The following is a 57,552-nucleotide window of genomic DNA, read 5'->3' as shown; positions in this document are numbered from 1 at the left end:
AAGGGTCTCTCGTAAGAAGCCCACCCCGCCAGCGCGTAGTACTTGGCGTAACCGTTAAGGCCAGCCCATTCGATGAACTCATAGCGCGCCGGCCCTGGCTGGCGGGGCCGGGTCGCGTTGACGCAACGTGGCGCATCGTCCGGCAGCCACACCTGCCCTCGCGCCCAGGGGCGCTGTGCCGACAGCAACGGTGAGCGGCCACGCGGCGTGCCGGAGTGAAGACCAAAGTAATGATTGGCACCGCCCCAGTCGTTATAAGCGGCCCACGTCGATGTGGCCGCGACGAGTACCAAGGCATCAGCCCGCTTGCGCAGCGCCTTGACGATAAACAGATGATGCCCGAGGACGCTGCCAGCGCCGTCCCGTACTTCCACTAAATAGCCACCCTGCTCGGCATCAGCCGGGATTGGCCATTGCATGAAGACTGGCCATTGGCAGCCATGCTCATAGGCACGCTCAGGTATGGGGTGGAATCGAGCATCAAGGCTGTCGGTGGTATGCACCGTGCGGGCAATGGCTCCATCGCGATAGATCCTGAGCCTCACTTGCGGGCAGTTCGACGACAGATAAAGGCAAACCGAATCACCCGGGCTATAGGCGCGGCGATCCGAATAGCACCAGGCTGCCGCCGGGCCTGATTCTGAAGGGACTTCAACCCAGGTCTCGCGTGCGGCCTGACGTGGCCCTGAAGTCTGGCTGACGGTCACGCTGGCGCCGGGTCGTTCACCTCGTGCAGCAGGGTTTTTGAGGTCTGTGGAATTCATTGATTCGTACTCCTTTATTCGGCTGATTCGGCGGATCGACCAGCCAAGGTATTTACGCTGGCTCGAGCGCTAGGCGCCTCGATGTGCGCAAGGTCGATGCCCGCCGTTTCGTCGATCAGAAACCCTGCCAGGACGGTGACTACGCCCAACCCGATGACATAGCTGACGTACAGATAGCCAAGGTCGGCGCCGCCAAGGTAGTTGTGTAGATAAGGGGCGGTGCCACCAAAGATCGCCACTGAAACCGACGAGACCAAGCCTACGCCCTGGGCCCGTGCCTGGGTGGGTACCTGCTCGGACAGCACGGCAGGAAAAATCGCCGCGATCAACGACCAGGCGCCGAGTCCCAGCACCTGGGCGAGGAACAGCGTGTAGGGCTCGGTGGTCACCATTATCGAAATGGGATAGGTCAGCAGAATCACACCCAGGCCCCAGGCGATGACCATGGGCCGGCGCCCTACCCGATCGGACAACATCCCGCAGACCGGTAACCAGCACACACAGAGGATCTGCGCGAGAAGACTGGCCACATAGGCCCCCGTGGCGTCCATGCCCTGGGCAATCGCCGTCGAAGCGCCGAACGTGACCCACGCGTAGTAAGTGACATTGGCAGCCGCTGCAAGCATGACGATGTTACGCGCCACGCGTAGCATCTCCCCCGTGGACAGCTTGCGCGGCGGCCGAGCTTGCCCCTGCTGTTCTACGAACACATGAGACTCCTGCGCACCGCGGCGCAAGAACAAAGCATAAATGCCGAGTACTCCACCGATGGCAAAACCGATCCTCCAGCCGTAGTCACCCATGGCCTGCGCGCCCAGCAGCCAGGTCAGCGCTGCCGCCACGGCCGTCGCCGCCATCACCCCTAACGTCACCCCCACATAAACGGAACTTGACCATAAACCACGGTGCTTGCTTGGGGCGATCTCGGCGACATAGGTGTAGGAAACCCCTGTCTCGCCACCATGGGCGAGCCCCTGCATAAGCCGGAAAAACAGCAGCGCGCCCGAGGCGTACAGGCCGATGCTTTGATAGTCAGGGATAAGCGCGATGCCGAGGCTGCTGATCGCAAGCAGCAGCATGGTGAGCACCATGATGGTCCGGCGCCCCAGTCGGTCGCTCAGGCGGCCAAACAACCATCCGCCCACAGGGCGTGCGACAAAGCCAACCGCAAACACCGCAAGAGTCGCGAGCATCGCCGAGCGCGCATCGGTCTTGTCGAACAGGTTGCTTGCCAGGTACACCGAAAAGGTTGCGTACAGGGTCCAGTCAAACCATTCGAGCGCATTGCCGATACCTGCCGCACGCAACGATTTTAGGCGTCCTTGGTGAGACGTCGTATTGTTCATGGGTTAACTCCTGATTACGGATGGGATCGAGGCGATTTGGCAAACCGGATCAAAGGTGCAACGCGGGCTTGGGCTGGCGAACGCCATGGGCAGAAGGGACGCGGACCCGCATTGCAATCAGCAACGCGGCCAGCAGCATCAGCACGGCCGCCGCTACGAATACGCCTGCGCTGCCACCGAGGCTGAACACTGCACCGCCAGCGGCGGCGCCCGTAGCAATGGCTGACTGCACAGAGGCCACTACCATGCCTCCGGCGCTTTCCGCCTGGTCAGGTACCGCGCTGGCGACCCAGTTCGACCACGCCACCGGCACACCACCAAAGGCCAAGCCCCAGATCGCCAGCAGTACAGCCTGCCCCGGCAACGAGGCCGGCAACAGCACCAACGCCAGTGCTGCAACGCCGACCAGCGCAGGCATCAACACGAGAGTGGCCAGCGGGTGGCGCTCCAGCAGCCTGCCGGCCAACAGCGTGCCGACGAAGTTCGCCACACCGAACCCCAGCAACATCAGTGACAGCCCTTGCGGGCCGATGCCGGTAGTACTTTCAAGGAATGGCCGAACATAGGTGAACATCGCAAAGTGGCCGCTGTGCACCAGCACACAACCGAACATCCCCATGGCGATGCCTGGGCGCTGCAACACCTCGAGCACGGTACGCAGGCGTGCCGGCCGGCGCGGCGCAAGGCGCGGCAGAGTGAACGACTGGAACGCCAAGGTCACCATACCAACCGCCGCCGCTGCAAAGAACGCGCTGCGCCAGCCATACAACCCGCCCAGATAGCTGCCCAGCGGCACGGCAACGACCGTCCCGATGGCAATGCCGCTGAAAATGATCGAAAGCGCCCTGGGCAACAAAGCGCTCGGCACCAAGCGCATCGCTACCGCCGCCGCCATGCTCCAGAACCCGCCAAGGGCAATACCCAGCAAGATGCGCATCAACAACAGCACCGCGAAGCTGGAGGAAACGGCGACCAACAGATTGGAGGCGACCATCAACGTGGAAAAACCCAGCAACACCCAACGTCGGTCGATGCCGCGGGTCAGGCCTGGCACCAACAAGCCAGCGAACAGCGCCACCACGGCTGTCACCGTTACCGCCTGGCCAGCCAACGCTTCGGACACCCCCAGGTCGGTAGCCATCAGCGTCAACAAACTGGCCGGAAGGTACTCAGCGGTCAGTAATCCGAACACACCCATTGCCAATGAAAATACTGCCATCCATGCGGGGGCTCCAGGCTCCAGGTCCGAGCCGACGCCGCAATGGCAGTCGGAAACGGCATTACACACACAGTCAGTCATTGCACAGATCTCCCAATCTTCATTCGAGCCGAAGTCTAGGCGCGGGAAGCTGGATGATCTATGATCGAAAATCTCTACTTTTTGACTAAAACACCTGAACTATGCCTGCAGATCAGTTTGCTCTCTCCTCGGATCTCATCAACGAGCTGTTGCGTGGCATGCGTCTGCGTGGCGTCGAATACCGGCGTATCCAAGCGGGTCCATCCTTCGGCTTGGGCTTCGCTGAAAAACCTGGTCATGCCTGGTTCCACTTCATGGCCGTCGGCAATGCAGTGCTGCGGATGGAGGACGGGGCCACGTACGCACTGTCTGCCGGCAACGCCGTGTTCATATCCCATGGCGCGGCCCATCAACTGGTTTCCCACACGGACATGCCGGTTCTGGACATCGAACGCCTGGACGGCGCGCCCCTCGGTGACACCGTCAGCGCGGTGGATACCGGAACCGATGCCAGCCCCACGCCGAGCACAATTTTGTTCAGTGGTTGTATGGAGTTTGAACTGGGCAGTATCCATGGTCTTGGCAGGCTGATGCCGGGCCTCATGCTGATTGATGCCGGCGGCCAGCGTTACCCCGGATTGGTGCCGATCCTGACCACCATGGAACGCGAGGTCAGCGCCGCCCGTATCGGCTTCGCCGGTATCCTCGCGCGTTTGGCTGACGTGGTGGCCGCCATGGTCGTTCGCGGCTGGGTTGAGTGCGCCTGCGGGAATGCTTCTGGCCTGGTCGCCGCCTTGCGCGATCCACGCTTGGCCAGTGCACTGCTGGCGCTCCATCAACAACCGGGCCGCGACTGGACCGTTGCGCAGTTGGCAGAGCAATGCAATACCTCGCGCTCGGTCTTCGCGGACCGTTTTCAAGTGACGATTGGCATGACCCCGCTGCGCTATGTCACCGAACTGCGAATGCGGCTTGCAAGCCAGTGGCTGACGCTCGAAAGGCTGCCGATTGAAGAGGTGGCGCAGCGCTTGGGCTATACCTCCCAGGCCGCTTTTAGTCGCGCATTCAAGCGCATTACGGGCAAGACACCGGGTTTGAGTCGCAAGGTGAGGCAGCACGCTGTTACTTGAAGCCGAGCGCAGGTAGCCGATGATCCGCGCCTTTGACTCATTTACCGCCCGTTACGTCGAGGAATGTACCGGTAACGAATGATGCCTCCGCGCTCGCCAGCCATAGAATCGCGCGCGCCACTTCCTCCGGCTGACCGCCCCGCCCCATGGGGATCGAGTCCTTGACACGATCTACCCGCCCCGGCTCACCGCCGCTGGCATGCATTTCGGTATAGATATGTCCGGGGCGAATACAGTTAACGCGTATTCCTTCCCGGGCCACCTCCTTTGCAAACCCAATGGTGAACGTCTCCAGCGCGCCCTTTGACGCGGCATAGTCGAGGTACTCATTGGGGCTGCCGAGACGCGCCGATGCCGAAGAGACATTGATCACCACCCCGCCCGGGCCGTTGTAGCGATAAGACATGCGCTTCACTGCCTGCTGGGCACAGAGTATTGGCCCAATGGCATTGACCGCAAAGATGCGCTGCATCCGCTCGAAGCCGAGGGCCTCCAGGTGTGACTGAGGCGCCAGCATACCGGCGTTATTGACCAGTACGTCGATGCGTCCGAACGAGCGGTCGATGGCCGCGAACAAATCGGCCACCTGTTGGGGGTCCGAACTGTCGGCTCGCATAGCCAACGCCCGGCGCCCCAATGCTTCCACATCCGCAACCACGGCCAGCGCTGCGGACTCGTTGGCAACGTAGCTGATAGCGACGTCATAACCTCTTTCGGCGGCCAGCCGGGCGGTTGCCGCCCCCACCCCACGACTTCCACCCGTGATTAGAATCAGCGGTGCCTGCGAGACGTTGACCATTAAACATTGCTCCTGAGCCGTTGGCTGTATCAGCCGATGATGAGGGTACCGCTGGCGATCACTACGCACGCCAGTATCCGGCGCGGGGTGAGCGTCTCGCCGAGAAACACATAGCCGATCAACGCCGCAAACAGCACGCTGGTTTCACGCAATGCGGATACCGCGCCCAGTGGCGCTTCGTTCATGGCGTAAATGACCATTCCATAGGCGAGCAAAGAGACCAGTCCGCCAACCAACGCGGTCACTGCTCCGGGCCGGACTGAGAATAAGCTGCGGGTATCACGTAGGCCGATGTAGACCACAGGCATCAGCACGCCCCACAGGGCGCACATCCACACTGTGTAGGCAAACGGCGCACCAGAGAGCCTGGCGCCGATGCCGTCGACCACGCTGTAGGCCGTGATAAAGCCGCCCGTCCCCAGCGCATAGGGCAGGCTGGGAACCGACAGACTGCGCCCTCTGAAGGCCAGCGAAATAATCCCGCCTGACACCAGCGCAATACCGAGTAACTCGCCAGGCGTGATGCTTTCTCCGGCAAAAACGGCTGCACCTAAGGTGATCAGCACCGGCGACGATCCACGTGAAATCGGATAGATCTGTCCCAGGTCGCCGACTCGGTAACTGCGCACCAGAAACAAGTTGTAGCCTACATGCAGCAACCCCGAAAACACCGCGTAACCCCAGCTTTCAGTCGCGGGTGGCACCATGAACGCTGCGGCAACGACACTGGTGATGGCGATGGCAATGCACATCACCGTCATGGACCACAGCCGGTCGGCGCCGCTACGCAGCAGCGCATTCCAGCTGGCATGCAGCAGCGCGGCGAAAAGCACGAGGAAGATCAGATGAATAGGCATGCGCCACTTTAGGCAATCCGGCGCCGGGGCTAAAGCGAAGTCTCCTCATCGCAGCATGAACGGATGCTCATGGTTTACTGTTCTACGCGTTGTACTTTCAGCGCTTCACTGACTAACCATTGGCGAAAGCTGGCGATGTGCGGCTGCGATTCGATGCCCTTGGGGCAGACGAAGTAGTAAGCAAGCAGTGATGGGAGCGGCACATCGAACAGCCGCACCAAACGGCCATCGCTGATTTCGTTCTCGACATGCCCGCTGCGCACCAATGCAACGCCTTGGCCTAGTAAGGCCGCCTCGACCGTCATGTTGGTATCGCCAAATCTGACGCTTTCCTTGAGCGGCAAATAGGCCAGCCCAACGGCCTGAAACCACACTTCCCACTTTGGCACCATTTCGGCACCATCCCGAGTCAACAGCGGGAAATGCAACAATTCTGCGGGGCTCTCCGGCGTCCCAACGCGCCGCAGCAGTTCGGGGCTGCCCACAGGAAATACCTGCTCCCCAAACAAGAACTCCGAATGCAGACCTGGGTAATTGCCCTTTCCGAGCCTGATCGCAACATCAGCCTGGCCTTGAGAGAAGTGGATGATTTTATCCGTAGTGTCCAGCGAGACCAGCAGCTCGGGGTGCTGGCGAGAAAGACGCGGCAAGCGTGGCAGCAGCCATTTGAGAGCAAAGGAATAGGTGGTGCTGACGCTGAGTCGAACCCTGCCCTTTTGCTCGCGCAGGTCACCTAAAGTCGCCTCCAGGCTGATGAAAAACTCCCGCACGATGGGCGCCAGCGTTGCCCCCGCTGCCGTGAGGCGTAACGCCTTACCACGTTCAAACAACTGCAGCCCCCAGAGCGCCTCAAGATGCTTGAGTTGGTGACTGACCGCGCTCTGGGTAATATGTAGCTCCTGCGCGGCGGCAGTGAACGTCGGGTGGCGAGTGGCGACTTCAAAAGCACGCAATGTCGCGGTGGGCGGCAAGTTTCTCATAGGTGCAGTATCCAGCGAGTTGTCAGAAAAACGCTGGCATGAACGTTAGCTCATGCGAAAGCTAAATTCACTGTAAACGTCACCTCCCTTCCGGGACAGTCGCTCAAAGGAACTGAATGCTCAACGATTCGGAGGCTTCTCGGTATGCTGGATAGGCGAAACACTGCGCTTGGAAGGGGGAATCTGTTTCTGTCTGTGCTGCTCATTATTGCCTGACTCATGCCAACGCCTTAGCGCTTCAGAACCGTCGGAAGCAAAGACGGATAGTGGCGCGCAGACTATCCATGCGGTTGCCAGGACAAGTGTCATTTTTTTCATTGCCTATCACCTTGGTTAGTTGAAATCCAAATAGTTGGCATGAAGAAGCCTATGGCTCCCCTTTACCGTGCCATGCGGTTATGACTGGGTTTGTGACTCATCAAGGGAAACGCGCGATGTTCGCGTATTGCTCCAGCAACCAAGCCAAGTCTTGGTAACACATCGCTAACTGATGCGCTCCGAGCCTTCTCATCGACCTTGATGTTCGGCGTGCTTGCGCGGCGCTGATCGCCGGATCATAAGCAGAACGAGCAATCCGCCGCGCGCCGCTTTGCGCGCAATAGGCGACGGGCGACCCAGGTTCGATTCGGCGCGCTTTACGCTGTAACCGGCTCAATTGCTTACTCAGTTGCAGCGACAAGTAGCCCGCCTGGTAATCGTGTTGGTTATCAGCGCCAAGCAAATTCATCAACGCGACTATTCGAGACTGTTGTCTTGCTTGCCATTTAGAGTGATCGATCGTGCCCCCAACCCGAAGTAGGTGGCGGGTGTTTTTATGGAGTGCGCGTTTCAATGCCTCAACATGTTTGGCAGGATCTTTCGGCAAGATCTGGAATGCCAATAGGCAGATAAGCATTGCAACAATCCAGGCCAGCGCCTGGTTCGCAAAGTCGACGAAATCATAGGAGGCGATATCGCCGGTGCTCACTAAAGTGTTGAAACCGATCAGGTAGGCAATGCCTTGCAAGGCGTAGCGAGCTTGGCTCGTCGCATGGATCCCGAACGACCAGAACGCAGCCATTAGCAGAAATAACAGAGGGAAACCGTTGATCTGTGGCATCAGCAGGAACTTACACAGCGCTGCTGCCAAAATGGCGTAGAGCGTGCCGCGTATAAAGCTGGCAATGCCCTGCGCGGGCGCAGAAGCCGTCGCCAGCAGTGTGCAGCATGGGCCCAAGACTGCCAGCAGCGTGGGCCCTTGATTCCATCCGCTGAGGTACCAGACCGCACCCGTGGCCAGCGTGGCGAGCATTGCCCGGATGCCATTGCGCACCGCATCAGCGTAATGGCGATGGTACCCCACGGCACGGACCCGCTCCGGGCGAGGATGATCGAGACTGGAGAAGTTCAGCAAGGCCTCACTCAGATCCGTCAGTTGCTCGTCCAATCGTTCGCTGCGCAACCGCGAGCCTTGATTTAAATCAGCATGATCATCCGCCAAGCGACGCAGTTGCCCCACCGTATCGGCAGCAGCAAGAAAGTCGCAGCGGGTGTCGATCATGCGTTCACTGAGTTGTCGTAACGCACTGCCTGTTTCAGCAAGCGACAGGCGATCGACTCCGGCGGCGTTGTCGTCCAGGTGCACGTCCAGCACAGCGGATTGCAAATGCGCCAGACCTGCTTGAATCGCCAATTGCCGGGAGCGAATCAGCGACGACTCCCCCCGGGCGAGGCCCAGCTGATCGTCCACCTTGCCGATGTCCATAGCGAGCTGGTGACGTTGCGTCGTCAGTTGCGCAGGCGGCTCGCCCGAGAGTCTGGCTGCGAGCAGTCGGGCACTGCAGGCACAGACGCTGACGAGCGAACTTCGTACTTTATTCTCCATCGTCTTGGAACTGAACAGCGTCACCACCAGACTCAAGCTCAGCACACCAAACGCGACCGCCGTACCACGGGTGATGATGTGGTCAAACCCCAGTTGAGGCGCAACGATGGCCGGGCCCAGCGCCAGGCAGACCGTATAGCCCGCCACCACCGCCGCCGTGGCAAGATAATGGCGCAAAACGGTCATTGCGCCGACACACAAGCCCAGCCACAGACCGATACCGAGTATGAACAACAGCATCTGTTGAGCGAATAACCCTGTCAGCACCACAGCCGCGACCAGGCCTATCAGGGTACCCAGCATCCGGTAGACGCCCTTGCCAAGAACCGCCCCTTGGATTGGCTGCAGCAGCAACAACACGGTGGATGCGCCGGCGAATGGGTAATCCAGATGCAGTTGAAAGCCAAGCCATAGCGCCAGGCCCGCGGCCAGGATGCTGCGCAATACGTAGAAGAAGGTGACGGACGTCCAGGGCCGGGGGAGCGTCGCGAAGAGGCGTGTCGCCAGGCTCGTCATCACATGAACGCCTGCAGCCATTGGGTGAGCCGCCAGTGCGGCGCAACGTTCGACCCTTCAACTTCGACACTGGCGGTCATGCCCGCCACCAATTCCACCCCGTCAGGTACCTGGTCCAACTCGATGCGCACGGGTACACGCTGCGCTAATCGAATCCAGCTGAAGGTCGGGGTCACCTGAGGCAAACCGTTGTCATTACGCAATTCATTAACGTCGGCGATCCCCCTGCCCACGCTTGCCACATGCCCTTCCAGTAGCGGGGAAAATCCCATCAGCTTGATTGATACCGGAGCGCCGATACGCACTGCCGGCAGCTTGGTCTCCTCAAAATAGCCCGTGATCCAGAAGCTATGGCCGTCGACGACGAATAGGTTCGTATTGCCTGCCTGTGCGTAGTCGCCCGGCTGCAGTCGCAGCTGAGTGACATAGCCGTCTACCGGCGAACGAATGGTCGTGCGGTCCAAGTCGAGCTGCGCTTGGGCGACCTGGTTTGCGGCCGCGTCCAGACGCGCTCGGGCCACAGCCAGGTCGCGCGCTGCGTTGTCAATCTCTTCCTGGGCGATGGCCCCGGCCAACTGGGCTCGCCGCTTGAGTTGTGCACGGCGTTGCTCGAACACACTGCGTGCCTCTGCGAACTGCGCCGTGCGCTGCTGCAGGGCCAATCGATACGCACGGGGATCGATGCAATAGAGTAAATCGCCCTTTGTCACCCATTGATTATCCCTGGCCAGCAACTGATCTATCTGGCCGGAAACCTCGGGAGCGATGCGGATAACCTGCGCACTCACTCGCCCGTCACGTGTCCAGGGCGCCAGGACATACGCCCGCCAAAGTTGCAGGCAGAACGCCACGGCCAGCAAACCAAGTAATAGGGTGATGGAAGGTTTGAGGATTTTGACGATAGACATGGCCTTCCCCGCTCAACAATTGACGACCATCGTCGACACGACGATGAGCGAGACAAAAAAACGCGCCAGCGCGGGGTGCCAGGTCCAGTCCAGCCAGCGGCGCGTCAGGCGCTCAATGAGTTTGTAGGCCAGGACCGATACGCCCAGGTAAACCAACAAGGGGGGGAGATAGAGGTTGGCGATGGAGAATTCGCTAAGCATGGCAAACACCGGATTCGGAGGGTTCTGGCAATCCCCCATCCTGCTGGGGGCTTGTTGATGATGCTAAGCAATTACCACCGACGCCGATATTGAGTAGACTGCCAGAATATAATCAAATCCAGACAAACCCACGATTCCATGCCATGGCCGAAATCCACCGCTTACCCGTCGATCAGTTTGAGTACGACAATCTTTCGCAACCTGCCGTAGCACTGACACTGGAAACCCAACGTAACGACAGTGAGTCCGCCGTACACAAGCATCGTAAGGGGCAATTGGTAGTGGCTTATTGCGGTGGCATTGTCTGTACGGGAGAAGACGGCGTGTGGATGGTCCCGTCAGGGTTCGGCGTCTGGATACCGGGTGGCGTTGCTCATAGCAACCGTGTGACGGCCAACGGGCAAGTCTGTTTTTTGTTTGTAGAACCCGGCGTCGCGTCACTGCCAGACCGCTGCTGTACGCTGGCTCTATCGCCACTGATCCTGGAACTCATTCTCCACCTCAGTGACCAGGCACAGGATTACACCCCACACTCACGCACTGCACGGTTGGCCAACGTGTTGCTAGAAGAGCTTGAACTGGCCCCCACGGAACAGCTTTACCTGCCTTTGCCTGCATCAGCAGCGCTGCACACAATCGCCCGGGCGCTAGCGCAAGCCCCGGCCAACCGCGCCACCATGGCGAGTTGGGCGCGCCATGTGGCCATGAGTGAACGCTCGCTGTCCCGTCTGGTAAAAGGTGAAACCGGCCTTACCTTCGGTCAATGGCGCAAGCAATGGCAGATCATTGTCGCGCTGCAAAGCTTAGCCGAGGGGTTGTCAGTACAGCGAACCGCAGAAGCGCTCGGCTATGAGTCAGTCAGCTCGTTTATCACCATGTTTCGTAAAACGCTCGGCACCTCACCGGCACGCTACCTGCGCAATACCACTCTTCCCGCTAAGAATTCTCATTCTCGCTCACCGAGAAGCGACTTTGTCTCCTAAGAGAAACTTTTTCCTGACGGTCTCTGATTCGCCTGCTCCTTCCGATCTTCAACCGCGACCGCTGCCCGCGTGACTTTGGTGTAACCGAGCTACGTTCTGATCCATGTGGCCTTGGATCGTGCGCAAGGTGTCTCGGGTAATAACCTGTGGGTAGAGGTTCTCGGCGTTGCTTGCAACCTTTCGCCCGAACCCATTGAGTGCTGGGGGCAAAAATGGGGGCATATCAAGATTTTTCATGCTGAAAATGCCGTACTAGAGCCCAGTCAAAATGTTCTTCGGACATCATGAATCCTCCCGCCCCCATCAGCTTAATGAATCCCTAAAATGAAAAGAAATATCACAGGATGGGTGCCCTAAGCGGCATGTGAAAGGGCGAAAAGCAGCGTGAACCCACCGCTATCGAGATCCAAAATATCTGTGGGAGTAAATGTGGGAGTGATTTTCCAAGCATTAAAAAGCCCAACCTTTTCGGATTGGGCTAAGTCATTTAAAAATATGGTCGGGACGGAGTGATTCGAACACTCGACCCCTAGCACCCCATACATAGGGTCGCTTTAAACTCCAAACTCGTCCATGGGCCGTGCCTGCCGACCCCATAAAAAACTCGGCACGAAGGCCGGGTTACCCCGAGCTATCCAAGACTCAGCCCCCAAATGATAGGGACGGTGAGCTGACAAGAGCGCGCGGGAGCGAGATATTGCCAATATAGCGCTCTACTGCGCAATAAAAAATCCGACTGAATGGCAGCGTATCGCAATCATCACCCCCTAGAAATCAGATGCTAACCATCATTTTGCAAGTGTCTCCCAGTACTTTAGGCGGCACCTGAACTTCAGATATCCAGCGGCTTATCGCAGAAAAATTAACGCTCATTAGAACCACTCAATCATCGTGGTAACATCCGTAGTCACTGCTCGAAGTTAACATCTCAGTGATGAGCCCCGGAGCACGGCACACGAGGGAGCAGCAAACTTTCCGGACTGAGGGCGAACAGCCTTTAATCCCCCTACGAAGCATTCGCCGCACGCCTACTTCATCGCACCACGTTTGAGTTTAATCGTGTGGCATTCTCGCCGGTCAGATTAGCAAACTCATGAGGCGTGACATGCTCCTGAAGATTCGACGTAAGGTACCGGCTCCACCAATTCATGATCAACCGACGCTCTTCAATAAACTCTGCCTTGTGAATGTAGGCGGCTCTAACGCTGTTGCGCTCTCTATGACTCATTTGCCTTTCGATGGCCGTCTCAGACCACAGGCCTGACTCGATCAGTGCGCTACAGGCCATTGAGCGGAATCCGTGACCACAAATCTCTGTCTTCGTGTCGTACCCCATGGTGCGCAACGCTTTGTTCACGGTGTTTTCTGACATCGGCTTCCAGGCCCTAGCATCACCGGCAAACACCAGGTCGAATGTACCAGTGAGGGTGTGGATTTGTTCAAGCACGGCCACAACTTGCGGCGATAGAGGCACAAGATGAACATCGCCCGCCATTTTCGTCCCCCGCGTTGAATGGCGTACGTCCTCCAGCTCCGGCCGAGTATCCGGGATCTCCCATACGCCACGCTTGAGGTCGAACTCACACCAGCGAGCGAAACGTAACTCACTCGAGCGAACAAACACGTGCAGCGAGAGCATGAGCGTTAGCCGGGTCAGCTCTCTGCCCTTGTAGGCATAGATTCGTGCCAGCAATTCAGGCAGGCGTGACAGGGGCAATGCAGGCCGATGGGAGACTCGCGGCGCTTTGATCAAGCCCTGAAGATCGTACGCAGGGTTTATCGGAATAAGACGAAGGCGTTTTACCTCACGCATAATACTTTGCAGGTATCTTTGTACCCTTAAGGCGACGTCAATCGTTCCACGTTTTCTGATCGCCTCCAAAGGTTGCATCAGATCATAAGTATCGAGATCAGCAATCGCGCGAGCACCGATAAACGGGAACACATAGTTATTCAGACGGTTGAATACATTCTTGGAATGGTCGGGTGTCCATCTGGCCGACATGTTCTTGTGCCAGTCCAACGCAACGCTTTCAAAAGTACGGCCGTTGACAGCATCTTCCTTTTTGGCTTTACGCTTGTTCTCAACGGGATCAATGCCGTCTACGAGCATCCGCTTCGCATCTAAACGCTTCTGGCGCGCATCGGCGAGGCCAATCACAGGATAGCTGCCGAGGGAGGTCAGCCCCTCCCGGCCGTCAGGCTTTACATACCTGAGACGCCAGCCTTTACGGCCATTGGGTTGGATTAGGAGATAGAGACCGTCGCCGTCGAAAAGCTTGTAGGGACGGTCTGTTGGCTTGGCTAAACGGCAAGCAGCGTCGGTAAGCGGAGCAGTTGTGCGCGACATAAGGGTACTATCCTTAATCGAACCAAAGACTACCCCTCCCTTTACCCTCTAAATGACTGGATTCCAGAAGAATGGGCAAGATTCCGACGGAATGCTAAAACGAAAAAACCCGCCAGAAGGCAGGTTTTTCAAGGCTTCCAAAGAACTCAAAAGCGCTCTGTGGAATGCAAGATGGTGCCCGAAGCCGGAATCGAACCGGCACGCCCTTACGAGCGGGGGATTTTAAGTCCCATGCGTCTACCAGTTTCGCCATTCGGGCGGTAGCGCGGTAAAGCTGTCTGGCTTGTGCAACAGAGGACGAAATATATACATCCCGCCCCGGTGAAGCAAGTTCGCAGATACCCTTTTCAAGACAAAATCTTGCAAGGCTGCGCAAATAAAAAAGCTCCGTAAATCATAGATCTACGGAGCTTGTTTATAGTGGAGGCCGAGGTCGGAATCGAACCGGCGTAGGTGGATTTGCAATCCACTGCATAACCATTTTGCTACTCGGCCTCAAACATTTGCTGTCATGTAGCGCAACATCAAATGTGTACAAACTTGGAGCGGGAAACGAGACTCGAACTCGCGACCCCGACCTTGGCAAGGTCGTGCTCTACCAACTGAGCTATTCCCGCGTCTTGGTGTGGCGCATTCTATAGAATCCAGAAGCCCCGTCAACCCTTTGATTCAAAAAAGTTTTATTTCTTTTCCACGTCGGTCTTCAGATGCGGCCAGGCAGCCCGCAGGTATTGGACCATCGACCACAATGTCAGGCCGGCAGACACCAGCAACAAGGCGTAACCGATCAAGACCCAGAAGGTGAAGTCCGATGGATTGGCCAGCAGGATCACCAGCGCCAGCATTTGCGCGGCGGTTTTCCATTTGCCCAGGTTCGACACCGCGACGTGAGCACGGGCGCCGAGTTCGGCCATCCATTCGCGCAGTGCCGAAACGACAATCTCGCGACCGATGATGACGGCGGCAGGCAGTGTGAGCCACAGATTACCGTGTTCTTGCACCAGCAATACCAGCGCAACGGCAACCATCAGCTTGTCAGCCACGGGATCGAGGAAAGCCCCGAACGGTGTGCTTTGTTCCAGACGACGGGCCAGATAGCCGTCCAGCCAATCTGTAGCGGCGGCAAATGCGAAGACCGAGGCGGAGGCCAGGTAGCTCCATTGGTAAGGCAGGTAGAACAGTAAAATGAAGATCGGGATGAGCAGGACGCGTAGAACGGTAATCAGATTAGGGATATTCATCGGCACAACTGGCTACGAGGTGAGGTGGCATTCTACTCGCTGTGCAGATTTGCATAAATCAACTCTGCGAGCTTTTTACTGATCCCGGGTGCTTTGGCGATCTCCTCGATGCTGGCACGAGACAGCTCCTGCAATCCACCAAAATGTTTTAACAAATCACGCCGACGTGTCGGTCCGACGCCTGCAACGCCCTCAAGCGTCGATGTGCGCCGGGTTTTGCCACGGCGCGCGCGGTGCCCGGTAATCGCGAAACGGTGGGCTTCATCGCGTATCTGTTGAATCAAATGCAGCGCGGGGGAATCGCCGCGCAGCGTAAATTCGTGGGCTGCGTCGTTGAGGTACAGGGTTTCAAAACCGGCCTTGCGCGTCGCGCCCTTGGCCACGCCCAGTAGAATCAGGTCAGGTACCGACAATTCATTGAGCACGTCGCGGGCCATCGACAGCTGCCCCTTGCCGCCGTCCACCAGCAGAATGTCCGGCAGCTTTCCCTCCCCGTCTTTAAGCTTGCTGAAGCGTCGGGTCAGGGCCTGGTGCATGGCCGCATAGTCGTCGCCCGGAGTCACGCCTTCGATGTTGTACCGACGATAGTCGGACTTGATCGGGCCTTCCGGACCGAACACCACGCAAGAGGCAACGGTGGCTTCACCGCTGGAGTGGCTGATGTCATAGCACTCAAGACGCTGCGGCGGCTCCTCCAGATTCAACACTTCTGCCAGGGCATCGAAACGCGCGGCGACGTGTTGACGGTTGGCCAGCCTCGCGCTCAACGCTTGCTCGGCATTGGTGACCGCCAGTTGTTGCCAGCGCGCTCGCGTACCGCGCACTCGATGACTGATAGTCAACTCGCGACCGCGAAGCTCGTCGATGGCGGTAATCAGGGTCGGAAAGTCCTCGTGAACCACGTTGACGATCAGTTCGCTCGGCAAGTCGCGCTCGGGACTGGTAATGAAATACTGACCGAGAAATGCAGCCATGACCTCGGAAACGTCTTCGTCGATTCCGACCTGAGGGAAGAAGTTCTTGCTGCCCAGCACCCGCCCACCGCGCACGCTGATCAAGTGAACACAGGCGCCGCCCGGATTGACGAACGCGGCGATCACGTCGATATCGCCCGTACCGCCTTCCATGCTTTGCTGGTCCTGTACCCGGCGCAGCAACGATATCTGGTCACGCAACTCGGCGGCGCGCTCGAACTCGAGGTTGATCGCCGCCTCTTCCATGCCGGCGGACAACTCGTCCGTCAGCGCATTGCTGCGGCCTTCAAGGAACATGACCGAGTGGCGAACGTCCTCGGCATATACCTCGGGCTCCACCAGCCCGACGCACGGGGCCTTGCAGCGTTTGATCTGGTATTGCAGACAAGGGCGCGTACGGTTCTTGTAATAGCTCTCTTCGCACTGGCGAACAAAAAAGGTCTTTTGCAGCAGGCTCAGGCTTTCGCGAATGGCGCCCGCGCTGGGATACGGACCGAAGTACTTGCCCTTCGCCTTTTTCGCACCGCGATGGATGCTCAGGCGAGGGAACTGGCCATCCGAGAGAAAGACGTAAGGGTAGGATTTGTCGTCCCGCAGCAGGATGTTATACGGCGGGCGCCACTCCTTGATCAGCGTTTGCTCAAGCAGCAAGGCTTCGGTTTCGTTGGCCGTGATGGTCGTTTCGACCTGAGCGATACGGGCGACCAACGCCGCCGTCTTGGGCGCAAGACCGGATTTTCGGAAATAGCTCGACAGGCGATTTTTTAGATTCTTGGCTTTGCCGACGTACAGCAGGCGTGCATCGCTGTCGAACATGCGGTAGACGCCAGGGCGCCCACTGACGGTCGACAGAAAAGCGCCTGGATCGAAGACTTCAGTCATTTTCAGAGGCTGGCATCAACCATGCCGTGACGCACCGCCAACAGCGTCAGCTCGACATCACTGCTGATCGAGAGCTTCTCGAAAATGCGGTAACGGTAAGTGTTGACCGTTTTTGGCGACAGGCAGAGCTTGTCGGAAATGATCTGGACTTTCTGGCAGCCGACAATCATCAATGCGATCTGAATCTCGCGTTCTGACAGCGCGTCGAAAGGCGAATCGTTGGTCGGCTGAAAGGATTTGATCGCCAGTTGCTGTGCAATTTGCGGGCTGATGTAGCGTTGCCCCGCAAATACCAGACGAATCGCCTGGACCATTTCCGGCAACCCGGCGCCCTTGGTCAGATAACCTGCGGCACCGGCCTGCAACAGCCGCGTAGGAAACGGATCTTCCTCGCAAACGGTGACCGCGACGACTTTGATGTCCGGATGACTGCGCAATAATTTGCGCGTGGCTTCAAGACCGCCGATCCCGGGCATCTTGACGTCCATCAGCACCACATCGGGTTTCAACTCACGCGCTTTAAGCAGGGATTCCTCCCCTGACTCAGCCTGGCCGACTACTTGCAGGCCATCGATGTCAGCCAGCATTCGTGTAATGCCTGTACGAACGAGATCATGGTCATCGACTACTAGCACCCTAATCAAGCAGACACCTCGCGATATGGTCTTATTGGGTTGCCGGACACCTTAGCAAAAAGCGACTGGCAGACCTAGCGGCAAGCGCTATATAAAAAGTTTCAATACATCTTGAAAGGCCTGTCGCAAGCGTGTTTCAGCGAAGAAGCTCATCGACATCGCGCTGCATTCTCAGGAAACACTCGTCTTGGCCGACCACCTTCAGCCCTTTTCGCTCGTACAGCGCTTTGGCCGGATTCGTTTCAAAAACTGTCAGGCGCAAAGCCGGACGCCGCTCTTTGCAGGCCATGGCAAATACCTGATCGATCGCCCAGGAACCGGCACCCTGTCCCTGAAACGCTTCGAGCACGTGCAACTCGCGGATGTATAAAGCTCTAGCGTCGCGACTGAGGCTCACATAACCCTGCAAGACATCGTCACGGACGATCAACCAGTTCTCGCGCCCGGCCCAGGCAACATCGAACGCCTCGTCCAGCCACAGCAGATCATGCTGAATGTAATAGCGAAGCATGGTTCGACAGGTCAGGTCGCGAGCGAACTCCAGATCCCGGGCGGTTGCCGGACGCAATTCGAAGCCCATCAAGCCTCCACGACCTCCACGATTTGCCCTTTATAACAGCCTCCAGCGTCTCGGCGAGCAATGACCAGCAGATTACCCGTACCGGGTGCTGCGGTAATCAACGATCCATCCGCCGCCCAGATTGCACTGCGCCCTGCCGATTCCCAACCTCCCGTCACCCCGCCATGGTTAGCCATCAGCACTGCCATTGAATGGGTGCCGGCATAGCCTTGCAAGAGTGCAGTATCCGGCGCATAGCCGTTTTCGGTGATCAGGACGCCGGCGGCATAAAGGTCGGCGCCTTGTTCCGCCGCCGCTGCCGCGTGGCTGGCGTGAGAAAAATCGGCGCACACCGCCAATGCGACCGTGTCGCTGCCAATCGTCAAGGTCGAGCCACCCGTGCCCGGTGCAAACGCCACCTCCTCGCCCGGATGCAGATGCTGCTTGCTGTACACCGCGAGTGAACCATCGGCGCCCAGGACCAACGCACCGATCAGTACCGGTGAATCATCCGACAGACGAATCGGCATTCCGACCACACTCGTCACGCCCGTTTCCCGCGCGAAATCTCGCAGCGGTTGCAGCACCTCGGCATTCGGGTCAATCGCCAGCTCAGCCGCCAGCCCGCGCTCGTACCCGGTCAGCGACAACTCAGGAAAGACGAGCAACTGGACGCCCTGCTCCGCGGCAATCTGCATGAAGCGCTGATGCCAGGCGATATTGGCGGCGAGATCACCCGCGATGGAGATCGATTGTGCGGCGGCGATGGTCAGTGTCGTCATGCTTCGTCCTTGTGATGTGGCAGGCCGGGCGGAAGGCGAAGTGTGTCATAAACCAGGGCGCACTCAAGCGATAGTAAACACAGCCACTGGTCGATAGCATTTTCTGATTGAAACCGCGCACCGGCCTCTAGTAAGCTCGGCGCATTCATCGGAGACAGACCATGTTCAACGCCCTTTCACAGCTACGTACCGCCAGCGCCTCGCGCTCGGTTGCGGCTGCCCGGGTGACTGACGTTTGTGCTCCGGTCAGCTTTTATTTTGGGTATTGGTTTAGCCACTGGCGCGCCTGATACCCACACGGCGCCCACTTTAAACGGGTCGCCACCAGAGAATTCTCAACCCCCGGTCGGCCTCCCGACCGGGGGTTTTGTTTTTTCAGCCCCCCCCATTTTTAGCAACACACCAGACAAACCGAGGATTTAGAAAATGAACTACGCCACTTATTACCGTTACGACAGTTTTACCGCCTGGCGATTTACCAGCCTCCGCTCGGGACAGCCTGCCGCCTCCGATCGGTCACCCACAGGTGGCAAGCACACACACGCAGCCAATCCGGCCAATTGTCGAACACCCCAGTAGGGCCGAGCGCGCGGGAACGAACCCGCCGCCAGCCCAGGAAGCCTGAATATGAACTCGTCCGTCTCCGCTCTGCCGCTGTCCACCTTGAGCCCCGCCAATGAAGCGCTGACCCTGCGTCTGCCCAGCTCATTGCAACTCAAACAGCAATTGCCCCTCGACATTGCCCTGAGCCAGCAAGTCGCCGCCCACCGCGACGCGGTCCGCGCGATCCTCAACGGTGAAGATTCCCGTCTGCTGGTCATCGTCGGCCCTTGCTCGATTCACGATCCCCGGTCCGCTCTCGAATACGCGTCCAATCTTGCCCACCTCGCCGCCGAAGTCAGCGATGAAATGCTGCTGGTGATGCGTGCCTACGTCGAAAAACCCCGCACCACGGTCGGCTGGAAAGGCCTGGCCTACGACCCGCGGCTTGACGGCAGTGATGACATGGCCGGCGGTTTGACGCTGTCGCGTGAACTGATGCGCGAAATGCTGCGCCTCGGCTTGCCGATTGCCACCGAACTGCTGCAACCCATGGCTGCCGGCTACTTCGACGATCTGTTGAGCTGGGTGGCCATCGGCGCCCGCACCACCGAGTCGCAAATCCACCGGGAAATGGCCAGCGGCCTGAGCATGCCGGTCGGCTTCAAGAACGGCACCGATGGCGGCGTCGCCGTAGCCAGCGATGCCATGCGTTCGGCCGCCCACCCGCATCGCCATTTCGGTGTCGACAGCCAGGGACACCCTGCGGTCATTCAAACCCCCGGCAATCCTGACACCCATCTGGTTTTGCGGGGCGGTCATCGCGGGCCGAACTACGATCGCGACAGCGTCGCCCAGGTGAACAGCGACTTGATTCGTCTCAAGATCCCGGCACGAATCATGGTCGACTGCAGCCACGCCAACAGCGGCAAAGACCCGGCACGACAGCCGGCCGTGTTCAACGATGTGCTTGAGCAACGCCTGCAAGGTGATCGATCGTTGATCGGCATGATGATCGAGAGCCATTTGTTCGAAGGCTGCCAGCCCTTGAGCCCATCATTGCGCTACGGCGTATCGGTAACAGATGGCTGCCTTGGCTGGACCGGAACCGAACAACTACTGCGCCAGGCAGTCGACCGGCTGCGAGTGCAGAACAGCGTTCAACGACCGGCATAACCACAGCCGACCTTCCAGCCCTCGATCGAGGGCTGGGCGTCGGAAAAGCGAATCGGTTTACAGGTAAACGGCGCTCACACAGTAGGCCGTTGCAATGATGTGCTCCACGAACGACAAAAAGATGTCCAGATATTCCGAACCGGACCTCATTCTCTTTCGAACTTTCCTACGTTTTCTATACCTTTTTCATCAGCTTACAGCGGATTTTTCATACACCGCCGAGCTGCCGCTGTGCTTTAGAGTGAGCCCGTATTCACACCTCTGAACCACCGCGAAAAAGGAATGAACATGCTACGGAATGCAACCACTCAGTATCCAATCCTGCTGATCCACGGGCTCTTCGGCTTTGATCGCATTGGCAAAGTCGAACTCTTCCATGACGTCAAGCAGGCCCTCAGAAGTGCCGGCGCAAGAGTGTTTATCCCCCACCTCTCGGCTACCCAAAGCAACGAAGTGCGCGGCGACCAACTGTTGGCACAGATCGAACGGGTGCTGGAAGGAACCGGCGCCCAACAGGTCAACCTGATCGGTCACAGCCAGGGTGCCCTCACGGCACGTTACGCAGCAGCCATCGCGCCAGAAATCGTCGCGTCAGTGACTTCGGTCAGCGGCCCGAACCACGGCTCGGAACTCGCCGACTTTCTGCGCAAGGCACTGACACCCGGACGCCTGCCGGAACACGTCGCGGCCACCGTTGCCACGCTGTTTGCCGACTTTCTGTCGTTGCTCAGCGGTCACCAGCACTTGCCGCAGAACGCCATCGCCGCGCTCAACGCATTGACCACTGAAGGTGTGGGCGCTTTCAACGACAAGTACCCGCAAGGGCTGCCGAAAACCTGGGGAGGCAAGGGCCGTGAGCTGGTTAACGGCGTGCGTTATTACTCCTGGAGCGGAACATTGCAGGGCGACCTCCTCGACAAAGGCCTGAATGCGGTCAATCCGCTGCACGGTTTCCTCCAGGCCTTTTCCCGCTACTTCACCACCGAAGCGGAGCAGAATGACGGCATGGTTGGCCGCTACAGCTCCCATTTAGGCAAAGTTATCCGTTCCGACTATCCGCTGGATCATTTGGACAGCCTCAGTCAAACCGCCGGACCACTGGGCAAGGGCATCGACCCGATTCCCTTGTATGTGCAGCATGCCGAGCGCCTGAGAAATGCCGGCCTATAATCCGTCCGGAACTTTGACGAGAAATAGGCCACTGAATCCGGTAGGCTCCGCACTTTACTGAACATTGAAAGGAGTATTTTTCCATGGCTAAAGCCACTGCCCGTCACATCCTGGTTGCCTCGGAAGCCAAGTGCAACGAACTCAAAGCCCAGATCGAAGGCGGCACTGATTTCGCCCAGGTTGCCAAAGACAACTCCACTTGCCCGTCCAGCCGCCAAGGCGGTGACCTGGGTTCATTCGGTCCAGGCCAGATGGTCAAAGAGTTCGACGCCGTCGTCTTCAGCGCACCGATTAACGTGGTGCAAGGCCCGGTCAAGACCCAGTTTGGCTATCACTTGCTGGAAGTGACCAGCCGCCAGGACTGATCGACGCCCTGGTTTTGTGCATGACGGCCCGCCTTTTGGTGGGCCGTTGTGTTTCGGATACGTGATACGGCTGGCGAGGGACGCGCCGCTAGCGTACAAATTGCGGTTATCGACCACCCGGCTCTAAGGCTGACAATGCGACTGGCTTTCCCTACTTTGTTGTTCACTGCCGTGGCCCTGCTATTAAGTGCCGCTGGTGTGGATGCAGCACCGCAACATGCGTTGACCGTGTACGGCGAACCGGCGAAGTATCCCGCCGGCTTCAGTCATTTCGCCTATGCCAACCCGCAAGCTCCCAAGGGCGGCACGATGCGCCGCTCCGCCATCGAGATCGGGCACTTCGACCATATGTTGCCGTACATCGACAAAGGCATTGGCGTCACGCAAATCGACGGTTTGCTCTACTCGCCTCTGGCCCAGCGCTCGCTTGACGAGCCCTACACCGTGTACGGCCTGGTAGCACAGAAGATGGAGCGCTCGGACGACGGCATGTCCCTGCGCTTCTATTTGAACCCGAAAGCACGTTTCGCCGACGGCACACCGATCACGGCCCAGGACGTGCGCTACACCTTCGACCTGCTGATGACCCAGGGCAGCCTGCGCTATCGCACCCAGTTCGCCGACGTCAAAGGCGTCGAAGTCGAAGCGCCGCTGACGGTTCGGTTCGACTTCAAAAGCAACGAAAACCGCACCCTGCCCCTCGACATTGCCACTTTGCCGGTCTTTCCGGAGCACTGGTGGAAGACTCGCGACTTCGCCAATGGCGGTGGTTACGAGGCGCCACTGGGCAGCGGTCCTTACAAGGTAGGAAAGGTCGATTCCGGCCGCAGCATCACCTTCGAGCGCAATGCCACCTGGTGGGGCAAGGATTTGCCAGTCAGCCGCGGCCTCTACAACTTCGATCGCTTCAGCATCGAGTACTTCGGCGATACCGACGTCGCGCGCCAGGTCCTGCGTGGCGGCGCCTACGATTACAACCGCGAATTCTCCGCGACCGGCTACTCGATCGGCTACGAAAGCCCGGCCCTGAGTGACGGTCGTCTGCAAAAAGCGCATCTGGCAACGCAAGCACCGCAATCGGCCCAGGGTTTTGTCTTCAATTTGCAAAACCCGATATTCCAGGACCGCCGAGTGCGCCAGGCCCTGGCGATGCTGTGGGATTTCGAGTGGAGCAATCGGCAGATGATGCGGGACATGTACATCCGCCAGCAGAGCTTCTTTTCCAACACCGACCTCGCCGCCCGCCAACTGCCGGACGCCGGCGAGCTGGCCATCCTCGAACCGCTGCGCGGGCAGATCCCCGACGAGGTCTTCACCAAAGTCTTCGAAGCACCGAAAACCGATGGCAGCGGCTTGATTCGCGACAAACAGCTGCAAGCGCTGGACCTGCTTGAGCAGGCGGGCTGGAAACCCGATGGCGATCAGCTGGTCAACGCTGAAGGCACGCCGCTGAGTTTCACCTTTCTGGTCAGCCAGAACGGCATGGACCGATTGCTGCTGCCGTACAAGCGCACCTTGAAACAGATCGGTATCGACCTGAACATTCGCCGCATCGACTCGTCCCAGTACGTGAATCGCCTGATGAGCCGTGACTACGACATGATCGTCACCGGCTACCCGGTCACCACTTCACCGGGTGGCGAACTGTTCAACTACTTCGGCTCGATCTCGGCCAACGACCCCGGCGCCAACAACTACATGGTGCTGAAGAACCCGGCGGTAGACACCCTGATCAACGGGCTGGTCCGCGCCAACACCCAACCGGAAATGCTGCGTTACGCCCACGCACTGGACCGGGTGCTGCAATGGAACTACTACTGGATTCCCAACTATTACCCGCCGGGCACCTCGACGGTGTGGTGGAACCGGTTCGGCATGCCCAACGAGCAGGCCAGTAATGACGAAGCCATAGAGAGCTGGTGGGAAGTGAGCACCACGCCGCTGACCAACCAGCAGATGACGGCCGAGAAAATCCGCCGTGGCACCCCCGGAGGGCCGCATTGATGTGGGCTTATATACTGCGGCGCCTGCTGCTGATCATCCCGACGCTGGTGATCATTCTTCTGGTCAACTTCATCATCGTCCAGGCCGCGCCGGGCGGTCCGGTGGAACAGGCCATTGCGCACTTGCAAGGCATTGGCGGTGCAGCGGTCGGCGGAGGCTCCGGGGAAACCATGTCCGGCACCTCGCGCGCCAGTCGCGGCCTCGACCCGCAATTGATCAAGGACATCGAAAAGCAATACGGCTTCGACAAGCCAGCACATGAACGCCTGTGGCTGATGCTCACCAGCTACGCGCGCCTGGACTTCGGCAAGAGCTTCTTCCGCGGCGCGACCGTCACCGACCTGATCCTGGAAAAAATGCCGGTGACCATTTCCCTCGGGCTCTGGGCCACGCTGATCACCTATCTGGTGTCGATCCCGCTGGGCATCCGCAAGGCCGTTCATCATGGCAGCCATTTCGATATCTGGAGCAGCACCGCGATCATCATCGGCTACGCGATGCCGGCGTTCCTGTTCGCAATGTTCCTGATCGTGGTCTTTGCCGGCGGCACCTCGCTGAACTGGTTCCCGGTGCGAGGGCTGGTCTCGGACAACTTCGAGTCGCTGTCGACCGTGGGCAAGATCGCCGACTATTTCTGGCACCTGGTGCTGCCGGTGACGGCGCTGGTGATCGGTGGTTTCGCCACCCTGACGATCCTCACCAAGAACTCGTTCCTCAATGAGATCACGCGCCAGTACGTGGTCACCGCACGCGCCAAAGGCTTGAGCGAACGACGCGTGCTTTACGGCCATGTGTTTCGCAACGCGATGCTGCTGGTGGTGTCGGGGATTCCCCAGGCGTTCATCAGCGTGTTCTTTGCCGGCTCGTTGCTGATCGAGGTGATTTTCTCCCTCGATGGCCTGGGGCGCATGAGCTATGAGGCCGCCGTGTCGCGGGACTACCCGGTGGTGTTCGGCTCACTGTTTATCTTCACGCTGTTCGGGCTCCTGATAAAACTGATCGGCGACCTCTGCTACACCCTCGTCGACCCGCGTATCGACTTCGCCGCGAGGAACGCGTGATGTTCAAGCTCTCGCCGTTAGGCCGTCGCCGCTTTGAGCGCTTCAAGAAAAACCGCCGGGGCTGGTGGTCGCTGTGGTTGTTCATTGGCCTGTTTCTGCTGACGTTGGGCGGCGAGTTGATCGCCAACGACAAACCGCTGGTGGTCAGTTATCAGGGCCAATGGTACTTCCCGGTGTTCAAACGTCACACCGAGCAGGAGTTCGGCGGGCAACTGCCGTTTCAAGCCGACTATCGCAGCGACTACGTGCAGAAGCTGATTAAAAAGGACGGCGGCTGGATGCTGTTCCCGCCGATCCCGTTCAGCGATGACACGCCCAATTATGAGCTCAACAAACCGGCGCCGAGCCCACCCACGAGTGTCAATTGGCTGGGCACCGACGACCAGTCCCGGGACGTCATGGCCCGGGTGATTTTCGGTGCGAGGGTGTCGATCCTGTTTGCGTTGATGCTGACCTTTGTCAGCGCGTTGATCGGCATCGCCGCCGGTGCGCTGCAAGGCTATTACGGCGGCTGGGTCGACCTGATCGGTCAACGTTTGCTGGAGGTCTGGTCCGGGCTGCCGGTGCTGTACCTGCTGATCATTCTGTCGGGGTTCGTCGAGCCGAATTTCTGGTGGCTGCTGGGGATCATGGCGCTGTTTTCCTGGCTGGCGCTGGTCGACGTGGTGCGCGCCGAGTTCCTGCGCGGGCGTAATCTGGAATACGTCAAAGCCGCCCGTGCGCTGGGCCTCACGGATCGAAAAGTGATTGTCCGGCATATCCTGCCCAACGCCATGAACGCGACGTTGAGCTATCTGCCGTTCATTCTCACCGGGGCCATCTCCACCCTCACGGCGCTGGACTTCCTCGGCTTCGGCATGCCGGCCGGCAGCGCATCGCTGGGTGAGTTGATCGGGCAAGGCAAGCAGAACCTTCAAGCGCCTTGGCTGGGGCTGACGGCGTTTTTCACCCTGGCGCTGATTCTTTCCTTATTGGTGTTTATTGGCGAGGCGTTGCGTGATGCCTTCGACCCTCGGTCTTGACCCCCGATCCTGACGCGGAATGTTGATATGAGTACCAACCTGATCGAAATCCGTGACCTCAGCGTGGCCTTCAATGGCCAGACGGTGGTACGCAACCTGTGCCTGGACATCCATCCCGGCGAATGCCTGGCGTTGGTGGGTGAATCGGGCTCCGGGAAATCGGTGACGGCCCACTCGATCCTGCAACTGCTGCCCGAGACCGGCACCCAGACGACTGGCAGCATTCGCTATCGCGGCAAGGAACTGCTCGGCGCCCCGCCCCAGGTGTTGCGTGAGTTGCGCGGCAACCGGATCGCGATGATCTTTCAGGAACCGATGACCTCACTCAATCCGTTGCACAGCATCGAAAAGCAGATCGGCGAAACCCTGCTGGTGCACAAGGGCCTGACGGGCAAAATGGCCCAGGCGCGGATTCTGGAGTTACTGCAACTGGTCGGCATTCAAAAGCCCAAAGAGCGGCTCAAGGCCTATCCCCATCAACTGTCCGGTGGCCAGCGGCAACGGGTGATGATCGCCATGGCCCTGGCTTGCGAGCCGCAGTTGCTGATCGCCGACGAACCCACCACGGCGCTGGACGTGACGGTGCAGCGCAAAATTCTGATTCTGCTCAAGTCCCTGCAACAGCGGCTCGGTATGTCGCTGCTGTTGATCAGCCACGACCTCAATCTGGTGCGCAGCATCGCTCAGCGTGTGTGCGTAATGAAGGCTGGGGAAATCGTCGAAGAGGCCACGTGCGAGACGATCTTCACCGAGCCGAAACACCCCTACAGCTGTGTGCTGCTGAACGCCGAACCGGAAGGCGAAGCCCTGCCTCGGGATGAGCGCGAGAACGTGCTGGAAGTGGACAATTTGAGCGTGCAGTTTGCCCTCAGTGGCGGGTTGTTTCAGCGCAAGACTTACCTGAAAGCGGTGGATGGCATCAGCCTCAACATTCAGCGCGGTAAAACCCTGGGTATCGTTGGCGAGTCCGGCTCGGGCAAATCGACCCTGGGCCAGGCGATCCTGCGTTTGCTCGACTCCGAAGGCAGCATTCGCTTTCAGGGCGAAGCGCTGGACGGCCTGACGCAAAAGCAGCTGCGGCCATGGCGCAAGAAGATGCAGGTGGTGTTCCAGGATCCCTTCGGCAGTCTCAGCCCGCGCATGTCGGTGGCGCAGATCATCAGCGAAGGACTTGAAGTGCATAGCCAGTTGACGGCGCAAGAGTGCAAGGCCGAAGTGATTCGCGCGCTGGAGGAAGTCGGCCTCGACCCGCAAAGCCGCCATCGCTATCCCCACGAGTTCTCCGGCGGCCAACGGCAACGCATCGCCATCGCTCGGGCGCTGGTGCTGAAACCGGCGCTGATTTTGCTCGATGAACCGACTTCAGCACTGGATCGCACCGTGCAGAAACAAGTGGTCGCCCTGCTCCGCCAGCTTCAGGAAAAACATGGCCTGACCTACCTGTTCATCAGCCATGACCTGGCAGTGGTGCGCGCCCTGGCCCACGACATGATCGTGATCAAGGACGGCAAAGTGGTCGAAAGCGGCGCCAGCCATGACGTGTTCGATTCGCCGCAGCATCCGTACACCAAAGAGCTGTTGGCGGCGGCGCATCCGCGGTAGGCATAATCTGCGTCATTCAATATGACCGCGTCGCGGCCTTCGCGGGCAAGCCTCGCTCCCACAAGTTTTGTGGTTACCGTTGAATTTGTGGCTCGACACAAACCCTGTAGGAGCGAGGCTTGCCCGCGAAGAGGCCCGCCAAGACAATACATATTCTGGACATGAAACCCATGAACACCACCGAAAGCCTCAAGGATTACCAGCGCGTTCGCCTGCTGGCGATCCGTTCGCTGTTCGAGATCATCGAGCAGTCCAGCGAGGGCACGGTGATTGTCGACCGCGACGCGAACATCGTCTGGATGAACGAGCGCTATGCCCGGCGTTTCGGCCTGGAGTCGGCCGAAGTGGCCATCGGGAAGGCGTGCGAAAGCGTGATCCCCGGCAGCCTGCTACGTGAGGTGGTGCGCACCGGCCGGCCAATCCTGCTGGACATGCAAGACACGCCCAAGGAACCGCTGGTGGTGATGCGCCTGCCGATCCACGACGACGCGGGCGCCGTAATCGGCGCCATCGGTTTTGCGCTGTTCGACGAATTGCACAGTCTGTCGCCGATGCTCAAGCGCTATCTGAGCATGCAGGAAGAACTGGCCTCCACCCGCTCGTTGCTGCGGTCGCGGCAGACCAAATACAACTTCGCCCACTTCATTGGCACCAGCGCCGCCAGCCTCGAAGTCAAGCGCCGTGCCCGGCGCAGCGCCAGTGCCGAGTCACCGGTGCTGTTGCTCGGCGAGACCGGCACCGGCAAGGAGTTGCTGGCCCAGGCGATCCACGGCGCCTCGCCGCGTGCGCACAAAGCCTTTGTCAGCATCAACAGCGCGGCGATTCCCGAGGCGTTGCTGGAAGCCGAATTCTTCGGCACCGCGCCTGGCGCGTTTACCGGCGCCGATCGCAAGGGCCGGGCCGGCAAGTTGCAGATCGCTCAGGGCGGCACGCTGTTTCTCGATGAAATCGGCGACATGCCGCTGCCGCTGCAAAGCAAGTTGCTGCGCGTATTGCAGGAAAAGGAGTTCGAGCCGGTAGGCTCCAATGAAGTGATCCAGAGTGATGTGCGAGTGATCGCGGCCACCTCCACGGATCTGGAAGCGGCGATCAAGCGCGGCGAATTTCGCGCCGATTTGTATTACCGCCTCAACGTCCTGCCGATCAACGTACCGCCCCTGCGCGATCGCCTCGACGACTTGCCGGCGCTCAGTGAAGCAATCCTTGAGGAACTGCGCAGTCAGCATGAGTTGAACACCGAAGCCTTGGTTCTGCTGGGGCAACACGCCTGGCCGGGGAATATCCGTGAACTGCGCAATGTGCTGGAACGCGCGGCGCTGCTCAGTGATGACCTGATGTTGAATGCGGGCGATATCCGCGCAGCGATTGGTACGTTTAAGCCGGTGGAGCGTGTGGTGCCGAGGGTGATTGAGGCGGTTGCGCATGAGACGTTCAGTGAGGCGCGGGAGCGGTTTGACCGACAGTTGATTGAATCTGCCCTGGCGCAATGCGGGGGCAAGGTGATTGAAGCGGCGGCGCGGCTGGGGCTGGGACGGTCGACTTTGTATAAGAAGATGGTCGCGCTGGGGATTGCAGAGTCTCTATAAAGAGACATAAATCTCTGTTGGTAGATACGGCCTCTTCGCGGGCAAGCCTCGCTCCTACAGGGCCAGGATGCTCAAATTTTCTTGGCCGACCACAAACCTGTAGGAGCGAGGCTTGCCCGCGAATGCGTCCGCACATCCACAAAAAATCTCAAAACAGAGACAACAAATTCAAAACGCTCTCATCAACAAACAAATGTCCTTATATTTCAACATGTTGTATGCATGGCACGAATCTCGCTAAAGCCCTCTCCCACAAAAGATCCACCCTACAAAAATAACAATCCAGGAGACACACCATGAGTGTGATCATTGCCTTGGCAGCCCTCGCGCTGCTGATGCTGGCTGCTTACCGTGGCTACAGCGTTATTCTCTTCGCCCCGATTGCCGCCCTCGGCGCCGTTCTGCTCACCGACCCTTCCGCCGTTGCCCCTGCCTTCACCGGGGTGTTCATGGAAAAAATGGTCGGCTTCATCAAACTGTATTTCCCGGTGTTCCTGCTCGGCGCGGTCTTCGGCAAGTTGATCGAGTTGTCGGGTTTCTCGCGCTCCATCGTTGCGGCGGCGATTCGGCTGCTGGGCACTCGCCAGGCCATGCTGGTGATCGTGCTGGTCTGCGCCCTGCTCACTTACGGCGGCGTGTCGCTGTTTGTGGTGGTGTTTGCGGTCTACCCGTTTGCCGCTGAAATGTTCCGCCAGAGCAACATCCCCAAGCGGCTGATCCCGGCCACCATCGCCCTCGGTGCATTCTCGTTCACCATGGACGCCCTGCCCGGCACCCCGCAAATCCAGAACATCATCCCCAGCACCTTCTTCAACACCACCGCGTGGGCGGCGCCATGGCTGGGTGTGATCGGCGCAATCTTCGTTTTCTGCGCCGGCATGCTGTTTCTCCAGCGCCAGCGCAACAAGGCTCAGGCCGCCGGTGAAGGTTATGGCACCGAACTGCGCAACGAGCCGGAAACCGCGGCCGATATCAAACTGCCGAATCCTTGGATCGCCCTGTCGCCGCTGCTGGCGGTGGGCATCATGAACCTGCTGTTTACCCAGTGGATTCCGCAGTGGTACGGCAAGACGCACAGCCTTGCGCTGCCGGGCATGACCGCGCCGGTGACCACCGAAATCGCCAAGCTAACGGCGATCTGGGCAGTTCAGGCGGCCTTGCTGGTGGGCATCATCATGGTGCTGGTGTTCGGCTTCCAGGCGATTCGCGGCAAGCTGGCCGAAGGCAGTCGAAGTGCGGTCAGCGGTTCATTGCTGGCGGCGATGAACACCGCTTCTGAATACGGTTTTGGTGCGGTGATTGCCTCGCTGCCGGGCTTCCTGGTACTGGCCGACTGGCTCAAGAGCATTCCCAATCCGCTGGTCAACGAAGCGATTACCGTGACCCTGCTGGCCGGTATTACCGGTTCGGCGTCGGGCGGCATGAGCATTGCGCTGGCGGCCATGGCCAATGACTTCATTGCAGCGGCCCATGCGGCCAACATCCCGCTGGAAGTGCTGCACCGGGTGGCCGCGATGGCCAGTGGCGGCATGGACACCCTGCCGCACAACGGCGCGGTGATTACCTTGCTGGCGGTCACCGGCCTGACCCACCGCGAAGCCTACAAAGACATTTTCTGTATTACGCTGATCAAGACCCTGGCGGTTTTTGTGGTGATCGGTACTTTCTACGCCACTGGCATTGTGTGAGGTATTCATGACGACTCTTTCGGGCAAGACTGCACTGGTCACCGGTTCCACCAGCGGCATTGGCCTGGGGATAGCCCTCAGTCTGGCCAAGGCCGGCGCCAATCTGATCCTCAACGGTTTCGGCGATGCGTCCAAGGTGATTGCCGAAGTTGAACAGGTCAGTAAAAAAAGCGGCGGCAAGGTCGGCCATCATCCGGCCGACGTCAGCGACCCGGCGCAGATTGCCGAGATGATCGCCTACGCCGAGCGTGAGTTTGGCGGCGTCGACATTCTGGTGAACAACGCCGGCATCCAGCACGTGGCACCAGTGGAAGAGTTCCCGGTGGAGCGCTGGGACTCGATCATTGCGATCAACCTGTCGTCGGTGTTCCACAGCACCCGTTTGAGCCTGCCGGGCATGCGTGCCAAAGGCTGGGGGCGGATCATCAACATCGCCTCGGTGCACGGCCAGGTCGGTTCGGTGGGCAAAGCCGCGTACGTCGCGGCCAAGCATGGTGTGATCGGCCTGACCAAGGTGGTCGGGCTGGAAACGGCAACCACTAATGTCACCTGCAACGCCATTTGTCCGGGTTGGGTGTTGACGCCGCTGGTGCAGAAGCAGATTGATGATCGCATTGCGACCGGGATCGAGCCGCAACAGGCGCAGCATGATTTGCTGGCCGAAAAGCAGCCGTCGCTGGAATTCGTCACGCCGCCGCAATTGGGTGAGCTGGTGTTGTTCTTGTGCAGTGAGGCCGGCAGCCAGGTGCGTGGCGCGGCGTGGAATATTGATGGTGGGTGGTTGGCGCAGTAATCATTCAACAACCCTGTGGCGAGGGAGCTTGCTCCCGCTCGGGTGCGCAGCAGCCGCAAACGGGCTGGACGAATCATTTGGGGCGGCTTCGCAACCCAGCGGGAGCAAGCTCCCTCGCCACAGAAGCCTGCTCCGCAGTAGCCTGTGTGTACGCATAAGAAAAAAGAGGCAAGCCATGTCCGAGATCCTGTGGCAACCCAGCGCCGAGCGCATCAGCAAAACCCGCATGGACGCCTTCCGGCGCTTCATCATCAAGCGGCACAACATCCACCTCGACGACTACCCCGCCCTGCACCAATGGTCCATCGATCAGCGCGAAGCATTCTGGCAGGCGATCGTCGACTTCTTTGACATCCGCTTCCACGATCAACCGGACTCGGTGCTGGTGGAAGGCCCGCACATGCCCAGCGCCCAGTGGTTTCCTGGCGCCACCCTGAATTTCGCCGAACACCTGCTGCGCCGTCGCGACGATGCCATAGCAGTCATCGCCATTGGCGAGAACGGTCAGCGCGAACACCTGACCTGGGCTGAACTGGCCGAGCATGTCGCCGGTTTCCAACACAGCTTGATCGCTGCCGGCGTCGGCCTCGGCGACCGCGTGGCCGCGTGCATGCCCAACACCTGGCAAACCCTGGTGGCCATGCTTGGCACCACCAGCCTCGGGGCGATCTGGTCCTGTTCATCACCGGACTTCGGCACCCAGGGCGTGATCGACCGCTTCGGCCAGATCGAACCGAAAGTGCTTATCACCTGCGCCGGTTACCGCTATGCCGGCAAAGACATCGACCAGACTGCCAAGGTCAACGAAATCCTCGAACGCCTGCCGTCCCTGCTGCAGTTGATCGTGGTGCCGTATGCCCGGTCACAGGCGCACATCGAGCATTTCCACACCCGGGCGAACGTAACGCTGTGGGATGATTTCTACGACATCGGCGGTGAGCCGGACTTCGTCCCCGTGCCTTTCGCTCATCCGCTGTACATCCTCTATTCCAGCGGCACTACTGGCGTGCCGAAATGCATCATCCACAGCACAGGCGGCGTGCTGCTGCAACACGTCAAGGAACATGGACTGCATTGCGATCTCGGCCCCGGCGACCGGTTGTTCTACTACACCACCTGTGGCTGGATGATGTGGAACTGGCTGGTCTCGGCCCTGGCCGTGGGCAGCGCGGTGGTGCTGTACGAAGGCTCGCCGTTTCATCCGGACCCCGTACGCTTGATCGACCTGATCGACGATGAACGCATCAGCGTCTTCGGCACCAGCCCCAAGTTCCTCGCGACTCTTGAAACCAATGGAATCAAACCCCGTGAGAGTCATGACCTGAGCAGCCTGAAAACCCTGCTCTGCACCGGGTCCGCGTTATCGCCGCAAAGTTACGACTACGTGTATCGCGACTTCAAGAGTGACCTGTGCCTGGCCTCGATGTCTGGCGGTACCGACATCGTTTCGTGCTTTGTGAACAGCAACCCGTTTGAACCCGTGCGGCGTGGCGAAATACAGGGCAAGAGCCTGGGTATGGCGGTCGAAGTCTGGAACGACGACGGTAAGCCTGTGGTTGGACAGAAAGGTGAGCTGGTCTGCACCCGGCACTTCCCGGCCATGCCCATCGGTTTCTGGAACGACCCTCAGCAGGAAAAGCTGCGTGCTTCATATTTCAGTCAGTTCCCCGGCGTCTGGGCCCAGGGCGATTACGCCGAACAACTGCCCCACGGCGCAATGATGATCCACGGCCGCTCGGACGCGGTGCTCAACCCCGGCGGCGTGCGCATTGGCACGGCGGAAATCTATCGTCAGGTGGAAAAGGTGCCGCAGGTGCTGGACAGCGTGGCCATTGGTCAGCAATGGCAGGATGACGTGCGGGTGGTGCTGTTCGTGAAATTGCGCGACGGCGTCAAACTGGAGGAAACCTTGCAGCAGCAGATTCGCCAGGTCATCCGCGCCAACACCACGCCCCGGCATGTCCCGGCGAAGATTGTCGCGGTGACCGATATTCCCCGGACCATCAGCGGCAAAGTCGTTGAGCTGGCCGTGCGCAATGTGGTGCATGGGCAGAAGGTGAAGAACACCGATGCGCTGGCCAATCCCGAGGCGCTGGAGCAATTCCGAAACCGCCCCGAACTCCAAACCTGAAGAAATTCCCTGTAGGAGTGAGCCTGCTCGCGAGGCGGTGTGTCAGCCCATATTGATGTTGACTGACAGAGCACTTTCGCGAGCAGGCTCGCTCCTACAGTGGGCCGGCGCGGTGTCAGTCCATGAGTCCCCACTCTCCAGTGGGCGGTTGAGTGGGCGGTGATGCATCGCTGTACAACTTCAGCCTCAAGCGCAAATTGTTCACCGAATCCGCATGCTTCAACGCCTCTTCCTCATTGATCGCCCCCTCGACAACCAACGCATACAGCGCACCGTCAAACGTCTGCATCCCCAACTCCAGCGATTTCTCCATGATCCCCTTCAGTTCGGCAAACTCATTGCGCCGAATCAAGTCACCGATGGTCGGCGTGCCCAGCATCACCTCCACCGCCGCCCGGCGCTGACCATCGAGGGTACGCACCAATCGCTGGGACACGAATGCCTTGAGATTATTGCCCAGATCATGCAGCAGTTGAGTATGACGCTCTTCCGGGAAGAAATTGATGATGCGATCCAGCGCCTGATTGGCGTTGTGCGCGTGCAACGTCGAGATCACCAAATGGCCGGTGTCGGCAAACGCCAGCGCGTGTTCCATGGTTTCGCGATCACGGATTTCGCCGATCAGCACCACGTCCGGTGCCTGGCGCAGGGTGTTTTTCAACGCGGCATGAAAACTGCGGGTATCGACGCCGACCTCGCGCTGGTTGATGATCGACTGCTTGTGCCGATGGATGTACTCGATGGGGTCTTCGATGGTGACGATGTGGCCCGTGCTGTGGCGGTTGCGGTAATCGATCAGCGCCGCGAGGGAGGTCGACTTGCCGGAATCGGTGGCGCCGACGAACAGCATCAGTCCTTGTTTGAGCATCACGGTGTCGAGCAACACCGCCGGTAACTTGAGGTCCTCGAAACGCGGGATGTCGAGTTTGATGTTGCGCGCCACGATCGACACATCGTTGCGTTGCTTGAAGATGTTGACCCGAAAGCGCCCGACACCCGCCAAGGAGATCGCCAGGTTCATCTCCAGTTCCCGATCGAACTCCAGACGCTGTTCGGCGTCCATGATGGACTCGGCAATGGCCGCGACTTCTCCCGGTTTGAACGGCTGATCGGTCAGTGGTTTGAGCACGCCGTCGAATCGGGCGCTGGGTGGCGCGCCAGTTGAGAGGTAAAGATCGGATCCATTCTGATTAGCCAGTATCTGCAACAGTGCATCGATTTCCATGGCAAAAAGCACCCGCGAAGCATTCAATGAAAAAAATGACCCATGGCGGGTCATCCAGCGTCTACCACCCAGCAAGGATAGTAGACGCCGCCACACCGACTTAAGCGCAGGACAACTTGATGAACGCATCACCGACGGGCAGCGATGCCCAGGCCTTGATCGCCAGACTGGACTGGACACGCACCCCGCTGGGCGCTGCCAATACCTGGCCACAGAGCCTGCGCACCGCCGTGGACATCGTGATTCATTCGCCGATGCCGATGCTGTTGCTATGGGGGCCGCAGCTCACGCAGATCTACAACGACGGTTTCGCCCTCCTCGCCGGCAGCAAGCATCCACACGCTTTCGGACAACCGACGCACCAGATCTGGCCAGAACTCCAGGACTTTACCGACCCCATTTACAGCGCCGTCCTACAAGGCCAGGTGCGAACCTACAGCGAACAACGCTTTACCTTGCAGCGCGACGAAGGTGATTCCGACTTCTGGCTGGACCTGACCTACAGTCCGATCCGCGATGAAAACGCTCAGGTCGCCGGCATATTGGTCACCGCCATCGAAACCAATGAACGCCGGCGCATCGCACTGGAACTCGAACAGCGTTCGGCCGCCAGCCTCAAGGCTCAGCACGAAACCGAACAGCGTCTGCAACTGGCACTGGCGGCCACCGACGCCGTCGGCACCTGGGATTGGGACATCGGCGAAGATCGCTTCATCGCCGACGCGCATTTCGCCCAGTTGCACGGCATTGATCCGGCCATGGCCAGCCAGTTGCCGATCAGTGAGTATCTCCACGGCGTGCACCCGGAAGACCGCGGGACGATCGCCCGCAGCATCAAACACTGCATCACTCACGGCACCGAGTACGCCGAGGAATATCGCTTGCTGCAGCCCGACGGCCAGTTGCGCTGGGTCTTTGCCCGGGGTCGTTGCTACAAGGACCATCATGGCCGGCCGATCCGTTTCCTCGGCGCCGCGCTGGACCTCACCGAGCGCAAGCACACCGAGCAGGCCTTGCGCCAGAGTCAGACCGAGCTGCAACTGATCATCAACGCCATGCCGATCCTGATCAGTTACGTCGACCGCGAAGAGCGTTTTCGCCTGAACAACGCCGCGTACCTGGATTGGTACGGCCTGACGCCCCAGGAACTGTACGGGCGAACCATTCTTGAAGTGTTGGGCGCGGACGCCTATGCCCTGCGCGCCGAGCACATCGCCGAGGCGCTGACCGGCAAGGCCTGCTGTTTCAGCATTGATGCTCCCCATCGCGATGGCAGCACGCGGCATGCGCTGATGAATTACCTGCCCCGGCACGGACCGGATGGCGCGGTGAATGGTTTCTACATCTTCGTGATCGACGAAACCGAGCGCAAACAGACCGAAGAAGCCCTGCGCAATCTCAACGAGACCCTTGAGGAACGGGTCGCCGCCCGCACCCAGCAACTGGCCGAAGCCAACCAGCGGCTGCAAAACGAAATGTTCGAGCGCGAGCGCGCGGAAGACGCCTTGCGCCACGCGCAGAAAATGGAAGCGGTCGGGCAGCTCACCGGCGGCATCGCCCACGACTTCAACAACATGCTGACCGGGATCATCGGCAGCCTCGACCTGATGCAGCGCTATATCGCTGACGGGCGCGCCGCCGAGATTGGCCGCTTCACCGAAGCCGCGGTGTCCTCGGCCAATCGCGCCGCCGCCCTGACCCATCGCCTGCTGGCGTTCTCCCGGCGTCAGTCGCTGGATCGCAAGCCGCTGAACGCCAATGACCTGGTGCATTCCCTGGAAGATCTGTTCAGCCGCACCAAGGGCGACCACATCGAGCTCAAACTGTTATTGGCCGACGAGGTCTGGCCGGTGAGCACCGACGTCAGCCAACTGGAAAACGCCCTGCTTAATCTGGTGATCAACGCCCGGGACGCCATGCCCGATGGCGGCGAGTTGCTGGTCGAAACCGCCAACATTTACCTGGACGGCAGCGACATCACCACGCTGGAGCCGGTCAAGGCCGGGGATTACGTGATGATTGCCGTCAGCGATAACGGCAGCGGCATGACGCCGTCGGTGCTGGCCAAGGCTTTTGACCCGTTCTTCACCACCAAACCCATTGGCCAGGGCACCGGCCTGGGGTTGTCGATGATTTACGGGTTTGCCCAGCAATCGGGTGGGCACGTCAGCCTGTTCAGTTTGCCGGACAAGGGCACCAGCGTTCGTTTGTACTTGCCGCGGTTGCACGCAACGGAACCGGAAAACGTGCTGCTGCCGTTGACGGGCGAGGCGCCGCCGGCCATTGCCGGTGAGACCGTGGTGCTGGTGGAAGACGATCCAGCGGTACGCATGCTGGTGCTCGACCTGCTCAACGAGCTGGGTTATCACGCCCACGAAGCGGAGGATGCGAAGACCGCCCTGCCCTTGCTGGAATCCGACCTGCGGGTTGATTTGCTGGTGACCGACGTGGGCTTGCCGGGGATGAACGGCCGACAACTGGCGGAAATCGCCCGTCAGCATCGCCCTGAACTCAAAGTGCTGTTCATGACCGGTTACGCGGAGAAAGCCGCCGAACGCCAGGGCTTTCTGGAAGAAGGCATGGACATGGTCACCAAACCGTTTTCCATCGACCTGTTGGCCAACAAGATTCGCGCGATGATCGGCCAACCGGAGTGAGTTGAGGCATAATCGCGCGCCTCGTTGTCACGACCGTTGCAAGGTAAGCCCCCATGAAAGCTCAAGCCCGCCATATTCTGGTGAAAACCTCGGAAGAAGCCGAGCAACTCAAACAACGCATCGCCAAGGGCGAAGCGTTTGATGTGCTGGCCAAGAAATACTCCACTTGCCCGTCCGGCAAACGCGGCGGTGACCTGGGTGAAGTGCGGCCCGGGCAAATGGTCGGGGTCATCGATGCAGTGATCTTCAAAAAGCCGTTGCGAGTGGTGCATGGGCCGATCAAGAGCAAATTTGGCTATCACCTGGTGCAGGTGTTTTACCGGGATTGATCGGGTTGGCTTGAGGGCACAATCGCGAGCAGGCTCACTCCCACAGAGTTTGGTGGTGTGGCTACTATCTCATGCAACTCACAAATCCCTGTAGGAGTGAGCCTGCTCGCGATCCGATGGCGCAGCCAACGGCCATTCACCCTTTACCTCGGAATGAGTGCTCCGGGAACTTGAATCACCCGACTCGCCAACCGATGCCCCGCTTCTGCCGCTTCAACCGCACTCCCGCCCTTCAACCGACTGGCCAGATACGCCGCACTGAACGAATCCCCCGCCGCCGTCGTGTCCACCACTCGCTCGACCTTCTGCGCCGGCACTTCGAACGACTCGCCATCACAGCGAATCAGGCACGCCTCGGCTCCGCGCTTGAGCACCACTTCGGGGGTGCCAATCTGCTCGTAAGCATCAAACACCGCGTCGCAATCGGAAAAATGAAACAGCGCCTGCTCGTCATCGACGGTCAACAACGCCAGATCGACATAGGGCAAGACGCTGCGATAAGCCGCCCGCGCCTCTTCGACTGAGGCCCACAAACGTGGCCGGTAGTTGTTATCGAAGACAATCCGCGCATCCCGCTGCCGGGCTTCGACCAGGGTTTCCAGCAACTTCTCCCGACCCTGCACGCCGAGCACCGCCAAGGTGATGCCGCTGAAGTACAGCACGTCGTAATCCGGCAGCGCGGCCAGGATCGGCGCGGCGGCCGGGGTGGTGAAGCAGTCGCGGACGGCCGCTTCATTGCGCCAATAGAGGAAGCGTCGCTCGCCGGCAGCATCGGTCTGGATGCAGTACAAACCGGGCAGTCGACCGGGCAAGCGCTGGACCATGCCCAGCCCGATGTTTTCGTTTGCCCAGGTCTGGCACATAGCATCGCTGAAACTGTCGTCGCCCAGCGCGGTGACGTAATCGACGACGCCGCTCGCGCCCAGTTCCCGGGACAGGTAGACCGCGGTGTTGAGGGTGTCGCCGCCGAAGCTTTGTTGCAGACTGCCGTCGGCGCGTTGTTGCAACTCGATCATGCACTCGCCGATCAGGGCGATGCGCGGGGTGTTGGGGCCGAGGGTGTTGATGGTGTTCATTGTTTTTGTCGTCTCTGGTGTTGCGGTGTTGTCTGGGAGGATGTCTTCGCGGGCAAGCCTCGCTCCTACAGGATTCGCGTCGGGCGCGAAATCCGCGGCGACCACTGCACCTGTAGGAGCGAGCGGGCGGCGATCCGACTTGCCCGCGAAGGCCGCGCCTCGGTCTAAACCTTAGAAACAGGTTTCCATGGTTTCGATGACGTTCAGTTGCTCATCCACCAGACACCCCGTGCGCCACTTGTCGAACGTCAGGCACGGGTGCGAAGTGCCGAACGAAATGATGTCGCCCACCCGCAACTCAACCCCCGGCGCCACGGTCATGAACGCATGCTGGTCCATGACTGCCGTTACCTTACAAGCGCTGACATCGTCGCCGGTTGCAGGCACTACGCCGGCCTTGTAACGCAGCAGCGGCACCGGCAACCCTGCGTCGTAGGCCACGTCGCGCTTACCCAGGGCGATCACCGCAAAACCCGGCTCCGGCAACGATTGCACATGCGCCCAGACTTCCAGCGCCGGGCGCAGGCCCTCGTGCAAGTCACTGCGGCGGTCGAGCACGCAGCATTGCGCTTCTTTGTAGATGCCATGGTCGTGAGCCACGTAACTGCCGGGGCGCAACACGCTGAGGAAACGTCCGCCGGCGTTCTGCGCTTCGAAGGATTCAGCGATCAAGTCGTACCAGGCCGATCCCGAGGCGGTGATGATCGGCTTGGCAAAGGCGAACGCGCCGCTGTCCTGCAACTGCACGGCCAGACGCACCAGAGAGGCGGCGAATTGACGAATGCCGGTGACCGCATGATCACCGTGGATCACGCCTTCGTAGCCTTCAATCCCGGTCAGCGCCAATGCCGGTTGAGCGCTGATGGCTTTGGCCAGCGCGACCACTTCCTCTTCACTGCGGCAGCCGCAACGACCGCCGACCACGCCGTACTCGATCATCACGTTCAGGCGCACACCGCGCGAGGCGAAATACGCCCCCAGGTCAGCGACGTTGTCCGGGTGATCGACCATGCAATGGAAATCGAAGGTCGGGTCCACCAGCAAATCGGCGATCAGTGCCATGTTCGGCGTACCGACCAATTGGTTGGCCATCAACACCCGACGCACGCCATGGGCGTAAGCCGCGCGGGTTTGCGTGGCGTTGGCCAGGGTGATGCCCCAGGCGCCGGCGTCCAGTTGGCGGCGGAACAGCGCGGGGGTCATGCTGGTTTTGCCGTGGGGCGCGAGTTCGGCGCCGCTGTTGCTGACAAACGTCTGCATCCAGCGAATGTTGTGTTCCAGCGCTTCGCGGTGCAGCACCAGCGCAGGCAGGCTGACATCGCGTACCAGGTTGGCGCCGGTCTGGGCAAAGCCCTTTTCCACGGCGGCAGTATTTTGGGCAGAAGACATGGTCGAACTCCTCACATTCGCGGCTGCAGCCAGCCGCTGTTATTCGTTGATACGCCGGGCCAGGCTATTGGCGCTGTCGATCAGCACCCGGCGATAGTCGTTGTAGTTGTTCTTCGCGTCGTCCCGTGGGGCGACGATGCACAGGGTCGCAATCGCCACGCCGCTGGGGTCTTTGACCGGAGCGGCGAAGCAATGGGTAAAGGTGTCGGCGACGCTATCGAAGGAGAAAAAGCCATCGATACCGGCCTGACGGATTTCCTTGAGAAACTGCTCCAGCGGCAGACGCTCGCCGTCGGGCAGGATGAAGTCGTCGTGGTCGATCAGGTCGATGATTTGCTGGTCGCTCAAGTGCGCCAGCAACAGGCGACCGGACGCGGTCCAGGGGATCGGCGCGTTCTCGCCGATGTCCGAGGAAATACGGAAATGCCGCTCGCCCTCTTTCATCAGAGCCACGGTGTATTTGCGCCCGTTGAGCAGGCACATCTGCGCGGTTTCATGGGTCTGGCTGACGATTTCCTGCAAGGCATGATCGGCCTCGCGGGTCAGGTCGAAATGGCGCAGATGCGCCTGCCCGAGAAAGTACAACTGACGGCCGAGGTAGACGTGACCATCCTTGCCCACGGGTTCGAGAATGCGTCGTTCCAGCAGGGAAGCGACCAGCTCGTAGATCGTGGATTTCGGGCTGTCGATGCCGCTGGCAATTTCATTCGGGCGCAACGGTTTGCCGACTTCCTTGAGGAAATCGAGGATATCGAACGCCCGGTCCAGACCGCGAGCCCGGCGCTTGATAGTGTCTTCGGTCATGTCAGTGGTTCCCATTAAAGTGCCGGGAGTTTACCGCTAATGATCGTTCCCACGCTCTGCGTGGGAATGCCTCAATGGACGCTCTGCGTCCGCTTTGGGACGCGGAGCGTCCCGGGCTGCATTCCCACGCAGAGCGTGGGAACGATCAGTGCTGAGGTTCAGGCCTTTTTCTTGTACGCGATGCAGTCAATCTCGACCTTGCAGTCGACCATCATGTTCGCCTGCACACAGGCCCGTGCCGGTGCATGTTCGGGTTTGAAGTACTCGGAGAAGACCTTGTTGAAACTGGTGAAATCCCGCGGATCTTCCAACCACACCCCGGCCCGCACCACATCTTCCAGGCCATAACCGGCCTCTTCGAGAATCGCGATCAGGTTCTTCATGGTCTGGTGAGTCTGCTCGACGATGCCGCCAAGAATGATCTCGCCATCCAACGCCGGCACCTGACCAGAAACGTGCAGCCAGCCATCGGCTTCAACGGCGCGGGCGAAAGGACGAGGCGTACCGCCAGCAGCGCTGCTGCCGGCGCCGTAACGAGTAATGCTCATGAGTGTTTCTCCTGATTGAAAAGATAAAATTCTTTTTTAATAAAATCAGAACCGCGTGTTCTTGAGAAACTCAGCCAGACGCGGTGATTGCGGGCGTTCGAACAGTTCCTTGGGAGGCCCCTGCTCTTCGATGCGCCCCTGATTCATGAATACGATCTTGTCCGAAACCTCGAAGGCAAAACGCATCTCGTGGGTGACCAGCAACATGGTCATGCCTTCATCGGCCAGGCCCTTGATCACGTTCAGCACTTCGCCGACCAGCTCCGGGTCGAGTGCCGAGGTCACTTCGTCGAACAGCATCAGGCTCGGGTTCATCGCAATCGCCCGGGCAATCGCCACGCGCTGTTGCTGACCGCCGGACAACTGACCGGGATAGTGGTCGCGCCGCTCCAGCAAGCCGACCCGCTCCAGCCATTTTTCCGCCAGTGCCACGGCTTCGTCCTTGTGCAGCTTCTTGACCTTGAGTAATCCGAGGGTGACGTTCTGCAACGCGGTCAGGTGCGGGAACAGGTTGAACTGCTGGAACGCCATGCCGGTCATCGCCCGATGCCGAGCGATGACTTTTTCCGCGTGGCGCACGCGCTTGCCGTTGACCTCGTCATAACCGATGGACTCGCCATCGAGCATGATCTGGCCGCCCTGGAATTCTTCGAGCATGTTCACGCAACGCAGCAACGTGGTCTTGCCCGAACCGCTGGAGCCGATCAGCGTGACCACGTTGCCGCGCTGCAGGGTCAGGTCGACGCCCTTGAGCACTTCGAGCTTGCCGTATTGTTTGTGCAGGCCGCGAATGTCCAGTAGGGCCTGGTTCTGTGTCGAAACTTGAGGTTGAGTCATGGCAAGGCCACCCGCTTTTCAATGTGCCGGCCGAGTAATTCGATGGCGTAGTTGATGACGAAAAACAGAAATCCGGCGAACAGGTAAAACTCCAGCGTCATGAAGGTGCGGGCGATGATCTGCTGCGTGCTGAGCAACAATTCCGCCACACCAATGACCGACAGCAAAGTCGAGGCCTTGACGATCTCAGTGGACGAATTGACCCAGGTCGGCAGGATCTGCCGCAACGCCTGGGGCAACAACACGTAACCAAGGGATTGATAAAACGTCAGGCCGATGGACTTGCTCGCTTCCATCTGGCCACTGGGCAACGCTTGCAACGCGCCGCGCACAATCTCCGCCACGTGGGAGCCGCAAAACAGCGTCAGGCCCAAGGCGCCGGCCTGAAACGCACTGATCTGCCAGCCCACTGCGGGCGCCATGTAAAAGCAGGCCAGCACCAAGACAAACACCGGTGTGCCGCGAATCAGGTCAACGTAAAACCGAAACGGCGCGCGCATCCAGAACTTGCCGTAGGTCAGCACCAGACCGGTGACAATGCCGACCATTGTGCCCAGCAAAATGGCCAGGGCCGAGACCTGCACACTGGTCAGGAAGCCTTGCCACAGCACTTCCCGCGCGACCCACAACTCATGCAACCAACTAGGGGATTCGTACATGTGGGCCTCCTATCGGCGGATCGCCAGACGCTGCTCGAGGTAACGCAGCATCATGGCAATGAGGTAACAGGCCGCCACATAGAGCGCTGTGGTCACCAGCCAGGTTTCAATCACCCGGTAGCTCTCGACATTGATCTTGCGCGCGTAATAGGTCAGCTCCGGCACCGCAATCGCGGCGGCCAGCGAGGTGTCCTTGAACAGCGAAATGAAGTTGTTCGACAGCGCCGGCAGCACATTGCGCAGCATCACCGGCACGGTGACGTAGGCCTTGACCTGCCACTCACCGAGCCCGATGGCCAACCCGGCTTCACGCTGTCCCTTGGGAATGCTCAACAAGCCGCCGCGGAACACTTCGGTCAGGTACGCGCCGGCATACAACGACAGGGTGATGATGAACGACGGGATCTTGTCCAGACGGATCCCCAGGCTCGGCAACGCGAAGTAGATCAACAGAATTAACACCAGAATCGGCGTATTGCGGATCACCGTCACATACACCGACGCCAGCACCCGCAAGGCGCGGTGCTTTGACAACAAAGCAAACGCCATCATCAGGCCGATCACGCAACCGATGGCGATCGACACCAGCGCCAGCTCAAGGCCCAGACCGAGCCCCGCCAGCAAGGTGTCGAAATCGCGCCACACGGCGGCAAAGTTCAACTGATAGTTCATGGTCAGCAGTACCTTGAACGGGGCGCGTCATGGGCGCCTCGCTCTCACGGGATCATTTGAATTCGGCAGGGAAACCGATGGCTGGAGTCGGCAGATCAACGCCGAACCATTGCTTGAAGGACGCCGCGTAAGTCGGGAACTCAACGCCGGTCATGGCTTCATGCAGGGTAGTGTTGACGAAGTTCAGCCAGTCCTGATCGCCGCGTTTGACCGCGCAGGCGTAGGTCTGCGGGCTCCAGGCGTAGGCCGGGCTGCGATAGCGACCAGGGTTCTGCACCATCAGGTATTTGACCGACGACTGATCGGTGGCGGCAGCATCGGCACGGCCGGAGTTGACGGCCTGATACATCAAATCAACGCTGTCGTACTGATCGACCTTGGCTTTGGGCAAGGCTTGATGCACCAGCTCCTCGGCGTACACGTTCTGCAGCACCGCCACGGTCACGCTGTCGTTGGCGGCCTTGAGGTCTTCGATTTCCTTGTACTTGCTGTTGGCCGGCAAAAGCAGGCCGACGCCTTCGCGGTAGTACGGCAGGGTGAACGCCACCTGCTGCGCACGGCTGGCGGTCACGGTGATGAACTGGCAACTGATATCGACCTTGTCAGTCAGCAGGTTGGGAATCCGCGCATCGGAGGACTGCACCACGAACTCGACCTTGGTCGGGTCGTTGAACAACCCCTTGGCAATCATTTTTCCGATATCGATATCAAACCCCTGCAACTTGCCATCCGCTCCCTGGAAGTGCCACGGCGCATTGGTACTGCCCGTGCCCACAATCAGTTTCCCGCGGGCCAGCACGCTATCGAGCTTGCCCTCCGCCGCCTGGGCCACGCCCATGGCAGCAGCTGAAGCTGCGACTAGAAAAATACACGCTTTAAACAAGGAAGGTCGGCGATGCATGGCAAGCACTCCAGGGTGATGTTTATTCCGCTATAACGGACGTTGGTATGTAACAACGGAATAGACAGCAGAAAGTGTGCCACAGGTTGTGGGGGGAATGTTGGGTAGATTGAAAAGTGTTTTGAATCAAATGGATGGGTAAAAAACAAAATCAATGTTACGAAACGCGCACAACGAGATCCGCTACCGCTGGCTACAACGTGCGGGTACGTGGTTCACAGTTGGGGCATTTGACGAGTTAATTTGGTGCGGCTTGTCATCAGAAAGGCAGAGGAAAATGGGTTTTAGCAAAGCGCATTTTCTTTCCAGGCTTGTTCAGAAAACTCCAGCTCATAGGTCATAGGTCATCAATCGAAACCTTAATGGTTGGGTCGTCTTCCCTGTCTTTACAAAGGGCAAGCAACTCCAGATCCTCCAGGCGATTCATCAGGGTTTCGTATTCTTTGGCGGGAACACTATAGAAAGCTGGTTCATTGCGGCGCGGATTTATCTTGCGCTCCAGGTTCTCACTCATTGTTTTAGCCACCCTTTCCTAGTCCATCACCGCCTTCATTGACGGAAGGAAAAAAGTATCACGTTACGCACTTCTGGCTTTCCGTGATTGCTGTCGGGCTGATCCTACAACCCGGTAAGTCGATTCCTGATAATCGTAGGAAAATCTACCTGTAATTTCTGACAGTAGACCCGCCCGCTTGCACTCCTTTACCGTCGACCGAGCCTCAATGCACAGTGAAAAAAGGAGATCTCAATGCGCTCGGCAACCGCCCAAAACACGTTGGCTCCGGTCTATCGCAAAGCCCTGAAAACCTGGCGCCCGGTGATTTTGTACTTCAGCAGTCAGCACTGTCCGGCCTGCGATTGGGCCGGGCCGATCTTTCGCCAGATCGCCGAGACTTATCGGCATCACGCGCACATCTACATGCTGGACACCAGTCAGTCGCCTCGGCATTCGTGCGTCACCGGAACTCCGACCGTGCTGTTTTATCTGAACGGGAAATTGGTCAAGAAGCTCAAGGGCATCGGCACTGAACAAACCCTGCAGGAAGAGTTCGCCAGGCACATCGGCAGGATGAAACCGGCAACGGTGACCCGAAAACCGGTTCACGATCTGGCGTGGTTACGCCAGACCCTGCGCAGGCTGTGCACCGTGCCTCGGGCGCATAGGTTGATCGGGGTTTGAGCAATGATCGTTCCCACGCGCGGGAACGATCTAAACAGCGCGCACCAGCAACACCCGCGTCACACGACGCTCCTCAACCGCCGCCACCGTGAGCCGCCAGCCTTCCCATTCATGGCTGTCACCGATCATCGGCAGGCGATCCAGCAGGCTCACCACCAGCCCGGCCAGGGTCTGATAGTCATCGGTAGGCTCTGCCGCAAACCCGGTCCGCTGTCGCACCCGCGCCAAGTTCAACGCGCCGCTGACCATGAACCCACCGTTCTCCTCGACCACATCCGGGCCCTCGATTTCGCTGGCGTCCGGTAACTCGCCGGCAATCGATTCGAGAATGTCGGTCATGGTCAGCACACCGACAAAGTCACCGAATTCATTGACCACAAACGCAATGTGCGTCGAGGCTTTGCGCATCTGCTCCAGGGCATTGAGGATCGAGTAACTGTCCAGCAAGTTGATGGTCTTGCGCGCCAGAGACTCAAGACCGGGCTGGTTGCCGGCCAGGTATTCCTTGAGCAATTCCTTCTTGTGCACGAAGCCCAGCGGCTCATCCACCGCGCCATCGCGAATCAGCGGCAGGCGTGAATAGGACGAATTCATCAGGCGCGTGCGAATGTTTTCGGCATCGTCGGACAGGTCGATGTGATCGACATCGGCGCGCACCGTCATCAAGGTGCGGATCGGTCGCTCGGCGAGTTGCAGCACACCACTGATCATCACCCGTTCGCGACGGTCGAACAGACCTGTGCTCGGCGCTTCGCCGTTATCCAGCATGTCGGCAATCTCCTCGCCAACCTCCTCCACCGCCAGCGTGCGGCCACCCAGCAGACGCATCACGGCGTGGGCCGTGCGCTCACGTATCGGGCGCAGGCCCTGCATCGACTTTTTACGGCGCGCCCGGGCAATCTGGTTGAAGACCTCGATCAGGATCGAGAAACCAATGGCCGCGTACAGGTAGCCCTTCGGAATGTGGAACCCCAGGCCTTCAGCGGTCAGCGCGAAGCCGATCATCATCAAAAAGCCCAGACAGAGCATGATCACTGTCGGGTGTTCGTTGACGAAGCGGGTCAGCGGCTTGCTGGCGACGATCATCAGGCCGATCGAAATAATCACCGCGATCATCATTACGGCCAGTTCATCGACCATGCCCACGGCGGTAATCACCGCATCGAGGGAGAACACCGCATCGAGCACCACGATCTGCGCCACGATCGGCCAGAACATCGCATAAACCGCATTGGAAGCGCGCTGGCCGACATGGCCTTCGAGTCGCTCGTGCAATTCCATGGTGGCCTTGAACAACAAGAACACACCACCGAACAGCATGATCAAGTCGCGGCCGGAGAAGCTCTTGTCGAACACCTCGAACAACGGTTGAGTCAGGGTCACCAGCCACGAAATACTCGCCAGAAGGCCCAGGCGCATCAGCAACGCCAGGGACAAACCGATGAGCCGCGCACGGTCGCGTTGTTCGGGTGGCAACTTGTCGGCCAGGATGGCGATAAACACCAGGTTGTCGATGCCCAGCACCAGCTCCAGCACAATTAGAGTCAACAGGCCCAGCCATGCGGTGGGGTCAGCTATCCATTCCATAAAAACGTCTCGATCTCTTCAGTGAATTCAGAAAGCCGGGCACGGCAAAGCGCGGCGCAGAGGCCGTGGCGGTGAAGTGACAAGGAGATTCAGAAGTCGGAAGACCGGATGTTTCGCGTGCATCAAGACCGCGCGGTAGCGCGAGGAGAAAGGATAACCGGGAGGCTCCAAAAGGGTGTTCATGCAAGTCCTGAAAGGAAAAAGGCCTTGGAGCGTACAGGCGAAAGCGACATTTCCCACAGCCGGAAATCATTACAAAATCTGTAATCAGCGCTTTTTGACCTGCTCGATGTACCTGACCACGGCCGCCGACTTCTCGAACCGCCGATGAATCAATGATAGCCACGACGTCGCCTCGCAGCCCTTGATCGTCCGGTACAACACGCCGGGCAAACCGACATGCCCGACCACCGACTCCGGCACGACCGCCACGCCCTGCCCCAACGACACCAGCGCAATCACCGCTACCAGTCCGCCCGGTTGCGCCCCCAGTTTCGGCGCAAACCCGCCCTCGGCGGCGACTTGCAAGGTGCCGCTGATTTGCTCCGGCAGGATGAACGTCTCGTTTTGCAGATGCTCCGGACTGATGTCCGGCAGACGACACAGCCAGGACTCGGTGGACAGCGCCAGCACGAAGCCTTCCGAGTCCAGGCGAATGGCCTCCAGGCCGTCGGGCAGGGTCATGGGTGAGCGGACATAACCGATATCGAATCGCCCCTCGACCACCATGGCCGGTAATGAAGCCATTGGGCTTTCCCGAACATTGAAGCTGACGTCCGGGCACTCGCGATTGAAGGTCTGCACCTGTTTTTGCAGCAACCCCGAGTACACCGCCGACGCCACGTAACCGAGTTCGATATGACCGATGTCCCCGCGTCCGGCCCGCTTGGCATTGTGCTGGGCGTATTCGAATTGCCGCACCGTCGCCTCGGCCTCGATCATTAACGCGGCACCGGCCTCGGTCAGGCTGACTTCACGTGTCTGGCGTACGAACAGTCGCGTGCCGAGTTCGTTCTCCATGTCCTGAATCTGCCGAGTCAAGGTGGGCGGTGCGATACCGAGTTGTTCGGCGGCGCGGGTAAAGTTGCCTTGCCGGGCAACAGCCAGAAAGTAGCGGAAATGCCGTATGTCCATGGGTGCATTAGCTCAAAGGTAATGAAGTCCCGATAGCAGGCTAACAAAGCCGATAATCGACCGCGATAAGCTCACTGGCAATCACAGTAGAGAGCCAACGCCATGTACGTCAAACCCCTTTTCTGCGCCACAGTCAGCCATCTTGCCCAAAAGGCAATCACGCCATGAGCCGGGTCAGTCCACGTCTGACACTATTGACGGCCTCCGGCGTGTGCTCGCTGATCGTGCTCGACACCAACATCGTCGCGGTGACCCTGCCAACCATCGCCCGGGACCTGGGCGCGAACTTTGCCGACATCGAATGGGTGGTCAGCGCGTACATGCTGGCGTTCGCAGCCCTGTTGCTGCCGGCTGGCAGCATCGCCGACCGCTTTGGCCGGCAGAAAACCATGCTCTGTGGCCTGGGCATTTTCATCCTCGCCTCCATCGGATGCGGCGCGGCGCCCACTGCGTTGTTCCTCGATATCGCGCGGGCGATCAAGGGAGTCGGCGCGGCGTTGTTGCTGACCTCGGCTTTGGCCGCCATCGGCCATACCTTTCACGATGAAGTCGAACGGGCCAAGGCCTGGGCGTTCTGGGGGGCGTGCATGGGCGTGGCGATGACTGCTGCGCCGACGGTCGGCGGGCTGATCACCGAATATGTCGGCTGGCGCTGGATCTTCTACCTCAACCTGCCGGTAGGGGCGTTCTTGATGTACAGGGTCTGGCGCGCCGTGCCGGAATCGAGGAACACCCAGTCTGCGCGCCTCGATCCCTGGGGTAGCCTGGCGTTCAGTGCGAGTTTGCTGTGCCTGATCTGGGGCTTGATCGAAGCCAACCGGATCGGCTGGAGCAACCCGCTCACCTACGCCCGGCTCATCGGTGGCGCGCTGCTGTTGGGGCTGTTTGTGGTGATTGAGCGGATGCAACAGCGGCCGATGGTCGACCTGCAATTGTTCAAGCACCCGCGCTTCATCGGCGCCCTGCTCGGCATGTTTGCCTATGCCGGTTGCGCCCAGGTGATGATGACGTTGTTGCCGTTTTACCTGCAAAACGGCCTGGGCTTCTCGGCCATCGCATCGGGGCTGGGGATGCTGCCGTTTGCGGTGACCATGTTGATTTGCCCGCGAATCGGCGCTCGGCTGGCCAATAGATTTGCCCCTGCAACGCTGATGGCCGCGGGTTTGACCCTGGTCGGCAGCGGCAACCTGCTCAGCGCCTGGGCTGTCAGCAGCGGCGGATACCTGCCCTTCGCCTTGGCCATTGCCGTGACGGGCGCCGGGGCCGGCCTGCTCAATGGCGACACGCAGAAAAACATCATGGCCTGCGTGCCCCGCGAGCGCACCGGCATGGCCTCGGGCATGAGCACCACCATGCGTTTCAGCGCGATCGTTTTGGCCATCGGCGTGTTCGGTGCATTGCTGTCCAGTCATACCGAACTGTTGCTGCACACCAGCCTGTCGACGCAGGGCATGCAATGGCTCGACCAGACCCAAGGCATTGCCTCGCGGGTGGTCGCCGGTGACATGACCGCGGCGATGAACCTGCTACCGGAAACCGCACGCCCATTGGTCGAACCGCTGGCGCGCCAGGCCTTCGTCGGCGGCTTCAGTCTGCTGCTAGTAGTCGCCGGTTTGCTGGCTTTGCTGGGGGCGCTAGTGGTCGGCACGCTGATGCGCAATCCGATCCCCGCGCAGAAAAGTTTTTCCCTGGGCCTGGAATAAACCCCGACGGGGCTCGTCGTACTGCCACTGAAATCGTTCAGTAGCCACTACGAGATCCCCATCATGAAACGCATTCTGTCCGCCCTGTTTCTCATCAGTCTGAGCGGTGTTGCAGCGGCCGCTTCCGTCGACAATTCCAGCACGCAGAAAGTCGAGGACTACACGTATTCGACGCCGCTCCATATCGCCAAAGTGCTCAACATGACCAGCACCGATGGCTGCGGCCCCCTCCCGCGGGAGATGACCTATATTGATACCGCGGGCACCACCCACGTCTTGCGTTACCAGGCCTTTGGCGAAAACTGTCTCGGTCAGAACTAATGCTTGAGCGAGGCCAGTACCCGCTCGGCATTCTCACCGCAGGCCATCCCTTCGGGCCGTGCCTGAATGTTTTCGATCAACCCCAGCAACTGCGCCTTGTTTTGCGCAAGGTGCAGTTGCATCGCTTCGATCTGTTCGACTTTGCGCCCTAAACCGGCCACCAGTTCATCGTGCTTGAATTCGCCTGTCGCCGTGTCCGGCAACAACAACTTCAGCTCTTCAAGGCTGAACCCGGCTTGCTGGGCGCACTGGATGATTTTCAAGGTCTGCAGCACTTGCGCTGGATAACGCCGATAGCCGTTGGCCAGACGCTCCACCTGCTGGATCAAGCCCTGAGCCTCGTAAAACCGAATGCGCGACGGGTTCAACCCGCTCAATTGCGCCAACTCACCAATCTTCATCACGGCCTCACTTGACTGCTTGACATTAAAGTTAACTTTAAGCTTAGCCTCTACGCTTTACTGATGAGGAGTCAAGCATGTCGCCCTTCCAAACGCTGAATTTGCCCAACGGCCAGACCCTCGGTAATCGCATCGCCAAAGCCGCGATGGAAGAGAACCTCGCGGATACTGGGCAAGCGCCGTCCAGCGCGCTGTTTCAGCTGTATCAGGCCTGGGCCGAGGGCGAAACCGGGCTGCTGCTGACCGGCAACGTGATGATCGATCGCCGCGCCATGACCGGCCCTGCGGGCGTCGTGCTGGAAGACGGAAGGCATCTTGAGCAGTTCCGTCAGTGGGCCACCATCGGCCGGTCCGGGGGTGCGCATTTCTGGATGCAACTCAATCATCCCGGCCGCCAGACCATGGCCAACCTCGGTCAGCAAGCCTGGGCACCGTCGGCTGTGGCGCTGGATCTGGGTTCGTTTTCCAAGATGTTTGCCGAACCCAAACCGATGTCGGAAAGCGATATTGCCGAGGTCATCCAACGCTTCGCCACCAGCGCGGCCCTGGCGGAGAAAGCCGGATTCACGGGTGTGCAGATTCATGCGGCGCACGGCTACCTGATCAGCCAGTTTCTCTCGCCCTTGACCAATCGCCGCGCTGACTGTTGGGGTGGTTCGCTTGAGAATCGCGCGCGCCTGCTGCTGGCCGTGGTCAACGCCGTTCGCCAAGCCGTATCGCCACAGTTTTGTGTCGCGGTAAAACTCAACTCCGCAGACTTCCAGCGCGGCGGTTTCGACGCCGACGATGCCCGGCAAGTGATCCAGTGGCTCAACGACCAACCGCTGGATTTGCTGGAACTCTCCGGTGGCAGCTACGAAGCACCGGCCATGCAAGGCGAAGCCCGGGACGGCAGGACCTTGGCGCGGGAGGCGTACTTTCTGGAAATGGCCGGCGAACTGGCCAGCGTGGCGAACATGCCGGTGATGGTAACGGGCGGGATCCGCCGCCTGGCCATCGTCGAACAGGTGCTCGACAGCGGCATCGCCATGGCCGGTATCGGCACGGCGCTGGCCATCGAACCGCAGTTGGTCAAACGCTGGCGCGAAGGCCAGAACAGCCACCCGCAATTGCCGCCGATCCGCTGGAAACGCAAACCGCTGGCCGCCCTGGCGAGCATGGCCGTGGTGAAGTTCCAGCTACATCGCCTGAGCCGTGGGCGCAAGACCCGGCCCGGGGTTTCAGCGATATGGGCGTTGATTCTCGATCAGCTGTACATCGCCCGGCGTACGCGTCAGTACCGGCAGGCGATGGGGAAGTAACCCATAAAATAAAACCGCGTCGCTCCCATCGCGAGCAGGCTCGCTCCCACAGGGATCTTCGCCATAGGGAGATCCAATGTAGGAGTGAGCCTGCTCGCGATGGGGCCATTGAAGTCAGCGATTACTGCCCGGAGAAACGCAACCTCGACAGGCTGCGCAAATCCCCCTCCACATAATAATCATCAGTCCAACTGTCCCCCGCCACCAACGGCTGAACCTCCTTGAGCTCCAGCTTCTTCGCAAAATACCGAAACCGGTAATGCTCGTAGAACCGCAGCAACTCCAACCCATACCGATCCGCCAGGTCGGTATCGCCACGAATGATCAGGTAGTTCTCGTCATTGCTGCGACTGGCCGCCGCACTGAGGTTATGACTGCCGCTGATGATCGTCGGTGCATCGCTGGTGAAGTCGGTGACGATGGCTTTGGTGTGCACCAGCAGGTTGCCCTTCTGGCCTTCCTTGCTTTCCATGAGCCAACCTTCCAGGCCGGTATTGAGCAGCGCAACCGTGGTGAATTCGGCGGTACGGTCGGCGTGGAACCCGGTGATTTTGCTCGCGGAGTTTTGCAGGCCGTAGCGCAGGATGTCGTCGTGGGGCTTGCCAAGCAAGGCGTTGAGGATGGCGTCGGGCAAGGTGAACGCGGTAACGAACAGCACGTCTTTTTTTGCCCCGTTGATGATGTCGACGAACTCATCCAGGTCGCCCTTACCCGAGCGTGGTGAGAATCCGGCGAACAGCGGTTGCGTTGGGTCCATTGGGTTGTGCTGCGTGATCCATTGCCGCGTGGCGCCGACGTCCTCCGGTGTGTTCCAGACCTGCTCGAACGTTTGCAGGTAACTGGCGCCGACCTTAGGATCGTCCAGCACATGCACCACATTCGCTTGGCGGTAGATACCGTTGGGGGTGAAGTTGGTGCTGCCACAAAGCACGGCTTCAGGCTGGCGCAGCCCCGTTGCATCGAGACGGCTCAGGACCATGAATTTGTTGTGGAAAATGCTGTGGGTGACGCGTCCGCGCTTGTTCGCCGCCGGGATCTTTTCCAGGCTTGCTTCGTTCATGGCGGTGGTGTCTTCGTCCGGTTGCGCGTGATAAAGGACGCGAACGTGCACGCCGCGGTCGTGCGCCGCGTTCACCGCATCGACAATCACCGGCAACTGGTACTCGTAGATGGCGATATCCAGTGCCCACCGGCCATCGATCGCTCGCTCGATAAAGCCCAGCAACCGCCCGAGCAAGCCGTTCTCCAGCCATTGGCGTGGGGCATCGGGCCAGTCTTCGATAGACGGCTTTTCTTCGCCGCTTAGGAGCGCGTCGAGCTCGGGGAACTTGCGCTGGAACGCCTGACTGGCAGCCACCGCGCGGTTGAAATTGACACGTTGGTTGCCGGGATGACCATCGTCGGAAGTGACCGTCACCTCCAGGGACTCACCCAGTTGCGGAGCGTCGGCGCTGCCGTAGGCCAGATGGACCCGGTAATGAATCGTCAGCCCCGGATTGACCGCGTAATCGGCCCAGCGGAATTTCTGTAGCGGCGCGATATCGCTCGGGGTGGCGTGATACTGGGGGAAGGTATGGGTCTTGCCCGGGAACGTCAGGCTATTGAACAAAAACTGCCAGGGTTTGTTGCCCTGCTGCTTTTCGATGGCGAAGCCCAGCAGTCCTTTGCGACGGGGTTCGGCCAGATCCATGGCCAACAACACGCCGTTGGTGCCGGCGTAGGCTTTGACGCGGAAATCGTTCTGATCGTTAACGGCAAGTACGCGCATGATTCACTCCTTTGATCGAATGGCCATCAGAGCATAGGGTAGCGATGCGGATTCGCCATGATTCTCCGGAACCGGGGTGATGCCATCGCGAGCAGGCTCACTCCCACAGGGGTTTTGTGAACAATGGAGATCCAATGTGGGAGTGAGCCTGCTCGCGATAGGGCCATTACTAACAACACAATTTTCAGCCGGAGATCAGCTCATCAATGTGCCGATAATCCGCTTGCAGCTCTACCGCCATCTGTTTCGCCCGACCTAACCGAATCGGCCCGCGCTCGATATCAATCAATAACCCTGGGCAATCCAGCACCGGTAACCCCGGCCATTCCTTCAATCGTCCGTCGGTCACCAGCAGCAGCCTTTGCTGTTCCGCCGGAAAGCGTTTTTGCCGTGTCGCCATCCAACGCCCCGCTTCACCCAGCGCCGCCAACAATGGCGTGCCGCCGCCCGCGCCCAAGTCATCGAGCCAACCGCGCAACCCCGCCGAGGCTTTCAAGCCTTGCACCTGCCACTTCGGTGCATGGCCGCTGGCGGTCAACAAGGCCAGACGCGCGCGTTGGCGATACGCGTCGTCGAACAATTGCGCAAGCAACCCCTTGGCATCGCTCAACGCCTGATGACGGCGGGTCGAAGCCGATGCGTCGACGATCACCAGCCACAGTTCATGAGGGGATCGGGTACGCAGGTGAAACAGCACATCGCTGTGCTGACGAGGGCGACCATTGAGCAAGGTGCCGGGCCAGTTGATCGAGCCGCTGCGCGCGGCGTGATGCTTGCCCTGTTTACCGTTATCCAGCCGTCCTGCGCGGGGTCTGGCATTCGCCCCCGCGTCAGAACGAGGGCGAATGCCTAGGGCTTTTTTGGCCAGCTCGGCACTTCACGCCGGGCACCGACCGGCAACGCCTGGGCGGGCATTTCACCCCATTGGCCCTGGCCTTCGCTCGGACTGGAAGATTGAGCCGAAGGCGACTGATTGTGTTGCGGCGGTGGTGGCGATTGCTCGCGACGACGATGACGCAGGGCGAACTCGGCAACGGCGTCGATGTCTTCCTCGGCGATAGCGCTCGCCCCTCGCCATGCGGCGTGAGCACGGGCAGCTCGCAACCAGACCAGATCGGCGCGCAGACCATCGACACCGGCGGCGAAACAACGCTCGGTAATCTGCGCCAGTGCTTCATCATCCAGGGGGATGCCCGCCAATGCGCTACGCGCCTTCTGGCAACGTTCACGCAGCGACTGCTGCTGGCCTTCCCATTCAGCGCAAAAGCGCTGGGGATCGCTGTCGAAATCCAGACGCCGACGGATGATCTGGCCACGTTCAGCCGGTGCGGTATGACCACCGAGGGCTACGTTCAGACCAAAACGGTCGAGCAGTTGCGGCCGCAGTTCGCCCTCTTCCGGGTTCATGGTGCCGATCAATACAAACTTTGCCGAATGCCGGTGGGAAATGCCGTCGCGCTCGATCAGGTTGGTGCCGCTGGCGGCCACGTCGAGCAACAGGTCGACGAGGTGATCGGGCAGCAGATTGACTTCATCGACGTAAAGCACACCGCCGTCGGCCTTGGCCAATACGCCAGGGGAAAACTGGGCGCGGCCTTCGCTCAGCGCGGCGTCGAGGTCGAGGGTGCCGACCAGCCGCTCCTCGGTGGCACCGAGGGGCAAGGTGACGAATTGACCGCTGGCCAGCAAGTCCGCGAGGCCTCGGGCGAGGGTCGATTTGGCCATGCCGCGTGGGCCTTCGATCAGCACGCCGCCGATTTTCGGGTCGATGGCGGTCAGGTAGAGGGCGAGCTTCAGATCGTCGGCGCCGACCACGGCGGAGAGCGGGAAATGCGGGGTGTCGGTCATTTATATATCTCGGTCATGGTCGGCAAAATCAAAAACACGTCGATCCCTGTGGGGGCGAGCCTGCTCGCGATAGCGGCATGTCAGACAACATCTTTGTCAGCTGAACGAATGCAATCGCGAGCAGGCTCACTCCTACAGGGTTTTGCAGCGCGTCAGGTTTCTTCTTCTATATCCAGCAGGAGGTTTTCCAGCGCTTCGCGATACGCCCCCGGCTCTTGCCACATCCCGCGCTGCTGCGCCTCGAGCATCCGCTCGGTCATGTCGCGCAGCGCATGAGGATTATGCTCACGGACAAAATCCCGGGTCGCCGGATCGAGCAGATACGCATCCGCCAGTAACGCATATTGATGATCGTCGATCAGTTGCGTCGTGGCGTCGAACGCGAACAGATTATCCACCGTCGCTGCCAGTTCGAACGCGCCTTTGTAACCGTGACGCTTCACGCCGTCGATCCACTTAGGATTGGCCGCCCGCGAGCGGATCACCCGGTTCAGCTCTTCCTTCAAGGTGCGGATCTTCGGCAAGTCCGGCTGACTGTGATCGCCGTGGTAGCTGGCCGCTGCTTCACCGCTAAGGCTTTCAACGGCGGCGAGCATGCCACCCTGAAATTGGTAATAGTCGTTGGAATCGAGCAAGTCATGCTCGCGATTGTCCTGGTTTTGCAGCACGGCCTGAACCTGGCTCAGGCGCTGGGCGAATTGTTCGCGGGCCGCGGTGCCTTCATCGGAGCCGCCGTAAGCGTAGCCGCCCCAGTTCAGGTAAACCTCGGCCAGATCCTCGCGGCTTTGCCACAGACGACCGTCGATGGCGCCCTGCACGCCTGCGCCATAAGCACCGGGCTTGGCACCGAAAATCCGCCAACCGGCCTGACGCCTGGCCGCTTCTTCGTCCAGGCCCGATTGCATCAACGCTTCACGTTCCGCACGCACCTTGGCGGCCAACGGGTTGAGGTCGTCTGGCTCGTCGAGCGCGGCGACGGCTTGCACGGCGGCGTCGAACAGGCGGATCAGATTGGCAAACGCATCGCGGAAGAATCCGGAAACCCGCAAGGTCACGTCCACGC

General features: G+C 59.6%; 51 protein-coding genes and 3 tRNA genes (2 of these 54 only partly in view). 19 read left to right on the top strand and 35 right to left on the bottom strand.

The annotated features are described in order from the left end of the window. The 3 genes in view from ACYZTY_RS11965 to ACYZTY_RS11955 are tightly spaced (at most 49 nt apart) and all read right to left on the bottom strand, a layout consistent with a single transcriptional unit that may run on beyond the window. On the bottom strand, positions 1-764 hold the beginning of the coding sequence (locus tag ACYZTY_RS11965; RefSeq protein ID WP_461958651.1) for a N,N-dimethylformamidase beta subunit family domain-containing protein. 910 nt of this gene lie to the left of the window's left edge; the window shows 764 of its 1,674 coding nt (coding positions 1-764); its start codon is at positions 762-764; its stop codon lies off the left edge, out of view. A gap of 14 nt (positions 765-778) precedes the next feature. Further along, positions 779-2,110, bottom strand: a complete 1,332-nt coding sequence (locus ACYZTY_RS11960) for an MFS transporter (RefSeq protein WP_461958650.1) — start codon at positions 2,108-2,110, stop codon at positions 779-781. 49 nt (positions 2,111-2,159) lie between these two features. Next, positions 2,160-3,410 carry an MFS transporter gene (locus tag ACYZTY_RS11955; protein WP_461958649.1) on the bottom strand — a complete coding sequence of 417 codons (1,251 nt, stop codon included), beginning with the start codon at positions 3,408-3,410 and terminating at the stop codon, positions 2,160-2,162. Between the two features lie 101 nt (positions 3,411-3,511). On the opposite strand from ACYZTY_RS11955, the gene ACYZTY_RS11950 reads away from it, so the two are divergent. Further along, on the top strand, positions 3,512-4,480 hold the full coding sequence (locus ACYZTY_RS11950; protein ID WP_461958648.1) for an AraC family transcriptional regulator: 969 nt from the start codon (positions 3,512-3,514) through the stop codon (positions 4,478-4,480). 37 nt (positions 4,481-4,517) lie between these two features. Here the strand turns inward: ACYZTY_RS11950 and ACYZTY_RS11945 are convergent, their stop codons facing one another. From ACYZTY_RS11945 to ACYZTY_RS11920, 6 genes are all read right to left on the bottom strand, one after another. Beyond that, positions 4,518-5,279 (bottom strand): SDR family oxidoreductase, encoded by a 762-nt coding sequence (locus ACYZTY_RS11945; protein ID WP_461958647.1) that lies wholly within the window; start codon positions 5,277-5,279, stop codon positions 4,518-4,520. Between the two features lie 29 nt (positions 5,280-5,308). Then, on the bottom strand, positions 5,309-6,136 hold the full coding sequence (locus ACYZTY_RS11940; protein ID WP_461958646.1) for an EamA family transporter: 828 nt from the start codon (positions 6,134-6,136) through the stop codon (positions 5,309-5,311). Between the two features lie 74 nt (positions 6,137-6,210). Continuing rightward, positions 6,211-7,116, bottom strand: coding sequence for a transcriptional regulator GcvA (gcvA, locus tag ACYZTY_RS11935; RefSeq protein WP_461958645.1), 906 nt, complete (start codon positions 7,114-7,116; stop codon positions 6,211-6,213). A 418-nt stretch (positions 7,117-7,534) separates the two neighbouring features. Beyond that, positions 7,535-9,496: an FUSC family protein gene (locus ACYZTY_RS11930; protein ID WP_461958644.1), complete on the bottom strand. Its 1,962-nt coding sequence runs from the start codon at positions 9,494-9,496 to the stop codon at positions 7,535-7,537. Next, positions 9,496-10,404 (bottom strand): efflux RND transporter periplasmic adaptor subunit, encoded by a 909-nt coding sequence (locus ACYZTY_RS11925; protein WP_461958643.1) that lies wholly within the window; start codon positions 10,402-10,404, stop codon positions 9,496-9,498. The genes ACYZTY_RS11930 and ACYZTY_RS11925 overlap by 1 nt, the downstream gene beginning before the upstream one ends. 12 nt (positions 10,405-10,416) lie before the next feature. Beyond that, a complete protein-coding gene (locus tag ACYZTY_RS11920) occupies positions 10,417-10,605 on the bottom strand; it encodes a DUF1656 domain-containing protein (RefSeq protein ID WP_461958642.1) in 189 nt (62 codons plus the stop codon). 143 nt (positions 10,606-10,748) lie between these two features. On the opposite strand from ACYZTY_RS11920, the gene ACYZTY_RS11915 reads away from it, so the two are divergent. Beyond that, on the top strand, positions 10,749-11,588 hold the full coding sequence (locus tag ACYZTY_RS11915; RefSeq protein ID WP_461958641.1) for an AraC family transcriptional regulator: 840 nt from the start codon (positions 10,749-10,751) through the stop codon (positions 11,586-11,588). A gap of 1,033 nt (positions 11,589-12,621) precedes the next feature. On the opposite strand, the gene ACYZTY_RS11910 is transcribed toward ACYZTY_RS11915, so the two are convergent. From ACYZTY_RS11910 to ACYZTY_RS11870, 9 genes are all read right to left on the bottom strand, one after another. Beyond that, positions 12,622-13,938 (bottom strand): tyrosine-type recombinase/integrase, encoded by a 1,317-nt coding sequence (locus tag ACYZTY_RS11910; protein ID WP_461958640.1) that lies wholly within the window; start codon positions 13,936-13,938, stop codon positions 12,622-12,624. A gap of 172 nt (positions 13,939-14,110) precedes the next feature. Further along, positions 14,111-14,197 (bottom strand) — tRNA-Leu (locus ACYZTY_RS11905). 162 nt (positions 14,198-14,359) lie between these two features. Continuing rightward, positions 14,360-14,433, bottom strand: a tRNA-Cys gene (locus ACYZTY_RS11900). Positions 14,434-14,479: 46 nt separating this feature from the next. Next, positions 14,480-14,555: transfer RNA gene (locus tag ACYZTY_RS11895), tRNA-Gly, on the bottom strand. Positions 14,556-14,618: 63 nt separating this feature from the next. Then, on the bottom strand, positions 14,619-15,179 hold the full coding sequence (gene pgsA, locus ACYZTY_RS11890) for a CDP-diacylglycerol--glycerol-3-phosphate 3-phosphatidyltransferase (RefSeq protein WP_109632018.1): 561 nt from the start codon (positions 15,177-15,179) through the stop codon (positions 14,619-14,621). Between the two features lie 32 nt (positions 15,180-15,211). Further along, a complete protein-coding gene (gene uvrC / locus ACYZTY_RS11885) occupies positions 15,212-17,035 on the bottom strand; it encodes an excinuclease ABC subunit UvrC (RefSeq protein WP_461958639.1) in 1,824 nt (607 codons plus the stop codon). 2 nt (positions 17,036-17,037) lie between these two features. Then, entirely contained in the window at positions 17,038-17,679 is a 642-nt protein-coding gene (gene gacA / locus ACYZTY_RS11880; RefSeq protein ID WP_008015884.1) for a response regulator transcription factor GacA, read from the bottom strand. A gap of 127 nt (positions 17,680-17,806) precedes the next feature. Next, positions 17,807-18,250, bottom strand: coding sequence for a GNAT family N-acetyltransferase (locus ACYZTY_RS11875; RefSeq protein WP_461958638.1), 444 nt, complete (start codon positions 18,248-18,250; stop codon positions 17,807-17,809). Continuing rightward, a complete protein-coding gene (locus ACYZTY_RS11870) occupies positions 18,250-19,011 on the bottom strand; it encodes a carbon-nitrogen hydrolase family protein (RefSeq protein ID WP_461958637.1) in 762 nt (253 codons plus the stop codon). The genes ACYZTY_RS11875 and ACYZTY_RS11870 overlap by 1 nt, the downstream gene beginning before the upstream one ends. 627 nt (positions 19,012-19,638) lie before the next feature. Between ACYZTY_RS11870 and ACYZTY_RS11865 the strand changes: the two genes are divergently transcribed. From ACYZTY_RS11865 to ACYZTY_RS11815, 11 genes are all read left to right on the top strand, one after another. Continuing rightward, complete coding sequence (locus tag ACYZTY_RS11865; RefSeq protein WP_461958636.1) at positions 19,639-20,727, top strand: 3-deoxy-7-phosphoheptulonate synthase; 1,089 nt, start codon at positions 19,639-19,641, stop codon at positions 20,725-20,727. A 288-nt stretch (positions 20,728-21,015) separates the two neighbouring features. Further along, positions 21,016-21,897: an esterase/lipase family protein gene (locus ACYZTY_RS11860; RefSeq protein ID WP_461958635.1), complete on the top strand. Its 882-nt coding sequence runs from the start codon at positions 21,016-21,018 to the stop codon at positions 21,895-21,897. Between the two features lie 83 nt (positions 21,898-21,980). After that, entirely contained in the window at positions 21,981-22,262 is a 282-nt protein-coding gene (locus ACYZTY_RS11855; RefSeq protein WP_461958634.1) for a peptidylprolyl isomerase, read from the top strand. A gap of 135 nt (positions 22,263-22,397) precedes the next feature. Beyond that, positions 22,398-24,266, top strand: coding sequence for an extracellular solute-binding protein (locus ACYZTY_RS11850; protein WP_461958633.1), 1,869 nt, complete (start codon positions 22,398-22,400; stop codon positions 24,264-24,266). Continuing rightward, on the top strand, positions 24,266-25,327 hold the full coding sequence (locus ACYZTY_RS11845; protein ID WP_461958632.1) for a microcin C ABC transporter permease YejB: 1,062 nt from the start codon (positions 24,266-24,268) through the stop codon (positions 25,325-25,327). Before ACYZTY_RS11850 ends, ACYZTY_RS11845 begins: the two co-directional genes overlap by 1 nt. After that, the gene (locus ACYZTY_RS11840) at positions 25,327-26,349 is read left to right on the top strand and encodes an ABC transporter permease (RefSeq protein WP_461958631.1); all 1,023 of its coding nucleotides are present in this window, start codon (positions 25,327-25,329) and stop codon (positions 26,347-26,349) included. The genes ACYZTY_RS11845 and ACYZTY_RS11840 overlap by 1 nt, the downstream gene beginning before the upstream one ends. 27 nt (positions 26,350-26,376) lie before the next feature. After that, complete coding sequence (locus ACYZTY_RS11835) at positions 26,377-27,951, top strand: ABC transporter ATP-binding protein (RefSeq protein ID WP_461958630.1); 1,575 nt, start codon at positions 26,377-26,379, stop codon at positions 27,949-27,951. Between the two features lie 170 nt (positions 27,952-28,121). Continuing rightward, positions 28,122-29,537 (top strand): sigma-54 interaction domain-containing protein, encoded by a 1,416-nt coding sequence (locus tag ACYZTY_RS11830; RefSeq protein WP_461958629.1) that lies wholly within the window; start codon positions 28,122-28,124, stop codon positions 29,535-29,537. A 296-nt stretch (positions 29,538-29,833) separates the two neighbouring features. Beyond that, positions 29,834-31,225 (top strand): GntP family permease, encoded by a 1,392-nt coding sequence (locus tag ACYZTY_RS11825; RefSeq protein ID WP_461958628.1) that lies wholly within the window; start codon positions 29,834-29,836, stop codon positions 31,223-31,225. A 7-nt stretch (positions 31,226-31,232) separates the two neighbouring features. Continuing rightward, a complete protein-coding gene (locus ACYZTY_RS11820; RefSeq protein WP_461958627.1) occupies positions 31,233-32,018 on the top strand; it encodes a 3-hydroxybutyrate dehydrogenase in 786 nt (261 codons plus the stop codon). Positions 32,019-32,193: 175 nt separating this feature from the next. After that, positions 32,194-34,149: an acetoacetate--CoA ligase gene (locus ACYZTY_RS11815; RefSeq protein ID WP_461958626.1), complete on the top strand. Its 1,956-nt coding sequence runs from the start codon at positions 32,194-32,196 to the stop codon at positions 34,147-34,149. Positions 34,150-34,264: 115 nt separating this feature from the next. Here the strand turns inward: ACYZTY_RS11815 and ACYZTY_RS11810 are convergent, their stop codons facing one another. Next, entirely contained in the window at positions 34,265-35,374 is a 1,110-nt protein-coding gene (locus ACYZTY_RS11810; protein ID WP_461958625.1) for a PilT/PilU family type 4a pilus ATPase, read from the bottom strand. Positions 35,375-35,493: 119 nt separating this feature from the next. Here ACYZTY_RS11810 and ACYZTY_RS11805 point away from each other — a divergent pair, with 119 nt between their 5' ends. Together ACYZTY_RS11805 and ACYZTY_RS11800 are read left to right on the top strand one after the other, a co-directional pair. Then, complete coding sequence (locus ACYZTY_RS11805) at positions 35,494-38,031, top strand: PAS domain-containing hybrid sensor histidine kinase/response regulator (protein WP_461958624.1); 2,538 nt, start codon at positions 35,494-35,496, stop codon at positions 38,029-38,031. A 53-nt stretch (positions 38,032-38,084) separates the two neighbouring features. Then, the gene (locus ACYZTY_RS11800; protein ID WP_007898282.1) at positions 38,085-38,360 is read left to right on the top strand and encodes a peptidylprolyl isomerase; all 276 of its coding nucleotides are present in this window, start codon (positions 38,085-38,087) and stop codon (positions 38,358-38,360) included. Between the two features lie 143 nt (positions 38,361-38,503). Here the strand turns inward: ACYZTY_RS11800 and ACYZTY_RS11795 are convergent, their stop codons facing one another. The 9 genes from ACYZTY_RS11795 to ACYZTY_RS11755 form a co-directional block, all read right to left on the bottom strand. After that, positions 38,504-39,436: a sugar kinase gene (locus ACYZTY_RS11795; protein WP_461958623.1), complete on the bottom strand. Its 933-nt coding sequence runs from the start codon at positions 39,434-39,436 to the stop codon at positions 38,504-38,506. A 171-nt stretch (positions 39,437-39,607) separates the two neighbouring features. Beyond that, positions 39,608-40,825 (bottom strand): amino acid deaminase, encoded by a 1,218-nt coding sequence (locus tag ACYZTY_RS11790; RefSeq protein ID WP_461958622.1) that lies wholly within the window; start codon positions 40,823-40,825, stop codon positions 39,608-39,610. A gap of 39 nt (positions 40,826-40,864) precedes the next feature. After that, entirely contained in the window at positions 40,865-41,629 is a 765-nt protein-coding gene (locus tag ACYZTY_RS11785) for an IclR family transcriptional regulator (protein WP_461958621.1), read from the bottom strand. 158 nt (positions 41,630-41,787) lie between these two features. Next, positions 41,788-42,177, bottom strand: coding sequence for a RidA family protein (locus ACYZTY_RS11780; RefSeq protein WP_461958620.1), 390 nt, complete (start codon positions 42,175-42,177; stop codon positions 41,788-41,790). A 45-nt stretch (positions 42,178-42,222) separates the two neighbouring features. Next, positions 42,223-43,014 (bottom strand): amino acid ABC transporter ATP-binding protein, encoded by a 792-nt coding sequence (locus ACYZTY_RS11775; RefSeq protein ID WP_461958619.1) that lies wholly within the window; start codon positions 43,012-43,014, stop codon positions 42,223-42,225. After that, on the bottom strand, positions 43,011-43,673 hold the full coding sequence (locus ACYZTY_RS11770) for an amino acid ABC transporter permease (RefSeq protein WP_461958618.1): 663 nt from the start codon (positions 43,671-43,673) through the stop codon (positions 43,011-43,013). The genes ACYZTY_RS11775 and ACYZTY_RS11770 overlap by 4 nt, the downstream gene beginning before the upstream one ends. A 9-nt stretch (positions 43,674-43,682) precedes the next feature. Further along, positions 43,683-44,345, bottom strand: coding sequence for an amino acid ABC transporter permease (locus ACYZTY_RS11765; RefSeq protein ID WP_008015908.1), 663 nt, complete (start codon positions 44,343-44,345; stop codon positions 43,683-43,685). A gap of 52 nt (positions 44,346-44,397) precedes the next feature. Beyond that, a complete protein-coding gene (locus ACYZTY_RS11760) occupies positions 44,398-45,246 on the bottom strand; it encodes a transporter substrate-binding domain-containing protein (protein ID WP_461958617.1) in 849 nt (282 codons plus the stop codon). A 337-nt stretch (positions 45,247-45,583) separates the two neighbouring features. Next, entirely contained in the window at positions 45,584-45,760 is a 177-nt protein-coding gene (locus ACYZTY_RS11755; protein ID WP_461958616.1) for a hypothetical protein, read from the bottom strand. 234 nt (positions 45,761-45,994) lie between these two features. Between ACYZTY_RS11755 and ACYZTY_RS11750 the strand changes: the two genes are divergently transcribed. Next, complete coding sequence (locus tag ACYZTY_RS11750) at positions 45,995-46,426, top strand: thioredoxin family protein (RefSeq protein ID WP_461958615.1); 432 nt, start codon at positions 45,995-45,997, stop codon at positions 46,424-46,426. Between the two features lie 30 nt (positions 46,427-46,456). Here the strand turns inward: ACYZTY_RS11750 and ACYZTY_RS11745 are convergent, their stop codons facing one another. Together ACYZTY_RS11745 and ACYZTY_RS11740 are read right to left on the bottom strand one after the other, a co-directional pair. Then, positions 46,457-48,013 carry a TerC family protein gene (locus ACYZTY_RS11745; protein ID WP_461958614.1) on the bottom strand — a complete coding sequence of 519 codons (1,557 nt, stop codon included), beginning with the start codon at positions 48,011-48,013 and terminating at the stop codon, positions 46,457-46,459. 267 nt (positions 48,014-48,280) lie between these two features. Continuing rightward, the gene (locus tag ACYZTY_RS11740) at positions 48,281-49,147 is read right to left on the bottom strand and encodes a LysR family transcriptional regulator (RefSeq protein ID WP_461958613.1); all 867 of its coding nucleotides are present in this window, start codon (positions 49,145-49,147) and stop codon (positions 48,281-48,283) included. 164 nt (positions 49,148-49,311) lie between these two features. Between ACYZTY_RS11740 and ACYZTY_RS11735 the strand changes: the two genes are divergently transcribed. Both ACYZTY_RS11735 and ACYZTY_RS11730 read left to right on the top strand, forming a co-directional pair. Continuing rightward, the gene (locus ACYZTY_RS11735) at positions 49,312-50,850 is read left to right on the top strand and encodes an MFS transporter (protein WP_461958612.1); all 1,539 of its coding nucleotides are present in this window, start codon (positions 49,312-49,314) and stop codon (positions 50,848-50,850) included. 63 nt (positions 50,851-50,913) lie between these two features. After that, complete coding sequence (locus ACYZTY_RS11730) at positions 50,914-51,171, top strand: DUF2790 domain-containing protein (RefSeq protein WP_461958611.1); 258 nt, start codon at positions 50,914-50,916, stop codon at positions 51,169-51,171. Here the strand turns inward: ACYZTY_RS11730 and ACYZTY_RS11725 are convergent. Then, the gene (locus tag ACYZTY_RS11725) at positions 51,168-51,572 is read right to left on the bottom strand and encodes a MerR family transcriptional regulator (protein ID WP_461959302.1); all 405 of its coding nucleotides are present in this window, start codon (positions 51,570-51,572) and stop codon (positions 51,168-51,170) included. The two genes, ACYZTY_RS11730 and ACYZTY_RS11725, sit on opposite strands and share 4 nt — an antisense overlap. A 77-nt stretch (positions 51,573-51,649) precedes the next feature. Between ACYZTY_RS11725 and ACYZTY_RS11720 the strand changes: the two genes are divergently transcribed. Beyond that, a complete protein-coding gene (locus ACYZTY_RS11720) occupies positions 51,650-52,873 on the top strand; it encodes an NADH:flavin oxidoreductase/NADH oxidase family protein (RefSeq protein ID WP_461958610.1) in 1,224 nt (407 codons plus the stop codon). Positions 52,874-52,994: 121 nt separating this feature from the next. Here the strand turns inward: ACYZTY_RS11720 and ACYZTY_RS11715 are convergent, their stop codons facing one another. From ACYZTY_RS11715 to cobN, 4 genes are all read right to left on the bottom strand, one after another. After that, entirely contained in the window at positions 52,995-54,641 is a 1,647-nt protein-coding gene (locus ACYZTY_RS11715) for a phospholipase D-like domain-containing protein (protein WP_461958609.1), read from the bottom strand. Positions 54,642-54,825: 184 nt separating this feature from the next. Beyond that, positions 54,826-55,371, bottom strand: a complete 546-nt coding sequence (locus ACYZTY_RS11710; RefSeq protein WP_461958608.1) for a vWA domain-containing protein — start codon at positions 55,369-55,371, stop codon at positions 54,826-54,828. Positions 55,372-55,490: 119 nt separating this feature from the next. Then, positions 55,491-56,489 (bottom strand): ATP-binding protein, encoded by a 999-nt coding sequence (locus tag ACYZTY_RS11705; protein ID WP_461958607.1) that lies wholly within the window; start codon positions 56,487-56,489, stop codon positions 55,491-55,493. Positions 56,490-56,641: 152 nt separating this feature from the next. Continuing rightward, positions 56,642-57,552: the 3' portion of a cobaltochelatase subunit CobN gene (gene cobN / locus ACYZTY_RS11700; RefSeq protein WP_461958606.1), read on the bottom strand. 2,983 nt of this gene lie beyond the right edge of the window; only the last 911 of its 3,894 coding nucleotides appear in the window; its start codon lies off the right edge, out of view; the stop codon is at positions 56,642-56,644.

Source organism: Pseudomonas sp. LB1P83, from assembly GCF_054897885.1.
The sequence above is the reverse complement of the archived record's forward strand: the minus strand, read 5'-3'. Positions and strand labels throughout refer to the sequence as shown.

Bases quoted from the DNA above. Each gene is read 5' to 3' on its own strand.
- ACYZTY_RS11960 (WP_461958650.1), bottom strand. From the start codon at position 2,110: ATGAACAATACGACGTCTCACCAAGGACGCCTAAAATCGTTGCGTGCG.
- ACYZTY_RS11955 (WP_461958649.1), bottom strand. From the start codon at position 3,410: ATGACTGACTGTGTGTGTAATGCCGTTTCCGACTGCCATTGCGGCGTC.
- ACYZTY_RS11950 (WP_461958648.1), top strand. From the start codon at position 3,512: ATGCCTGCAGATCAGTTTGCTCTCTCCTCGGATCTCATCAACGAGCTG.
- ACYZTY_RS11945 (WP_461958647.1), bottom strand. From the start codon at position 5,279: ATGGTCAACGTCTCGCAGGCACCGCTGATTCTAATCACGGGTGGAAGT.
- ACYZTY_RS11940 (WP_461958646.1), bottom strand. From the start codon at position 6,136: ATGCCTATTCATCTGATCTTCCTCGTGCTTTTCGCCGCGCTGCTGCAT.
- gcvA (WP_461958645.1), bottom strand. From the start codon at position 7,116: ATGAGAAACTTGCCGCCCACCGCGACATTGCGTGCTTTTGAAGTCGCC.
- ACYZTY_RS11930 (WP_461958644.1), bottom strand. From the start codon at position 9,496: ATGACGAGCCTGGCGACACGCCTCTTCGCGACGCTCCCCCGGCCCTGG.
- ACYZTY_RS11925 (WP_461958643.1), bottom strand. From the start codon at position 10,404: ATGTCTATCGTCAAAATCCTCAAACCTTCCATCACCCTATTACTTGGT.
- ACYZTY_RS11920 (WP_461958642.1), bottom strand. From the start codon at position 10,605: ATGCTTAGCGAATTCTCCATCGCCAACCTCTATCTCCCCCCCTTGTTG.
- ACYZTY_RS11915 (WP_461958641.1), top strand. From the start codon at position 10,749: ATGGCCGAAATCCACCGCTTACCCGTCGATCAGTTTGAGTACGACAAT.
- ACYZTY_RS11910 (WP_461958640.1), bottom strand. From the start codon at position 13,938: ATGTCGCGCACAACTGCTCCGCTTACCGACGCTGCTTGCCGTTTAGCC.
- pgsA (WP_109632018.1), bottom strand. From the start codon at position 15,179: ATGAATATCCCTAATCTGATTACCGTTCTACGCGTCCTGCTCATCCCG.
- uvrC (WP_461958639.1), bottom strand. From the start codon at position 17,035: ATGACTGAAGTCTTCGATCCAGGCGCTTTTCTGTCGACCGTCAGTGGG.
- ACYZTY_RS11875 (WP_461958638.1), bottom strand. From the start codon at position 18,250: ATGGGCTTCGAATTGCGTCCGGCAACCGCCCGGGATCTGGAGTTCGCT.
- ACYZTY_RS11870 (WP_461958637.1), bottom strand. From the start codon at position 19,011: ATGACGACACTGACCATCGCCGCCGCACAATCGATCTCCATCGCGGGT.
- ACYZTY_RS11865 (WP_461958636.1), top strand. From the start codon at position 19,639: ATGAACTCGTCCGTCTCCGCTCTGCCGCTGTCCACCTTGAGCCCCGCC.
- ACYZTY_RS11860 (WP_461958635.1), top strand. From the start codon at position 21,016: ATGCTACGGAATGCAACCACTCAGTATCCAATCCTGCTGATCCACGGG.
- ACYZTY_RS11855 (WP_461958634.1), top strand. From the start codon at position 21,981: ATGGCTAAAGCCACTGCCCGTCACATCCTGGTTGCCTCGGAAGCCAAG.
- ACYZTY_RS11850 (WP_461958633.1), top strand. From the start codon at position 22,398: ATGCGACTGGCTTTCCCTACTTTGTTGTTCACTGCCGTGGCCCTGCTA.
- ACYZTY_RS11845 (WP_461958632.1), top strand. From the start codon at position 24,266: ATGTGGGCTTATATACTGCGGCGCCTGCTGCTGATCATCCCGACGCTG.
- ACYZTY_RS11840 (WP_461958631.1), top strand. From the start codon at position 25,327: ATGTTCAAGCTCTCGCCGTTAGGCCGTCGCCGCTTTGAGCGCTTCAAG.
- ACYZTY_RS11835 (WP_461958630.1), top strand. From the start codon at position 26,377: ATGAGTACCAACCTGATCGAAATCCGTGACCTCAGCGTGGCCTTCAAT.
- ACYZTY_RS11830 (WP_461958629.1), top strand. From the start codon at position 28,122: ATGAACACCACCGAAAGCCTCAAGGATTACCAGCGCGTTCGCCTGCTG.
- ACYZTY_RS11825 (WP_461958628.1), top strand. From the start codon at position 29,834: ATGAGTGTGATCATTGCCTTGGCAGCCCTCGCGCTGCTGATGCTGGCT.
- ACYZTY_RS11820 (WP_461958627.1), top strand. From the start codon at position 31,233: ATGACGACTCTTTCGGGCAAGACTGCACTGGTCACCGGTTCCACCAGC.
- ACYZTY_RS11815 (WP_461958626.1), top strand. From the start codon at position 32,194: ATGTCCGAGATCCTGTGGCAACCCAGCGCCGAGCGCATCAGCAAAACC.
- ACYZTY_RS11810 (WP_461958625.1), bottom strand. From the start codon at position 35,374: ATGGAAATCGATGCACTGTTGCAGATACTGGCTAATCAGAATGGATCC.
- ACYZTY_RS11805 (WP_461958624.1), top strand. From the start codon at position 35,494: ATGAACGCATCACCGACGGGCAGCGATGCCCAGGCCTTGATCGCCAGA.
- ACYZTY_RS11800 (WP_007898282.1), top strand. From the start codon at position 38,085: ATGAAAGCTCAAGCCCGCCATATTCTGGTGAAAACCTCGGAAGAAGCC.
- ACYZTY_RS11795 (WP_461958623.1), bottom strand. From the start codon at position 39,436: ATGAACACCATCAACACCCTCGGCCCCAACACCCCGCGCATCGCCCTG.
- ACYZTY_RS11790 (WP_461958622.1), bottom strand. From the start codon at position 40,825: ATGTCTTCTGCCCAAAATACTGCCGCCGTGGAAAAGGGCTTTGCCCAG.
- ACYZTY_RS11785 (WP_461958621.1), bottom strand. From the start codon at position 41,629: ATGACCGAAGACACTATCAAGCGCCGGGCTCGCGGTCTGGACCGGGCG.
- ACYZTY_RS11780 (WP_461958620.1), bottom strand. From the start codon at position 42,177: ATGAGCATTACTCGTTACGGCGCCGGCAGCAGCGCTGCTGGCGGTACG.
- ACYZTY_RS11775 (WP_461958619.1), bottom strand. From the start codon at position 43,014: ATGACTCAACCTCAAGTTTCGACACAGAACCAGGCCCTACTGGACATT.
- ACYZTY_RS11770 (WP_461958618.1), bottom strand. From the start codon at position 43,673: ATGTACGAATCCCCTAGTTGGTTGCATGAGTTGTGGGTCGCGCGGGAA.
- ACYZTY_RS11765 (WP_008015908.1), bottom strand. From the start codon at position 44,345: ATGAACTATCAGTTGAACTTTGCCGCCGTGTGGCGCGATTTCGACACC.
- ACYZTY_RS11760 (WP_461958617.1), bottom strand. From the start codon at position 45,246: ATGCATCGCCGACCTTCCTTGTTTAAAGCGTGTATTTTTCTAGTCGCA.
- ACYZTY_RS11755 (WP_461958616.1), bottom strand. From the start codon at position 45,760: ATGAGTGAGAACCTGGAGCGCAAGATAAATCCGCGCCGCAATGAACCA.
- ACYZTY_RS11750 (WP_461958615.1), top strand. From the start codon at position 45,995: ATGCGCTCGGCAACCGCCCAAAACACGTTGGCTCCGGTCTATCGCAAA.
- ACYZTY_RS11745 (WP_461958614.1), bottom strand. From the start codon at position 48,013: ATGGAATGGATAGCTGACCCCACCGCATGGCTGGGCCTGTTGACTCTA.
- ACYZTY_RS11740 (WP_461958613.1), bottom strand. From the start codon at position 49,147: ATGGACATACGGCATTTCCGCTACTTTCTGGCTGTTGCCCGGCAAGGC.
- ACYZTY_RS11735 (WP_461958612.1), top strand. From the start codon at position 49,312: ATGAGCCGGGTCAGTCCACGTCTGACACTATTGACGGCCTCCGGCGTG.
- ACYZTY_RS11730 (WP_461958611.1), top strand. From the start codon at position 50,914: ATGAAACGCATTCTGTCCGCCCTGTTTCTCATCAGTCTGAGCGGTGTT.
- ACYZTY_RS11725 (WP_461959302.1), bottom strand. From the start codon at position 51,572: ATGAAGATTGGTGAGTTGGCGCAATTGAGCGGGTTGAACCCGTCGCGC.
- ACYZTY_RS11720 (WP_461958610.1), top strand. From the start codon at position 51,650: ATGTCGCCCTTCCAAACGCTGAATTTGCCCAACGGCCAGACCCTCGGT.
- ACYZTY_RS11715 (WP_461958609.1), bottom strand. From the start codon at position 54,641: ATGCGCGTACTTGCCGTTAACGATCAGAACGATTTCCGCGTCAAAGCC.
- ACYZTY_RS11705 (WP_461958607.1), bottom strand. From the start codon at position 56,489: ATGACCGACACCCCGCATTTCCCGCTCTCCGCCGTGGTCGGCGCCGAC.